Here is a 56,931-nt window from a genome sequence, read left to right as displayed (position 1 = left end):
GCGCGGCGGAGGGGTTCTTCGCCCGCAGCTCGTCCAGCAGCACCACCCGCAGCGACTCCTGCGGGGCGAGCCCGTCCGAGGCCTTGGCCACGGCGCCGGCCGCGTTGTTGGAGCGTCCGATCCCGGCGCCGTCGCCGCTGGACGCCGCCACGACCTGCTGGTCGAGCCCGGTCGGCGGGGCCCACGGGACCCTGGTCACGGCGAGGGTGCCGGTGGTCACCAGGACGACCGGCAGGGTCAGGGCGACGGTCTGGCCGATACGGCGCAACAGCTGCTTCACCCTCAGGAGAGTAGCGGTGGGTACGGGCCGGATCGCCCTCCGTTACCCCATCGAGTGACACGGTGTCCGGGTTTGTCCCCTTGCCGTGTTGACGCGGGGGCGTCCGGACGGGGTCGAAGGGGCGGGGATACGGACGGAGCCCGCCGGACCACGAGGGTCCGACGGGCTCCGGGTGCCGCGCTGGTCGCGGCCGTCGCGCGGGGTCGCGTCAGTTGCTCAGGCGCAGGCCGGAGCTGGTGGAGAAGACGTGGGTCTCGTTGGCGATCGGCACGACGTGGACGGTCTCGCCGCGGGCCGGGATCTGGCGGCCGGGCACGCGGACGACCAGGTCGTGGTCCTCGCCGCCGATCTGGGTGGTGCCGTAGACGAAGCCGTCCGAGCCGAGCTCCTCGACCACGTTCACGGTCACCGCGACGCCCTCGATGCCGCCCGCCGGGACGATCTCGAAGTGCTCCGGGCGGACACCGACGGTCACCGTCTTGTCGGTGCCGGCGCCGGCCAGGTCCTCGCGGGAGATGTTGACGACCGAGCCGCCGAACTTCACGCCGCCGTCCACCAGCGGCACCTCGACCAGGTTCATGGCCGGCGAGCCGATGAAGCCGGCCACGAAGAGGTTCGCGGGCTTGTCGTACATGTTGCGCGGGGTGTCGACCTGCTGGAGCAGACCGTCCTTGAGCACCGCGACCCGGTCGCCCATGGTGAGCGCCTCGGTCTGGTCGTGGGTGACGTACACCGTGGTGATGCCCAGGCGGCGCTGGAGGCCGGCGATCTGGGTACGGGTCGAGACGCGGAGCTTGGCGTCCAGGTTCGACAGCGGCTCGTCCATCAGGAAGACCTGCGGCTGGCGGACGATCGCGCGGCCCATCGCGACGCGCTGGCGCTGACCGCCGGAGAGCGCCTTCGGCTTGCGGTCCAGCAGCGTGGTGAGGTCGAGGATCTTCGCGGCCTCCTCGACCTTGGTGCGGATCTCCGCCTTGTTCACGCCGGCGATCTTGAGCGCGAAGCCCATGTTGTCGGCGACGGTCATGTGCGGGTACAGCGCGTAGTTCTGGAACACCATGGCGATGTCCCGGTCCTTCGGCGGCAGGTGGGTGACGTCGCGGTCGCCGATCCGGATCGCACCGGCGTTGACGTCCTCCAGACCGGCCAGCATGCGCAGGCTGGTCGACTTGCCGCAGCCCGAGGGGCCGACCAGCACGAGGAACTCGCCGTCCGCGATCTCCAGGTCCAGCGCGTCCACCGAGGGCTTGTCCGCCCCGGGGTACACGCGGGTCGCCTTGTCGTACGTGACAGAAGCCATGGTTGTTTGTCTCCTTCACCGGCAGGAACGTGCCGGACGATCCGAGTAAAGGGGGGTCTGTTCTGCTCCGCCGGCCCACCAGTGGTCTGAACCACTGCCACGAACCGGCTCCCGGCGACGCTACCTGCGCGTCCGCCGCTTGTCAGCCCCCACCCGACCCGATTTCGGCATCGGTTCCGTCACGCCCACCCATCCCACCAACCCCCGGATATACCCCCATCCCGTCACCCGGGCCCGGTAGACTGCCCCCCGGTGCCGCCGTGATCCATCGCGGACGGCCACCGTGCCTCCTTAGCTCAGCTGGCCAGAGCACCGCTCTTGTAAAGCGGGGGTCGTCGGTTCGAACCCGACAGGGGGCTCGTCGTACGGAGGGCCAGTTCGCCGGGGTGATCCGGGAGAGTTGGCCCTTCGTCGTTGCTGCGGTCCTGCTCGGGCTGTGCCACGGGCGTGCCAGAAGCGTCCGGTGTGCCGGACGTCGTGGAAGTGGATGTCCGGGGAGACACCGGCCTTGGCCTTGGCGGCTCCTGGAGAACCCGGGTGCGGCGAAGCTGCCCGATCGAGGAGGGAACCACCCGCTCAGCCCGAAGTGTGCCGGCGGCGCTCGGCACTGTCGACCTTGGCCCGGACGGGACATCCGCCGAAACAGCGCCGCCGCCCGGTGTACAGCCGTAGGCTTCGCACAAACTTCGTGATCATCCTCAGGGGGGCCTGCATGAGTGACTACGTTGACCACGCCAACGCTGCCCGCGCGTACCTGGACCGGCTGCCAAAGCATGTGTCGCCCGATGCTCTCGTCGGAGCCGCGAAGATCGAGGCGTACCTCGCGTTCGCCGCCATCCTCGCGCGCCATCTTGAAGCCCCGGCCGACAGGTCCCGTCCGGCCCAGTAGCGGGGGTCGTCGGTACCCGACAGGGGGCTCCGCGCAGAATGGGAAGGGCCGGTCCGACGGGTTGTCGGGCCGGCCCTTCCGTCGTGTCCGGGGTCAGTTCGGGGGGAGGGTGAGGGTGGCGAGGGCGCCGCCGGCGGGGTGGTTGGCGAAGGTCAGGGTGGCGCCGATGACGCGGGCGTGGCCGGTGGCGATGGTGAGGCCGAGGCCGTGGCCGCGGCCGCGTTCGGGGGCGTTGGTGCGGAAGCGCTGCGGGCCGTGGCGGAGGAGGTCCTCGGGGTAGCCGGGGCCGTGGTCGCGGACGGTGATCCGCGGGCCGTCGACGTGCAGGTGGACCGGGCCGGTGCCGTGGCGGTGGGCGTTGAGGATGAGGTTGCCGAGGATGCGGTCCAGCCGGCGCAGGTCGGTGCGGACCTGCCGGTCGGCGGTGATCTCGACGGTGACGTCCAGGCCGGTGAGGGTGACGGTGCGGCGGGCCGCGCGTTCGAGGGGGACGGCGGAGAGGTCGGGGGACTCGGCGTCGGCGTCCAGGCGGGAGACCTCCAGCAGGTCCTCGACCAGGCCGCGCAGTGCCTGGACCCGGTTCTGCACGAGCTGGGTGGGGCGGCCGGGCGGCAGGAGTTCGGCGGCGGTGACGAGGCCGGTGAGCGGGGTGCGCAGTTCGTGGGCGACGTCCGCGGTGAAGCGCTGCTCGTCCTCCAGCCGGCGGTGCAGGGTGCGGGACATCAGGTCGACGGCGGCGGCGAGGTCGGCGACCTCGTCCTTGCCGTCGACGAGTTCGCCGATCCGGGTGTCCGTCCCGCCGGCCGCGATGCCGCGGGCGGCGGTGGCCGCGGTGCGCAGCCGGCGGCTGATCCGGTCGGCGACGAGCACGCCGGCCAGCACGGTGGTGAAGACCGCGGCGACGACGGTGAGCAGGATGATCCGGTCCAGGTCGGCGATGGCCTGGCGGTCCTGGGTGAAGTCCACCCGGACGGACACCACCCCGTCCGGCACCGGGCCGGCCGCCCACATCGACTCGCCGGTGCCGTCGGCGACGAGCAGCGAGCCGTGCCGGTCGCCGGCGGCGAGGGCGCGCAGCCGCTCGGGCAGCGCCGGGTCGTTCAGGACGGCGCCCCGGCCGATCGCCTTCCCGCCGCCGCGCTCGTAGTCGTTCAAGGCGGAGTCGAGGGTGGCGAGCGAGGAGGAGCGGGCCTGGTCGACGTGCTGGCGGATCATCGCCTGGTGGACCAGCAGGCCGACGGCCACCGCGACCAGGACGGCGATGGCGGCGACGGCGGCGGCGATCTGGCGGCGCAGGGTCATGCCGGGCGCCGCAGCTTGTAGCCGAAGCCGCGGACGGTCTCGATCCGGCCGGAGCCGATCTTGGCGCGCAGCCGCTGCACGTGGACGTCCACGACCCGGGTGTCGGCGCCCCACTCGTAGTCCCAGACGCGTTCGAGCAGGGTGGAGCGCTCCAACACGATCCCGGGCGCGGCGCTGAACTCCAGCAGCAGCCGCAGTTCGGTGGGGGTGAGCGGGACGAGGCGGTCGTCCACCCGGACCTCCATGCTGTCGGTGTCCACCCGGAGGCCGTCGAAGCTGCGGACGGACGGAAGGGTGGGCGGGGACGGCGGAGGGGACGAAGGAGCGGGCGGGGACTGCGGCGGGGCCGGCGGGGCGTCGGCCGCCGGGGCGACCGGGACGCGGCGCAGCACCGTACGGATCCGGGCGACCAGGACGGCGCTCTCGAAGGGCTTGACCACGTAGTCGTCCGCCCCGGCCTCCAGCCCGGAGACCACGTCCACCGGGTCGGTCCGGGCGGACATCATCAGGATCGGCAGCTGGCTCTCCTCCCGGATCCGGCGGCAGAGGCCGACCCCGTCGAGCAGCGGCAGCATGACGTCCAGCAGGAGCAGGTCGGGCCGGACGGCGTGGAAGGCCTCCAGGCCCTCCAGGCCGTCGGCGGCGGTGGTGACCGGGAAGCCGTAGCGCTCCAGGGCCATCCGGGTGGCCTCGCGGATCACCTCGTCGTCCTCGACCAGGAGGATGTGCGGGTGGGCGGGGGTGGCGGCGGGGGTCATCGCTTCGCTTCCGGGAGCACGGCGGGGACGGAGGGCGCGACGGACGCGCCGGGCACGGAGGGGGCGGAGGGCACGGAGGACGGCCGGGCGCCGCGCGGGGACGGGACGGCGGCCTCGGGGGCGGCCTGCTTCGGCGCGTACGGGGCGGGGCGGGGCGCCGGTCCGGGGTCGGGTACGGCGGTGGCCGGCCGGCCGGCGTCCGGGCCGGTGGACGGGAGCGGTATGACGCCCTCGTCCCTGCGTTCGTTCAGGGTGAGCCTCTTGCCGTCCCACGCGTAGTGGCTGGTGGTCCGGGCGTCGACGCTGGTCGGCTCGATCAGCCACAGGTCGGTGCCGATGGTCGAGGCGTTGAACGCCGGCTGGACCCGCACCCGGAGGACGGGCAGCAGCCGGTCCTCGGCGAGGGCGTAGACGTGCAGCACGGCCCGCCCGGGGGTGGTGACGACGGTGATCAGCTCGGGCTGCCCGTCGCCGGTGAGGTCGCGGAACTCCGGGGCGCGGACCTCGCAGCCGGCGCAGGAGCCGAGTGCCTGGCGCTCCTCCTGGTCGACGTCCGGGTCCTTGGCGAGGACGGTGCGGACGTCGACCGCGGTGATGTCGCGCCCGGGGACGGTCACGTCCGGTACGGGCTGCGGCGGTTCCTGGGTGGTGTCGGTCGCGGACGCGGCCGGCGGCGGGGAGGTGGGCAGGTCCGGCCAGAGCGGCTGGGACACCGCCGGCGGCCTGACGGCCCGGGCCGGGCCCTGGTCGCGCAGCTCGCCGGGGGTGGCCCGGCCGAAGGCCAGAGCGGCGAGGGCGAGGACGACGACCAGGCCGGCCAGGGCGGCCACCGGGACGGCGCCGGGACGGCGGCGGGGTGGTGGGGGTGCTGTTGCTGCCACGGTCGGTGCTCGTCCTCCTGCCGGGCCCGCGCTGTCCGCGCTGCCCGCTCTGCCTGCTCTTCCTGCGTCCACGGCGACGGTCCGGCTCGTCGCCTCCCGTCGCCGCCCCGGTGGTAGGTCGTGCGGGCGGTGGCCGGCGGTTCCCCGACGGCGGTTCGTGCACCGTCAGGCCAGGTCCGCCAGCACGATGATGTTGTCCGTCCAGTGGCCGTCCGAGCCGATCCGGCCACCGCAGGTGATCAGCCGGAGCGCGGGCGCGGGTGTGTCGCCGTACACCTGCTCGGTCGGGAAGCGGTCCTTGGCGGCCTGGAGCAGCTCGCGGACCTTGAAGTCCACGGTGCCGCCGTCCGCGCGCCGGATCCGGATGAGGTCGCCGGGGCGCAGTTTCGGCAGCTGCTTGAAGACCGCCGGGCCGTGCACGGTGTCGTAGTGCCCGATGAGCACGGCGGGGCCGGCTTCGCCGGGGGTGGGGCCGTTGCGGTACCAGCCGACCTCCTCGCCCCGGTCGGCCGGCGGCACCTCGACCGTGCCGTCGGGGTTGAGGCCGAGGTCGGTCACCGGTGCGTCCACTCCGACGGAGGGCACCAGCAGGCGGGTCGGCGGCGAGGAGGCGTACGGCTTCGGGGCGGTGGGCGCGGTGCCGGTCGTGGCCGGGGCGCCCGGGGAGCCCGGGGCCGCCGCCGGGGTGTCGGCGCCGGTGCCGTGCCCGGAGGTCTCGACCCGCACCACCGGGGTCTCCCGGCCGGACAGCGCGAGCGAGGTGCCGAGCACCAGGCAGAGCAGGCCCGCGGTGCCGAAGGCGGTACGGCGCAGCGGGCCGGGGCCGGGCCGGGCGGCGCGTCGGCGCCCCCGCCGGTGGCCCGGGGCGCGTCGGTGGCTGTCGGTCCCCGCCACCGGGGCGGCCCCGGCGCCGCTTCCCCGACTGGCCGGGTACGGGGAAGCGGCGCCGGGGTGCCCGGCGGACTCGGGACCGGTGTCAGCCGCGCGCACCGGAGCGGCGGCGCAGGAGGGCGAAGCCCAGGCCCGCGGCGCCGACGGCCGCGACGGTGCCGCCACCGGCGAGCATCAGGCCGGAACCGTCGGAGGCGGTGGAGCCGTCACCGGCCTGCGCGGCGCCCTTGGGCACCTCGCGGACCTGCGGCTGGGCGCCGCCGGGGGCGGCCGGGGCCGGGGCTGCGCCCTTCGGGGCGGCCACGGCCGGCGAGGCCTCGGGCTTCGGGGCGGCGGAGGGCGCGGCGGGCGCGGGCGGGGCGGTCCGCACCGCGGCGTCGCCGGCCGGGGCGGCGGAGGGCGCGGCCGGCTTCGGCGCGCCGTCGGCCCAGGCCTGCCCGCCGGTGACGGTGGCCAGCAGCGCGGCGCCGGTCAGGGCGCAGGCGGCCAGGACGCGGCGGGCGGGGGAGTGGTGGGTACGGCTCCTGCTCATACGGGGTGTCTCCATCGTGCGTCGGTCGGTGGGTGGTGGCCGCCGGTCCGCGGTGCGGTCCGCGGTGCGGTTTCGCGGGCCCCGGCGGGCCGGTGTCGCGGGACGTCCGTCGTCGGCGCCGGACGCGTACGTCCTCGTCGCGGACGCCCTCCGGCCGCTTCACCCGGTTCGACGGGTTCGGCCGGTGGCGTCGGGGATGACGCTAGGAGGGCCGTGTCGCGGTCCTCGGCCGGTCGTGTCACGGCCGCCCATCGGCTGCGTAACGGTGCGGACGGGGCCTCCGGAAAGCCCGACGCTGCCTCCACCCCTGCCCTGCCCTACCGCCCCGATCGCAGGCGGCGGAGCGTCCAGCCCGGGCCGAGCGGCCGGGTGTGGGCGGTGAAGAGTTCGGCGGCGCGGCGGTAGGAGAGGCGGGCGTGGCCGGTGTACGGGCAGCGGTCGCGGTCGGGGGTGCCGGCGGGGGCGCGGCGGTCGGTGAGGAAGAGCGGGCCGGTGGCGCGGCCGGCGACCAGGAGGGGGAGCAGCCGGGCGGTGCCGGACTGCCAGTGCACCGGGGTGCCGGGCGGGCGGGTGCGGCGGCGGGGCGGGTCGAGGTGGTCGGTGTCCAGGGCGAGGACGGTCTCGATCGCGGCGCCGGACTCGTGCAGCAGGTGCCAGAGCGCCTGCTCGCGCAGCGGCGCGCGGAGGGCGAACAGGGCGCGCAGGTCCTCGGGGCTCAACGGACCGGTGGCCGTGGCGGGTTCGGGCAGCGGGCGGGGGAGCAGGCCGGTGGTCGGGTCGCCGTCGAGCCAGCCGCGGGCCCGCCACCAGGCCACGGCCGCGCGCAGGGTGGAGAGCTCCCGGTTGAGGGTGCGCGGGTCGGTGTCGGCGCCGCGCCGGGCGACCGCGGCGCGGAGCCGCTCGGCGGCGTCGGGGTGGTCGAGCAGGGCGAGCGGCAGGACGGGCGGCCGGGCCCGTCGCCGTTCGGGGCCGGTGGGGGCGGGCCGGTCGGCGAGTGCCCAGGCCCAGGTGTCCAGTGCGATCCGGTAGATCCGCCGGGAGCCGTCGGCGAGCCCGGAGGCGGCCAGGTAGCGCTCGACGGCGACGGCGTACTCGACCGGTGGGAGTGCTGTCGCGGTTCCTGTCACGATCGCCTTCTTCCGAAATCCAAGTGCCGCAGTAAATCACTGTTCCGGGACATCTGAACCATAGTCGCTGGGCGCAGTAAACGGCAGGTGGAGAGCCATAGAGGTGTGAATTTACTGCGGTAGGTCGAATCCTCGTCGAATTGATTCCCAAAGGCTCAACTTTTTTCCCGCAATCCCTTGAATCCGCCCTCCGTAGACGCGCAGACTTTCTGCACATGGCAGTGCAGACCGAACGGATCCCGGCCCGCCGAAGGCGCCCGGGAGACCGGCTCGCCGTGTTCGGCGAGCGCGAGTTCACGTGGTTCTTCCTGGGGTACACGACCTCCCTGATCGGCTCCTCGATGGCGCCGGTCGCGGTCGCCTTCGCGGTGCTCGACGGCGGTGGTGGTGGAAGCGGCAACGGCGGAGGGGGCACCGCCCTGGGGTGGGTGATGGCGGCCCGGATCCTCCCCGTGGTGCTGGTGCTGCTGGCCGGCGGGGCGATCGCGGACCGGCTCGGCAGCCGCCGGGTGATGCTGGGCTCGGACCTGTTGCGCGGCGTGGTCCAGGCGCTGTTCGCCGGGCTGCTGGCGGCCGGGCACGCCCCGGTCTGGGCGATGGTCGCGCTGGTGGCGGTCTGGGGGGTCGGCGAGGGGCTGTTCATGCCGGCCTTCGGCGCGATCGTGCCCGACCTGGTGCGCCGTACGGGACTGGTGGCGGACGCCAACGCCCTGCTGGGGCTGGCCCGTTCGGTGTCCACCGTGGTCGGCCCCGCCACCGCCGGCCTGGTCACCGCCGCCTGGGGCCCGGCGACGGTGCTGCTGGCCGACGCGGTGACGTACGGCATCGGCGCTTTCGCGCTGGCCAGGCTGCGGCTGCCGGTGCGGGCGGCGGCCGGCGAGGGGTCGATGGTCCGGGACCTGCGGGCCGGCTGGTCGGAGTTCGCCTCCCGCCCGTGGCTGTGGGTCACCACCGTGCAGATGGGCCTGTTCAACCTGCTGGTCTGGGCCCCCTTCCTGGTGCTCGGCCCGCTGCTCGCGCAGCGGGACCTCGGCGGCGCCCGCGCCTGGGGCCTGGTGATGGGCGTCTACGGCGCCGGCGCGGTGCTGGGCGGCCTGCTGGTGCTCGGCCGGTCTCCGGCCCGCCCGCTCGCGGTGGCGTCCCTGGCGGCGCTGGCCTGGGCGCTGCCCTCCGCGGCGCTCGCGGCCGGGGCGGGGCTGCCCTGGGTGGCCGCCGGCGCACTGGTGGCCGGGGTCGGCTCGGCGGTCTGCGGGACGCTCTACGGCACCACCACCCAGAAGTGGGTGCCGGTGGAACTGCTCGGCCGGGTGACGGCCTTCGGCGTGCTGGGCTCCTTCGCCCTCGGCCCGCTCGGGCTGGCGGCGGCCGGTCCGCTGGCGGGCCGGTTCGGCGCGGACACCGTGCTGCTGATCGGAGCGGTCTGGCAACTGGCGGCCGGGGCCGTAGTGTTGGCCGTACCGGCGGTACGTGACCGTCGCTGGGAGGAGGGCCCGGACAGCTGACCAACCCCTCGGACGGCTCCGGGGCGCACCCCCGGCCCACCGCGCACCGCGCCCGGCCGGCCCCGGAGCGCAACCGGCTGCCCCACCCGCGCACGTACGCCTCCGCGGCGGGCGGGGCGGCCGACCCGGTCGTACGGTGGAGGACGGGGGTGACGGAGGAGGTCGATCATGCCCGGCTCGCTCACCATCAGCCATCACGGGTCCGCGGTCACCCTGGACCACGCGGACGCGGAGCGGCTCGCCACCGTACTGGCGGACCTGGCGTACCTGCTGGAGATCCCGGGGCCGAACCGGATCAACGACGAACAGCTCGCCGTGCTGTGCGAGGGCCGCGCCCCGGACCGCGCCGAGCTGGTGCACTGGTGCGCGTCGAACGCGCGCGGACTGAAGGGGCAGTTCTGACCGGAGCCGCCCGGGCCCGGGCCGCGGACCGTCCGCACCCGGGCCGCCCGCCGGAGCCCTCGGCCCGTTCGCCGGAGCCCGTTGTCCGCCCGCCCGAGCCCGCTGCCGGCCCGCCCGAGCCCGTGGATCGCGCGCCGTGGCCTGTCGGCCGCCCGCCGTACGATGGCGCGCGGGGCGGGGACGCCCCCCGGACGCCGGGGTGGCCGGCGGCCGGTCCGGCGGAGGGTGGGGGCCCGAACGTGCCGCAGTCCTGGTCGATGTCCTGGCTGACCGTGCCCACGCCGCTGCCCAGCGGGCCGATGCACGTCGCGGTGACCCCGCTCGGTGTGGTGTCGGCCGGCTACCGGGGGCCGCGCGAGGGCGAGGCGCCGCCGTGCACCGACGAGTCGAAGATCGCCGCCGTCACCGAGCGGATCGGCGCCTACCTGGCGGGCCGCACCCGCGACCTGGGCCTGCCGATCGACTGGAGCCTGAGCTCCGGCCCGCACCGCGCGGTGCTGCAGGCGCTCTGGCGCGAGGTGCCGTACGGCCGGACCATCACCTACGGCGAACTGGCCGCCCGCAGCGGGGTGTTCGAGGATGTGACGGAGCCCGGCCTGGCCGCCCGCACGGTCGGGCAGATGATGGCCGCCAACCCCGTCCCCCTGCTGGTGCCCTGCCACCGGGTGGTGGCGGCGGACGGGATCGGCGGCTTCGGCGGCGGCCGGGTCGGGATCGAGGTGAAGCGCTGGCTGCTCACCCTGGAGGGCGTGCTGGAGCCGACCCTCGACTGGAACGGCCCGCTCTAGGGCCGCGGCCGCTCACCGGTGCAGCGCCCGGACCAGTGACACCCGTCCCGGCGCCCGGCGCTGCAGCACCGGCCGGATGCCGGACACCAGCGTGTACTCGATGCCGCGCACGTCCGGTTCCGCCCCCGGGTACTCCGGCCGCTCCCCGAGCGCCAGCCGCACCGCGTCCCACGGCAGGTTGAGGCCGCACAGCCGCAGCTGGTGGAGCCCGGCGGCGGGGCGGGTGTTGACGTCGATGACCACCGGCCGGCCGTCGAAGCGGCGGAACTGCACGTTGGACAGGTACGCCATGCCGGTCGCCCGGACCAGCCGCCGGACCGGGTCCAGGTAGCACTCCTCGGTGGTGAAGCCGCGGCGGCGGCCCTCCTTGGTGCGCCCGACCGCGGTGAGCGGGCCGCCGTCCCGGTCGGCGAGGCAGTCCACCGAGACCTCCGGTCCGTCCAGGTAGGGCATCACCAGCAGGTCCACCGGCTCGCCGTCCGGACCGCCCTCGGCCAGTGCCGCGGCCACCTGATCGACCTGCACCCGGGGGTCCCAGCCGGTCAGCCGCCGCGCTCCGTACGGTTCCCGGGTGAGCACCCGGAAGCCGGCGCCGCCCGCACCGGCGGTGGGTTTGAGGCAGGCGGTGTGCCCGGCGTCCTCGATCCGCTCGACGGCGTCCCACAGCTCGCCGGGGGTGCGCACCCGCCACCAGGGCGGGGTGGGCAGGCCGGCCCCGGCGATCACCGCGTAGCCGTCGGCCTTGCTGGTGAAGGCCGCTATCGCGGTGGCCGGCGGGCAGAGCAGCGCGGTGCCGATCGCCTCGAACTCCGGCCGGGCGAGGGCGAGGGCGAGCTGGTGCAGCTGCGGGACGAAGACGTCGACGGCGTGCCGGGCGCAGTAGTCCAGCGCGTAGCTGACGTAGCCGTCCGCCGGCAGGTCGGCCGGCTCGGCGCTGCCGTGGTCGGCGGCGGCGAGCACGGGGGAGTCCGGGTCGCCGTGGGTCGCGTGGACCACCACCGGGCGCGGGGCGGCGCGCAGTTGTTCGATGAAGAAGACGTTCTCGGCGTAGGTGCGGTTCAGCCAGACACGTACGGGTGCACTCATGTGACCCTCTCGGGAAGAGAGTTGACGAAGGGTCAGGGCACCCTAGCGGCCTGTTCGAACGGTCCGGACGGCGGGGGCGCCGCCTGTGGATCGTGGCGCGGGGTGGCGCGGTTCGGGGCGCGGATGGGGGAGGATGGGGCGCCGCGCTCCGAGTTGTTCGAATGGACGGTCGAACAGATATCGATCGGGTGATCTATTCGTACTATTTGTTTAGGCATTCCGAACCACTCGAACGAGTGATTGCGGGGCACCCTTGGCAGGGCCCACCATGAAGCTGCAACACGCATGTGCAAGGCGACACTTCATCGGGATATGCGAAGGGCTCCCCCATGTCGACCGAAACCAATGCCGGAATTCCCGCGCCCAGTGCGCAGTCGGAGATCCGGCAGCAGCAGAGTCTGAGCACGGCCGGCGCGCGGAACCTCGCGACGACCACCAAGTCCGCGCCCCAGATGCAGGGCATCAGCCCGCGCTGGCTGCTCAGGAAGCTGCCCTGGGTGCAGGTGTCCGGCGGCACCTACCGGGTGAACCGCCGCCTGCGCCACTCGGTCGGCCGCGGCCGGGTGGGTTTCGTCAAGACCGGTGCCGAGGTGCGGATCGTCGCGCCCACGCTGGCCGAGGTGCCGGTGCTGCGCGGGTTCCAGGACGAGGCCGTGCTGGAGGAGCTGGCCTCGCGCTTCGTGCAGCGGGAGTTCGCCCCGGGCGACGTGCTGGTCCAGGCCGGCGCCCCGATCACCGAGGTGTTCCTGATCGCGCACGGCAAGCTCGACCGGCTGGGCACCGGCAAGTACGGCGAGGAGACGGTCGTCGGCACCCTCGCCGACGGCGACCACCTCGGCGACGAGGCGGTCCGGCAGGACGGCGGCGCCTGGCCGTACACCGTCCGCGCCGCGACGGCCGGCACCGTGATGACGCTGTCCTGGCCCGCCTTCCAGGAACTGCACGACCGCTCCGAGGCGCTCCAGCTCCAGATCATCGAATACCTGAACGGCTTCCAGCAGGCGCAGAACAAGCACGGCGAGGCCGCGATCGACCTCTCCGCCGGCCACCAGGGCGAGTACGAGCTGCCCGGCGCCTTCGTGGACTACGAGCTCAAGCCGCGCGAGTACGAGCTCAGCGTCGCGCAGACCATCCTCAAGGTGCACAGCCGGGTCGCCGACCTCTACAACCAGCCGATGAACCAGACCGAGCACCAGCTGCGGCTGACCATCGAGGCCCTGCGCGAGCGCCAGGAGCACGAGCTCGTCAACAACCCCGACTTCGGGCTGCTCGGCAACGCCGCGTACGACCAGCGCTTCCAGACCCACTCCGGCCCGCCCACCCCGGACGACATGGACGAGCTGCTCAGCCGCCGCCGCGGCACCAAGCTGTTCCTGGCCCACCCCCGGGCCATCGCCGCCTTCGGCCGGGAGCTCAACAAGCGCGGCCTCTACCCGGACACGGTCGAGGTCGACGGCAAGCAGATCCAGTCCTGGCGCGGCGTCCCGGTCTTCCCGTGCAACAAGATCCCGATCGTCGGGAGCACCAGCTCGATCCTCGCGATGCGAATCGGCGAGGACAACCAGGGCGTCATCGGCCTCCACCAGACCGGAATTCCGGACGAATACCAGCCGAGCCTTTCGGTGCGGTTCATGGGAATCGACGACAAGGCCATCATTTCCTACCTGGTGAGCGCCTACTACTCCGCCGCGATCCTGGTGCCGGACGCGGTCGGCGTCCTGGAGAACGTGGACATCGCGCAGTACTGACGGTTCGCACGGCCGGTCGCGGCGCCGCGCCGTCGTGCCGTCCGCCGGGGCCGCCCATCCGGCCCCGGCGGACGGCGGCCCCGGCGCGTACGGACCCGGCCGGTACGACCCCGGTGCGTACCGACCCCGCCGGCACGGGCCCGGCCGGGGCGAGGCGCGACCGCGCCCGGCACCGCAGCGCAACTCCGGTCCGCCGTCGGCGGGCCGTCCCACGACAGGCGCCCGACAGGGGGAGAGACCCATGACGAGTCCCACGCTGGAGCGGGACCACAAAGAGGGGCACGAGGCGGCGGACATCCTCGCCCGGACCCGCGCCCTGGTCGACCCGGTCCTGCGGGCCGCCGTCGACTCGCTGCCCGGCACCATGCGCAAGGTGTCCGGCTACCACTTCGGCTGGTGGGAGGCGGACGGCACCCCCGCCGAGGCCCCCGCCGGCAAGGCGATCCGGCCGGCCATGGTCCTCGCCGCCACCCAGGCCCTGGGCGGCAGGCCCAACGAGGCCGTCGCCGCGGCCGCCGCGGTGGAGCTGGTGCACAACTTCACCCTGCTCCACGACGACGTCATCGACCGGGACGACACCCGGCGCCACCGGCCCACCGCCTGGCGGGTGTTCGGCACCACCGAGGCCATCCTGGCCGGCGACGCCATGCACTCCCTCGCGCTGCGCCTGCTCGCCGAGGACACCCACCCGGCCGCCCAGGGCTCGATCCGCCGGCTCGCCGACTGCGTGGTCGAGCTCTGCGAGGGCCAGCAGATCGACTGCGCCTTCGAGCGGCGCGACGACGTCTCGCTGCCCGAGTGCCTGGCGATGGCGGAGGCCAAGACCGGCGCGCTGCTCGGCGCGGCCTGCTCGATGGGCGCCCTGTACGGGGGCGCCTCCGAGGAGGCGGCGCAGGCGCTGGACGGCTTCGGCCGGGAGATCGGCCTGGCCTTCCAGCTGATCGACGACCTGATCGGCATCTGGGGGGATCCGGCGGTCACCGGCAAGCCGGTCGGCGCGGACCTGGTCGCCCGGAAGAAGTCGCTGCCGGTGGTCGCGGCGCTGGGGTCCGGCACCGTGGACGGCAAGCGGCTGGCCGAGCTGTACGCGATCGAACGCCCGCTGAGCCCCGAGGAGTTGGCGCAGTGCGCGGCGGCCGTCGAGGCGGCCGGCGGGCGTGGCTGGGCGCAGGGCGAGTCCTGCGAGCGGATGGCCACGGCGATGGCGCAGCTGGCCGCCGCGGTCCCGGAGCCGGCCGCGGCCGACGAGCTGCTGGCGCTCGCCGAGCTGGTCACCCGCCGCACGCACTGAGCGGGCCGCCCGGGCCGGACGCGTCCCCGGGCCTCTCCCCGGTGCCTCCCCGGGAGTGGGAAGTCGGCCCGGCCGGCTCCCCACTCCCGGCCGCCTCCACGGCCCGGCCGACCTCGCCGTCAGCCGAAGGCGGCCAACAGCCGCCGCTCCTTGGCGGGTTCGATGCCGTGCCGCACCGCCGTCCCCGGCCGCCCCTTGCGCCCCTCGGCGTCGGTGTCCTCGACCGGCCCGCGCGTCCGCAGCCACTCCCAGGTGTCCCGCGCCGTCTCGGCGAACGGCCGGCAGCGCAGCCCGGCCGCCTCCGCCCGGCCGGTGTCGGCCAGCCAGACGCCCGCCAGCTCGGGCAGGTCCGGTGCCCAGAGCGGGAGTTCGGTCCACCAGACGACCCGGTCCGGCCCCTCGGCGAGCAGCGGCCCGTCCGGGACCCGGACCAGCTCGGTGTCCGCGGCGCCCGCCACCTCCCGGCAGGTCTCCAGCCACTCGCCGAAGCGGAGCCGCCCCGGCGGCGCCGTCGTGACGAACCGCCCCGCCGTCCCGGCCGTCAGCAGGTCCAGCCCGAAGCCGGCGAAGTCCCGGACGTCGATCACCTGCATGGTCCGCCGCGGATCCCCCGGGGCGAGCACCCGCCCGCCGCGCGCCATCCGCTCCAGCCACCAGGGCAGCCGGCCGCCGAACTCGTACGGCCCGACGAGCAGCCCGCTGTTCAGCACCAGCGTGCGCCCGGCGCCGAACCCCGCCAGCACGGCGCGCTCGCAGCCGGCCTTCAGGGCGTTGCCGGGCGGCTGGTCGGGCGGGGTGTCGGCGGGGCAGGGGTGCGGTGCGGAACCCTCGTCGACCACGTGGGCGGGCCAGTCGGCGAAGGCGTGCACGGAGGAGACGAAGGTGTAGTGCCCGGCCCGCCCGCGCAGCAGCCGGGCGCTGAGCGCGGCCTGGGCGGGCTGCTGGGCGGAGGTGTCGACGACGGCGTCCCAACTGCGGCCGTCGACCAGCCGGGCGAGGTCCCCGGCGCTGTCGCGGTCGCCCCGGACGGCCTCGACACCGGGCAGGTCGGCGGCGCTGCGGCCGCGGTTGAAGGTGGTCACCCGGTGGCCCCTGGCGAGGGCCTCGGCAGCGTAGGCCCGTCCGAGGAAGGACGAGCCCCCAAGCAGGAGGATCTTCATACCGACGACCCTCTCCCGGCCGCCCCGCCGGTACGCCCGGATCAGCGCACAGCAGATCCCGGCGGGCGGAAGCCGCGCGGCGTCCGGTCCGACATGCCGCCCCACCCGGCCCCGCTTAGCATCCGAGGTGTACCGCGGTCGGCGACCGAACCCCGGCCCGGTGCGCGCCCCGCACGGCGGACCCGCCCGCCGCGCTGGCACCGACGGCCCGCCGGCGTCGAGCGTCCCACCGGTGCCGCGCCGGCGCCGCCGCCCCCGCCGACCGGCCGCCCGCCCCGGACGAAGGACCCGTGATGAACCAGCCCGAGCTGGAGGCCCTGGCCGCCGACGCGTACGTCTACGGCTACCCGCTGGTCGCCGGCCTCACCATGGTCGAGCGCTTCGACCGCGGTGGCCTGGGCACCCTGCCGGCGGCGCCGTTCAACCACCTCAGCCACGCCACCCGGCTGGCCGGTCCGGCCGACCGCTTCGTCTCGGTCAACAACGACACGGTCTACTCGATCGCCCAGCTCGACCTCTCCGAGGGCCCGCAGGTGCTGCGCGTCCCGGACACCGCCGGCTCCTACTACGTGCTGCAGATCATCGACGCCTGGACGGACAACGTCGCCTACCTCGGCCGCCGGGCCACCGGCACCGGCGCGCAGACCTGGCTGATCGTCCCGCCCGGCTGGCACGGCACCCCCGCGGACCCCGACCGGGTGATCGAACTGCCGACCACCGTCGGCACCCTCGTCGGCCGCTTCGCCTGCGCCGGCCCGGACGACTTCCCCCGGGTCCGGGCCCTCCAGGCCGCCCTCGCCCTGGAACCGCTGGAACCCGGAGGCCTGGTCGCCGGACTCCCCGAACCGGACGCGGACGTCCCCGAGCGGCTGGCCTTCTTCGAGCGGCTGCGGGTCTGGATGCAGGCCTTCCCGCCCGCCACCGCCGACATCGAGTACCAGCGCCGCTTCGCCCCGCTCGGCCTGCTCGACGACGGCGCCTCGCCGTACCGCGCGGCCGCCGCCGAATGGACACTGGCGCTGGCCAAGGGCCTGGCCGCCGGCCGCGAACGGGTCGAGGACGCCACCCGCCCGCCCGAGGACCACCCGCCCGGCGAGTGGCGCAGCGCCCTCCACCTCTTCGACTACAACACCGACCACCTGGGCCCCGGCACCCTCGACGACCCCGAGTGGCGCATCCCCGACCGCCGCGCCGCCTACCTCAGCCGGGCCGCCGCCGCCCGGGCCGGCCTCTGGGGCAACCACGCCTACGAGGCCTCGTACGCGATGACCTACGACGACTCCGACGGCCGCCCCCTCACCGGCCTCCACGACTACACCCTGCACTTCGACCAGCCGCCCCCGGCCGGGGCGTTCTGGTCCGTCACGATGTACTCCGTCCCGGACTACTACCTGGTGGAGAACCCGATCGACCGCTACTCGATCGGCGACCGCACCCCAGGACTGGTCCACGACGAGGACGGCTCCCTCACCCTGACCCTCCGGCACGACCAGCCCGAGGACCCGACCGCCGCCGCCAACTGGCTCCCCACCCCACCCGGCGAGTTCCGCCCCATCCTCCGCATCTACCAACCCGAACCCGCCGTCCTGGACGGCACCTACCAAGTCCCCCCGATCCACCGCCTCTGACTCCCCCCGGGCCCACCCCGCCCCGCCGCCCCTGGACCCCAACCCGCCGCCACCCCGGCCCCTACCGCGCCCGCTGCGCCGCCGCCCCGGACCCCAACCCGCCGGCACCCCGGCCCCTAACCACGCACACCCCGCAAGCCGCGCTGCCCCCGGGACCCCGTCGCGCGCGCTCCGCCGCCACCCCAGCTCCCACCCCCGCACGCCCCGCCGCCCCTCGATTCCCACCCCCGCCGGCCCCAGACCCCAGCCCGCCAGCAAACCGGATCCCGCCGCGCACGCTGCGCCGCCATCTCGGACCTACCGCGCACACCCCGCGTGCCGCGCTGCCACCCCGGCCCCTGCCGTGCCCGCCCCGCCGCCACCCACCTCGGGCCCCACCCCGCAAGCCCCGCCAGCACCTCGGATCCCGCCGCGCACGAGAAGTCGGGTGGGCCGACTTCTCGCGCGCCCGTGCCCTCCGGGTGCCGGCCGGGAGGGAGGGCTGCCGCGTTTGCGCGGGCCGTTAGTGCTGCGACGGGGAGGCCGTTGCCGTGCCCGTCGGATGTGGCGAGGAGTTCGTGGCCGTGCCCGAGGGCGACGGGGACGCGGTGGGTGCCGCCGTGGGCGAGGTGGTGGTGGAACCGCTGGGCGCCGGTGTCGCCGGCGTCGAGGACGGTGTCGACGACGGTGACGGATCGGCCGGGGAGGAGGCGGAGCCGCCACGGTTGTGCGGCCCGCCCTCCAGGGTGACCACCGCCTGGGAGGGCGGCAGCGCGATCCGGGCGGTCCAGTGGGTCGTCGGCGCCTGGTCCTCGTCCACGGTGACGATCACGGTGATCCGCTGGCCGGGCGCCAGGGTGCCGGCGTCGCGGCTGAGCCGGAGCCAGTCGGCGTCCGTCACCGCGTGCCAACGGATCTCCGTGGCGCCGGAGTTGGTGAGGGTGAGGATGGTCCGGCTGCCGTACTCGCCGGCCTCGACGGTGAGCAGCCCGGCCGGGGCCGGCTCGCCGGTGCCCGTCGCGGAGGCCTGGTCGGCAGCCGGGGCCGGTGCGGCGACCAGGGTCGGGCTGCTGAGCGGGGTGGCGCCGTGGGCCGGGACCGGGATGGCCGCGCCCTGGAAGGTGAGCCGCGGAAAACCGGGAGGCAACGTTTCTGCATCGCTTCCGCGGGCACCGCCCGCGACCATCCCGGGCCCGGCCCCCGCCAGCTCCATCCCGGGCATGCCGGGCGCACCCGCCCCAGCCGGGCCGTCCACCGCGGGCCGGGGCCGCTGCCCGGTCGGCTGTACGGCCGCGTCCACCCGTACCGCCGACACCGAGGCCGCCGACCCCGACCCGACACCGCCCCGGTGCCCGGCCCAGAGAGCGATCACCGGCGCCGCCAGTACGGCCGCCAGCACGCCGGTGGTCACCACCCGCCGACGCACCGCCAACCCGCGCCCCGCGTCCGGCGCCCGGTGCCGGGGGAAGCCGCTCTGGTCGAACCGCAGCCCCGGCTCCGCGCCCCGAGCACCCGCTACCCGAGGACCCACAGCCCGAGCGGCCGCCGCCGGAGCGGCCGCCCCGCCGGTGGCCGCGACGGCCCCGAGGAGGTCCGCCGGAGCCCGCAGCAGCGCCAACCCGGACAGCCCCGCCGCCCCCGCCGTACCCTCCGCCGCCTCGCCCGCGGCCACCCGCCCCGCCGTCCCCCGGCAGGTCGGGCAGTCCACCACGTGCTGCACCAGCTCCCGGCGCAGCGCCGGACCGAGTACCCAGTCCCGCCAGGACTCCGCCCCGGCCCCGCCGAGCCGGTCCAGTTCCGGGCAGCTGCCCACGCCGAGCACCAGCAGCGCCGCCCTGGTCCGGGCGACCTCGGCCTCGGCCCCGGCCAGCAGCGCGCGGGTCCGTTCGAACGGCTGGCCCAGTACGGCCGCCACTTCGAGCGGGGTCAGCCGGTGCCGGACGGAGAGTTCCAGCGCCTCGCGCTGTTCCGGGTCGGTGCCGGCCGCCTCGGGCCAGGCGAGCGAGGAGAGCTCGCGCCGCCGTCGGGCCGCCTCGGCCTCGCCGGGCTCGGCCGGGGCGGTCCGCCCGGCCTCGGCACCGGTCGGACCCGGGGCGTCGCCGGCGAGCCGGCGCAGACAGCAGTACCGGGCGAGGGAGAACAGCCAGGCGCGCAGCAGCCCGGGCTCGGCCAGCCGGGCGCCGTGCCGTCGCGCCAGCTCGCGGACCTCGCGCAGGGCGTCGGCGGCCGCGTCGTGCTCGCAGAGCACCGAGAGGCAGTAGGTGAACAGGCCGTCCACCTGCCGGTCGTACGCCGCGAGCACGGCGGCGGCCCGCACCCCGGCCGACCCGGCGGACCCGCCGGACCCGCCGGACCCGGCAGGTCTACCCGACCTGCCCGGCCTGACCGATCGGGTCGACCGGGTAGGCCCGTCCGGCCCCACAGTTCTCGTCGTCACCCGTCCGACGGTAGAGAACGCGGACGGCTGACCCCGGCCATTCGCCGCGTATGTACTTCTTTCGGGTAACAACATCGCCCATCTGTGTGGACGCGCGGTCGGCCCGCCCGCGGACCCTGGTCGCCGGCCCCGACCCGGCCCCGCCTGCGGACCGCCGTTGTCGGACCCGGACGCTACGGTGGGCGGCATGCCTCCGCGTTCCAAGACCACCGCCAAGCCCCGCCCGGCGTACCGCTGCACCGAGTGCGGCAACCAGCTGCCCAAGTGGGTCGGCCGCTGCCCGGAGTGCAACGCCTGGGGCACGGTCGAGGAGTACGGCGCGGTGCCGATCCGCACCACGGCCGCCGGCCCGGTCAGCGCGCCCGCCCGCCCGATCGCCCAGGTGGACGGCCAGGTCGCGACGGCCCGTTCGACGGGCGTGCCGGAGCTGGACCGGGTGCTCGGCGGCGGCCTGGTGCCCGGCGCGGTGGTGCTGCTGGCCGGCGAGCCCGGCGTCGGCAAGTCCACCCTGCTGCTGGACGTCGCCGCCAAGGCGGCCACCGCGCAGCACCGCACGCTCTACGTCACCGGCGAGGAGTCGGCCGGCCAGGTCCGGCTGCGCGCGGACCGGATCAACGCCCTCTCCGAGCACCTCTACCTCGCCGCCGAGCAGGATCTCGGCGCGGTGCTCGGGCACATCGAGGCGGTCAACCCCGGCCTGCTGATCCTGGACTCGGTGCAGACCATCGCCTCCGCCGAGCTGGACGGCGCCCCCGGCGGCCCGGCCCAGGTCCGCGAGGTGGCGGGCGCGCTGATCCGGGCGTCGAAGGAGCGCGGCATGGCCACCCTGCTGGTCGGCCACGTCACCAAGGACGGCCAGATCGCCGGTCCGCGCCTGCTGGAGCACCTGGTGGACGTGGTGCTGAGCTTCGAGGGCGACCGGCACGCCCGGCTGCGGCTGATCCGCGGGGTCAAGAACCGCTACGGCGCCACCGACGAGGTCGGTTGCTTCGAGCTGCACGACGAGGGCATCGTCGGCCTGGCCGACCCGTCCGGTCTCTTCCTGACCAGGCGTGACAAGCCCGTCCCGGGCACCTGCCTCACCGTCACCCTGGAGGGCAAGCGCCCGCTGGTGGCCGAGGTGCAGGCACTGATGGTGGATTCGCAGATCCCCTCCCCGCGGCGCACCACCTCGGGCCTGGAGTCCCCCCGGATCGCGATGATCCTGGCCGTGGTCGAGCGGCACGGCGGGGTGAAGCTCGGCAAGCAGGACATCTACACCGCGACGGTCGGCGGGGTGAAGCTGACCGAGCCCTCCGCGGACCTCGCGGTGGCGCTCGCGGTGGCCAGCTCCTCCACCGACACCCCGCTGCCCAGCAACCTGGTGGCGATCGGCGAGGTCGGCCTGGCGGGCGAGGTACGGCGGGTGACGGGTGTGCAGCGGCGGCTCGCCGAGGCGCACCGGCTGGGCTTCACCCACGCCCTGGTCCCGCCGGACCCGGGCAAGGTGCCGCCGGGCATGAAGGTGGTCGAGGTGGCCGACATCGGCGAGGCGCTGCGGGCCATCCCGGGCCGCCGCCGTTCGGCCGCCAAGCCGCGCACCGAGCCGCGCGGTGAGGCACCGTCGGCGCCGCCGTCCCCGCGTTCCGCCCGGTCCGCGGACCGCCCGGCGGCGTACCCCGAGGAGCTGATGGACGGCTGGGAGCCGCTCGACTCCGACGAACTGCGCTGACCCAAGCCCTGCCGAGGCCACACACAGTTAGACTTTCCCCAGTCTCATTGGCCAGAAGGCAGTACCGAGCGGTACTGAGCGACAGAGCAACAGACCGCGGACCGGCGCACGGCGTGAGGCGCGCGGCACGGGTCGACCGGAGGAGTCACGTGGCAGCCAGCGACCGGGGGGCGGACAAGGCCTCCCGCGAGGAGGCCCTGCTGCGGGCCTCCCTCACCGCCATCGCGCCCGGTACCGCGCTTCGTGACGGCCTGGAGCGGGTCCTGCGGGCCAACACCGGCGGTCTGATCGTGCTGGGCTTCGACCGGACCGTCGAGTCCCTGTGCACCGGCGGCTTCGTCCTGGACGTCGAGTTCAGCGCCACCCGGCTGCGCGAGCTGTGCAAGCTGGACGGCGCGGTGGTGCTCGACAAGGACATCACCAAGATCGTCCGGGCCGGCGTGCACCTGATGCCGGACTCGACCATCCCGACCGACGAGACCGGCACCCGCCACCGCACCGCCGAGCGGGTCAACCGGCAGACGGGCTACCCGGTGGTCGCGGTCTCGCACTCGATGCGGCTGATCGCGATGTACGTCAACGGCACCCGCCGGGTGCTGGAGGACTCCACCACCGTCCTGTCCCGCGCCAACCAGGCGCTGGCCACCCTGGAGCGCTACAAGCTGCGCCTGGACGAGGTGGCCGGAACGCTCTCCGCGCTGGAGATCGAGGACCTGGTGACGGTCCGGGACGTCACCGCCGTGGCCCAGCGCCTGGAGATGGTCCGGCTGATCGCCACCGAGATCGCCGGCTACGTGCTGGAGCTCGGCATCGACGGCCGACTGCTCTCGCTGCAGCTGGACGAGCTGATCGCGGGCGTGGAGCCGGAGCGCGAGCTGGTCGCCCGGGACTACTTCCCGGAGCGGGCCGCCAAGAAGGGCCGGACGGTCACCGAGGTGCTGGCCGACCTGGAGGCGCTCACCCACGCCGAGCTGCTGGACCTCCAGACCGTCGCCAAGGCGCTCGGCTACTCGGGCTCGCCGGAGTCGCTGGACTCGGCCGTCTCGCCGCGCGGCTACCGCCTGCTGGCGAAGATCCCGCGCCTGCCCAACACGGTCATAGAGCGCCTGGTCGAGCACTTCGGCGGCCTCCAGAAGCTGCTCGCCGCGAGCATCGACGACCTGCAGACCGTCGAGGGCGTCGGCGAGACCCGTGCCCGCTCGGTCCGCGAGGGCCTGTCCCGCCTTGCCGAATCGTCCATCCTGGAGCGCTACGTCTGACCGGACGCGCCACCGTACGGACACCCGAACACCGCGACGGCCCCCGGGGAACCTCCCCGGGGGCCGTCGCGCGTCCGTACCGCACCCCGGCCCGCCCCGCGCACCCCGCCCGCGTCCGCCGTCCGCCCCGCCCGGCACCCCGGACACGGCGGAGCCCCCGGCCGAGCGACGGCCGGGGGCTCCGAGGGAAGGTGACCGGTTCTCAGCCGTCCAGCCGGATCGAGGCCCGCGCCGAGACCTTGTCCCCGGAGAGCCCGGTGAGCTCCGCGAGCACCACGTAGGTGCCGCTCGGCGGCGGCGTCTGGTCGGCGGTCGCGCACTGCGGCTTGCTGCGGCTGCGGTCCCAGGTGAAGGTCTCGGTCTGGTTGCCGTTCGCGCCGAGCTGCACCCAGATGCTGCCCTTGTCGGTCGGGCAGTCGCCGGAGGACCAGACCCGGTCGTTGTTGCTGCCGCTCACCGTGATCACGGAGGCGGTGCGGCCCAGGTCCACCCGGCAGTTGGTGCCGGAGGAGTTCTTGACCGTCAGCGCCAGCCGGGGCTTGTCCTTGGGCTGGTACGAGTTCTGGGTGCCGGCCAGCTCCAGCGCCACCTGCGAGGAGGCGCAGACCGGCAGCGCCATGACCTCGGGGGTGTTGACCGGCGGAGCGCCGCCGCCCGTACCGCCGGAGCCGCCCGTGCCGCCACCGGTGCCGCCGCCGGTCGCCGGCGCGGCGCCGCCCCCGGGGGCCGGGTTGGCCCCGCCGGCGCCGGTGCCGCCGCTGAGGTTGACCTCGGTGCCGCCACCGCCCGCCACCGGTCCGCCCCCGGAGCCGCCGCCCGGGCGCGCCGCGGGGCCGCTCGGTGAGGCGCCGGGCGTGATCGCCTGAGCCGGTGTCTGGTTCTGGGACTGGGAGGGAACGGCCTGTGCGGCGTTGCCCGGTGAGCCGCCGTCACCGCCCCCGCCCTGATCGATCATCAGCCAGGCGATCAGGGCGACGACCGCCGCGACGGCGACGAGCACGATGACGCGCCGACGCCAGTAGATCGAGGCCGGCAGTGGTCCGACGGGTTGACGCAGAGAAGGCACGACCAAACTCTACGAGACTGTGTGTGGCGATTGACTCACCAACACCGCACAGTCGCCCCTTCCTTCACATGATCCGCCATTTGATCCGTTCGAGCGAGCCCCAATCGGACGATTTCCGGTCGGTCCGGAGCAGACTGATCCACTTCGGCCCGGTCGGCGGGCATGGGAGGATCGAAGGGCCATGACTGCCATCACCGCCCCTGCCACCGCCGCCGACGCCGCCCGGCCGCCGATGCCCCTGCCGCTGTTCCACTCGACCGTCCTGGACTGGTACGAGGCGAGCAAGCGGGACCTGCCCTGGCGGACCCCCGACGCCACGCCCTGGGCGGTCATGGTGAGCGAGTTCATGCTCCAGCAGACCCCGGTCAAGCGCGTGCTGCCCGCCTGGGAGGCCTGGCTCACCCGCTGGCCGACCCCGGCCGACCTCGCCGCCGACGCGCCCGGCGAGGCGGTCCGGATGTGGGGCCGGCTGGGCTACCCGCGCCGGGCGCTGCGCTTGCACGCGGCCGCGGTGGCGATCACCGAGCAGCACGACGGCGAGGTCCCGGACGACCACGCCACCCTGCTCTCGCTGCCCGGGGTGGGGGAGTACACCGCCGCCGCCGTCGCCTCCTTCGCCTTCCGCCAGCGGCACGTGGTGCTGGACACCAACGTCCGCCGGGTCTTCGCCCGCGCGGTGACCGGCGTCGAGTACCCGGCCCAGGCCACCACCGCCGCCGAGCGCCGCACCGCCACCGCGCTGCTGCCGGACGACGCCGAGACGGCCGCCACCTGGGCGGTCGGCGTGATGGAGCTGGGCGCGCTGGTCTGCACCGCCCGCGGCCCGGAGTGCGGGGACTGCCCGCTGTTCACCACCTGCGCCTGGCAGCGGGCCGGCCGCCCGCCGTACGAGGGCCCGGCCCGGCGCGGCCAGTCCTACGAGGGGACGGACCGCCAGGTGCGCGGCAAGCTGCTCGCGGTGCTGCGCGAGGCGCACGGGACGGTGCCGCAGGCCCGGCTGGACGCGGTCTGGCCGGACTCGGTGCAGCGGGCCCGGGCGCTGGACGGCCTGGTGGCGGACGGCCTGGTCGAGCCGGTCGAGCAGGGCGTCTACCGGCTGCCCCAGTAGGCGGCGGAACACGAGGGCGCCCCCGGGAGGTCCTCTCCCGGGGGCGCCTTCGTGCGCGGGGACCGTCAGACGGCCGCCGCCTCCAGCGAGGACTCGGCCGGAGCCTCGCCCTTGCCGGTGCCGCGCAGCGGCACCTCGCGGAGGAACACCGCCGCGGCGATCGCGATCACGGCCACCCCGGCGCCCCACAGGAAGACGGTGTGCATGCCGTTGGACACCGCGTGGTGGTAGGCGTCCTGGACGGGAGCGGGCAGTGCGCGCATCGCGGCCGGGCTCATCTGGCCCGGGTCCTTCGCGCCGCCCGCCGAGGCCTGCTCGCCGAGCCGCTCCTTCATGGTGTCGGCCACCCGGTTGTTGAACAGCGCGCCGAACAGCGCGACACCGAAGGAGCCGCCGATGGTGCGGAACAGGGTGGCGGTGGAGCTGGCCACGCCCATGTCCTTGAGCTCGACGCTGTTCTGCGCGACCAGCATGGTGATCTGCATCAGGAAGCCCATGCCGGCGCCGAGCACGACCATCCAGCAGGCCGAGGTGAAGCTGCTGGTCCCGACGCCCATGGTGGAGAGCAGGATCATGCCGCCGGTCATCACGATGGTGCCGATGATCGGGTAGATCCGGTACTTCCCGGTCTTGGTGACGGCCTGGCCGACCACCAGCGAGATCACCAGCATGCCGAACATCATCGGCATCAGCAGCAGGCCGGAGTTGGTCGCCGAGGCGCCCTGGACGATCTGCTGGTAGAGCGGCAGGAAGACGGTCGAGCCGAACATCACGAAGCCGACGATGAAGCCGATGATCGAGACCAGGGTGAAGTTCAGGTTGCGGAACAGGCTCAGCGGGAGCATCGGCTCCTCGACCCGCTGCTCCACGTAGCAGAAGGCGATCAGCGAGGCGGCGGAGAGCGCGGCCAGGCCGAGGATCTCCTTGGAGCCCCAGGCGTACTGCTGGCCGCCCCAGGTGGTGATCAGCACCAGCGAGGTGATGCCGACGGTGAGCAGGATGGCGCCCAGGTAGTCGATCTTGGCGGTGCTGCGGACCTTCGGCAGCTTCAGGGTGACGACGACAACGGCGAGTGCGACGACGCCGAGCGGCAGGTTGATGTAGAAGGTCCAGTGCCAGCTCAGGTGGTCGGTGATGAAGCCGCCGACCAGCGGGCCGCCGATGGTGGCGAGGGCCATCACCGCGGCGAACATGCCCTGGTACTTGCCGCGGTCGCGCGGCGGGACGAGCGCGCCCATGATCGACATGACGCCGACCATCAGTCCGCCGGCGCCCAGGCCCTGCACGGCGCGGAAGCCGATCAACTCGTTCATGTTCTGCGACAGGCCGGACAGTGCCGAGCCCACCAGGAAGATCACGATCGAGGTGAGGAAGGTGCCCTTGCGGCCGTACATGTCGCCGAGCTTGCCCCAGATCGGGGTGGAGGCGGCGGTCGCCAGGGTGTACGCGGTGACCACCCAGGACAGGTGCTCGGCACCGCCGAGGTCGCCGACGATGGTCGGCATCGCGGTGCCGACGATCAGGTTGTCGAGCATGGCCAGCAGCATGGTGACGACCAGGCCGACCATCACGAGGCGGATCTCGCGGGGCGACCGCGGCTGCTCCTCCTCGGTCGTCTTGTCCTCCGGCACCGGGCCGGCGGTCTTGGACTGTGACATGAGGTGGGGTCTCCCGGAGGGTGGTTCGGACGGAGCGTCGTGCCGTGCGGCGGCTCACTTACTTGTCGCCCGGCTAGTTTATCGACCGTCGGCACGGTAGGTTGTTTCCTAGCCGGTCGTCAAGCCAGTTTCCCGACCGGCCTTCTGGGCAGGGAGAATGGGCCCGGGGCGGACACCGCTCCGGGGTCCGCAGTAGTCACCGACGCAGTCATGAGGCAGGCCATGGGCACTCCGCACAGCCCCCGCAGCGACACCCGGGCTCGCATCATCGAGGTGTCACTGGAGCTCTTCGCCGAGCAGGGCTACGAGCAGACCTCACTGCGCGAGATCGCCGACCGCCTGGGCGTCACCAAGGCCGCGCTCTACTACCACTTCAAGACCAAGGACGACATCGTCCTCGGCATCGTCGAGCGGATGGCCGCGCCGATCGACGAGTCCATCGCGTGGGGCCGCAAGCAGGCCTGGAGCCCGGAGATGCGCGACGAGCTGATCCGCCGCTTCGCGGACGGGATGGCCGAGCGGGCCCCGCTGCTGCGCTTCTTCCACGAGAACCAGCCCGCGCTGCGCGAATCCCCGGCCGGGCTGGCCTTCCGGGACCGCATGATCACCATGATGCAGCTGGTGCACGGGCCGGGGGCGGACTTCCACGACCGGCTGCGGGCCGCGATGGCGCTGTTCACCGTCCACTCGTCGCTGTTCCTGCTCAAGCAGGACAAGGCGGACTGCGGCCACACCCCGAACGTGTGGGGCGAGCAGCCGCCCCCCGCCGGCCTGGACGAGGCGATCGGGGCGGCCCGGGACATCGCGCTGGAGATCGGCGCCGGGATCAGCCACCCCGCCCGCACCACCGGCTGAGGGCGCCGGTCCCGCAGGGCCCGGCGCCCGGGGCGGCTCAGAAGTCCGTGACGCCGTGCCCCGCCAGGTACGCGATCGGGTTGACCACCGCGCCGTAGCGGTTGCTGGTGCGGATCTCGAAGTGCAGGTGCGGGCCGGTCGAGTTGCCGGTGCTCCCGGACAGCCCGATCCGCTCGCCCGCGGACACCCGCTGGCCCGCCGAGACGGTGACCGAGGACATGTGGGCGTACTGCGCGAAGTGCCCGTCCGCCAGCCGCAGCACGACCTCCTTGCCGTACGCGCCGTCCCAGCCGGCCGACACCACGCTCGCGTCGCCGACCGCCAGCAGCGGCGTGCCCGGGGAGACCGCGAAGTCCACCCCGGTGTGGTACCCGGCGGCGTAGCTGCGGTTGGCCTTCCCGTACGGGTTGCTGGTCGGCGCGTTCGGCACCGGTGCCGACCACCCGGGAGTCGGCGCGGGCCCGGACTCCGGCGCGGGTCCGGCCTCCGGGGCCGGCTCGTCGGCGGGCTCCGGCTCCGGCTCCGGTGCCGGCGGTTCGAACGGCAGCAGGTTGGGCGCCACCGTCACGAACTCCTGTGCCGAGTCGCCGTCGTCGGGCAGCTTGTACGGGCTGGGGCCGGCCACCTGGACCAGCCCCGCGCTCGGCACCTCCGCCCGCGGCACGGTGAAGGCCGAGCTGCCCGGCGTGGTGGGCCGTACGGTCTGCGCCGAGGCGGTGCCCGGGGTGGCCACCAGCAGCACGCCGGCGAGCAGCGTGGCGACCGCTCCGGCCGAGGCCAGCGCGTGGTCGTGCTCGGCCCGCTGACGGCTGCCGGGCAGGGTGGTGTGCCGGGGCGCCCCGAGGGCGCGCAGCGGCGCGGCCTGGGTGCGGACGGCGTGGCCGATCCGGGGCTGCCAGACGGCGGCCCGGGCCGCCGCCTGGGCGGCGAGCCGGCGCAGGGCCGGCCCCACGGGTGGGACGGTGGACATCTGCCGTACCTCACGGATCGTACGAGGGCAGCACGAAGCGCCCGTTCGGGCGCGTGCTGAGCGGGGGACCACTCAGGTGTAACGGTCACCGGGCGGAGTCCCAAACGCGGTGATGTACTACGGCGTGTAGTCATCGTGGCGCCGGAGATTCAAACCGACGGAGCAATGATCATGAGATCGGATCGCGCATGACCGCTCCGGGCCGTCCGCCGCTTCCCCGGCCCCGCTACTACCGCCGGTCGTACCGTGCCGGAGGCCTGTGACCAGCACCACGCGCGGCCGGGGTTTCGCGCGCTCGAACCGCTTTCCGTCCGCACCGCTGACCGGTCCGGCCCGCTGCGGGACCATCGAGCCATGTATGGCAACAGGAGCGAAGACACCGACGCCGGTGACCGCCCGAGCCTGCCGGACCGCCGCTTCGCCGCCCTGCGCGGCTGCGAACGGCTGCTGTCCGGGGCCCGGCCGCAGAGCATCCGCGAACGCCTCGCCGACCTGGCCGGCCCGCCGCCGGGCGCCGCCCCCGACCCGGACGCTGCCGGTCCGGACGGAGCACCCGACCCGGACGCCGCCCCCGAGCCGCACGGCGCCCCCGACCTGGACGGCCGCCCGGACCAGTACGGCGACGGCGTGGTCCGCACCCTGGAGCACCGGGTCGCCGAGCTGCTCGGCACCGAGGACGCGGCCTTCTTCCCGACCGGCACGATGGCCCAGCAGATCGCCCTGCGGATCCACGCCGAGGCCGCCGGGTGCCGCACCGTGGTCACCCACCCGCTGGCCCACACCGACCGGCACGAGCGGCACGCGCTCGGCGTGCTGTCCGGGCTGCGCAGCCTCTGGCCGACCGACGAGCCGCGCCAGCCCACCGCCGAGGAGCTGCGGGCCCTGGACGAGCCCTACGCCGCGCTGAGCCTGGAGCTGCCGCTGCGCGACGCCGGGTTCGTGCTGCCCGGCTGGCCGGAGCTGGTGGAGCTGGCCGCGGTGGTGCGGGAGGAGCACGGCGCGGCGCTGCACCTGGACGGCGCCCGGATCTGGGAGTCCGCGGTCGCCCTCGGCCGGCCGCTGCCGGAGCTCGCCGGCCTGGCCGACTCGGTCTACGTCTCCTTCTACAAGACGCTCGGCGGGATCAGCGGCGCCGCGCTGGCCGGCCCGGGCGGCTTCGTCCGCACCGCCCGGGCCTGGCGGCACCGCTACGGCGGCCAGCTCTACCAGCAGTGGCCGTTCGCGCTCGCCGCGCTGGCCGGGCTGGAGCGCGAACTGCCGCGGCTGGCCGGGTACGTGGCGCACGCCCGGACGGTCGCCGGGGCGCTGGCCCGGGCGTTCGCGGCCGTCCCCGGTGCCCGGGTGCATCCGGCCCCGCCGCACACCCACCAGTTCCAGCTCTGGCTGCCGTACCCGGTCGGGGAGTTGGAGGAGGCCGGGCTGGGGCTGGCCGAGGACACCGGGATCGGGCTGTTCGGCGCCTGGCGCGCGGGCGGGCCGCCGGGGCTGTCGGTGACCGAGGTCACGGTCGCCGCGCCCGCCCTCGACTGGACCGCCGCCGACGTCGCGGTGGCGGCCGCCGCCTTCCTGGACCGGCTGCCGGACGTCCGGGCCTGACAAAGCGTCCGGCCCGCCCCCACGCGCTGCGGGGACGGGCCGGACGTGGAGTTGTCAGAGCTGCCTGGTCACAGGCCGATCGCTACCCGGGGGGCGACGATCAGAAGTTGTCGACCGGGCGGACCCGGATCCAGGTCTCCAGGTAGTTCGAGGACTCGTTCTCGACCTCGATGCTGGTCCCGGTCTTCGGGACGTTGACACCGCTGTACTGGTCGTCCTTGCTCCACCACGACTTCAGGTCGTTGAACTCGTCGACGCCCTTGGCCTTCGGGATGACGGTCTCGACACCGGCCTTGTGCAGGGTCAGACCGGAGGTGCGGCGCGAGCCGAAGGTGGAGTCGTAGCCCTGCATGCGCGGACGCATCAGGGTGCCGTCGGTCCACTTCATCGGAGCCGGGTGCGAGTCGACCGGCAGGATCAGGCCCTGGCCCGGGTGGGCGCTGACGTTGTTGTCGGTCTGCGACTCGTCCCAGTACCAGATCAGCAGGCCGGGCTGGTACGAGTAGTGCTCGACCCAGTTCGGCTTGTCGGCGAAGCCGAAGTTGTACGGGCCGGTCTTCAGGGTCTGGTCGAAGGACACGTACTGCCGGTTCTCCGCGATGTAGTACTGCGCGTAGTCCTTGGTGTACGAGCCGCCGAAGCGGGAGAACCCGTCGGCCACCCAGCCGTTGTCACCGTTCTCGACGTCGTCGCTGAACACGGTGGCGCCGTCGGCGACGACCGCGATGTTGTCCAGCGTCAGGCCGCGGAAGTGCAGGCCGCCGTCGGTGGTGTTGTGGTAGCGGAACTTGACCTTCTGGCCCGCGTAGGCGTCCAGGTTGAAGGACAGGTCGCCCCAGGCGGCCACCTGGCCGCTGATGGCCGGACGGCCGTTCTCGCGCGGCAGCGCGGTCCCGTTCCAGGTGCCGTCGACGACGGTCCAGGTCTTGCCGCCGTCGGTGGAGACCTCGCCGAACGCGTAGTCGAAGTCCTGCTCCAGCTCGTACCAGGCCTTGGCGTTGATGCTGGCCTTGGTCTTGCCGGTCAGGTCGATGTCACGGGTGAGCGTGACGTTCAGGTTGTCGGCGCTGCCGCTCCACCACTCACCGGTGCCGCCGAACGGCTTGTTGATCTCGGTGGTGATGCTCTTCTTCGGCAGGTCGACGATCAGACCCTGCGGCAGGTTGCTGTTGTACTCCGCCGGGCCGATGTGGTGGGTCGACTCGGTGCCCGCCTTGGCGTGGTCGGCCTTCAGCCAGCCCAGCTTGTACTTGCTCCAGGCGTCGAGGTCGTTCGGCATGTCGCCGATGCTGTCCTTGCCCTCGCCGAGCCAGGAACCGGAGGACATCAGCGACCAGAAGCCGACCGAGTTGTCGATGCCCTTGCCGGCGGTGTCGTAGAGGTCCGGCAGACCGAGGTCGTGGCCGTACTCGTGGGCGAAGACGCCGAGGCCGCCGTTCTCCGGCTGCATCGTGTAGTCGCCGATCCACAGGCCGCTGTTGCCGACCTGGACGCCGCCGAGCTTGTTGCCCTCGGGACCGGCCGTGCCCTGCAGGTTGCCGTAGACGTACGAGCGGTGCGCCCACAGGGCCTTGCTGCCCTGCTTGCCGCCACCGGCCGACTTGTCCTCGCCGGCGTGCACGATCTGGAAGTGGTCGATGTACCCGTCGGGCTGGTTGAAGTTCCCGTCGTGGTGCGAACCGTAGCGGTCCCACTGGTCGTACTGGGCCAGCGTGGCCTTGATCTGGGCCTCGGTCTGGCCCTTGGCCTGCTGGTCCTTGTACCAGATGTCCACGGCGTCGCGGATCAGGTCCTGGGCGCTGGCGCAGACGTTGGAGCCGCAGTAGTCGGAGCCGTACCGGGCCTCGTTCCACGGCACCCGGACCCAGTCCGAGACCACGCCGTCGACCGAGTAGCGGCCCGAGGACTGCTTCTCGTAGTAGGTCTTCAGCGAGGGCTTGTCCTTGGCGAAGTACAGGTCCTGGTAGTGCTGCTGGTTGTAGTCGGCCTGCCACTCGGTCGAGTTGTTGGTGGCCGGGTCCGGCTTCTCGATCTCGTTGTGCTTGGGGCCGGCCTCGCCGCCGTACTTGACCTTGCCGTCCGGCGTCTTGGTGGTGTTGTCCACCTGGTCACCGAAGTCGACCAGGATGGTGAAGATCTTGTCCGTGCGCTCGCGAGCGAGCTCGACGTACTTGTCCTTGCCGAGCTTCACGCTGGTGCTGCCGTTGTGCTGCTCGACCTCGGCGGTGCCGTTGAGGAGCTTCTCGGTGGCGGCCTTCTGCTCCGCCTCCACCTTCGCGGTCAGCGGACCCGGAAGGTTGTGCTCGGTGTTCTGGACGGCGTCGGCCGGGTCCCGCGGGACCGGGGCCGAGCCGGCGGCGACGGCGGAGGCCGGGAACAGGCCCGTGCCGAGCGCGACTATGACCGCTGCGGCCGTGGCAGCCGCAGCGGTTCTCCTGGTGTTCTTCAACGTTGTGACGTCCTCCCCGACCAGGGCCCAGCTCTTGGCCAAAGCCCGGCAAACCAAAATGAAAGACAGGTGGACGTCATTTGATCCAAGCGTGCACGGAAAAGATAGACCTTGACCATGACATGGTCACGGCGCTATCCTCCGCGACTTCCCATCATCTGACCGCCTGTCAACCGTATGTTCGTGAAAGGTCGGTGAGAAACCGAGCGCACCCGCACCAGCCAGCGCGGGGGCCAGCCGACCCGGCCCGCACCGGTTCGGCTGGCGGCGGGAGCGAACGCACCGAGCCCCCGGCGTCAACGCCGGGGGCTCGGTGGCTGTGAAGTTGTCTGTTAAAAGTTGGGTTACTTCGTCAGGTCCGGACCGGACGAGGCGACCGCGGCCGGGGTGTCCGCGACGGCCGACTTCTCCTCGCCGCGGAAGGTGAACTTGGCTTCCTTGCCCTCGCCCTCGACGTCGACGACGACGATGTGGCCGGCCCGCAGCTCGCCGAAGAGGATCTTCTCGGAGAGGTGGTCCTCGATCTCGCGCTGGATGGTGCGGCGCAGCGGACGGGCACCCAGGATCGGGTCGTAGCCGCGCTTGGCCAGCAGCTTCTTGGCCTCGACGCTGAGCTCCAGGCCCATGTCCTTGTCCTTGAGCCGCTCGTCCACCTTGTCGATCATGAGGTCGACGATCTGGATGATGTCTTCCTCGGACAGCTGGTGGAACACCACGATGTCGTCGACACGGTTCAGGAACTCGGGGCGGAAGTGCTGCTTGAGCTCCTCGCCGACCTTCGCCTTCATCCGCTCGTACCCGGTCTGGGTGTCACCCGCGGCCGCGAAGCCGAGGTTGAAGCCCTTCGAGATGTCCCGGGTGCCGAGGTTGGTCGTCATGATGATGACGGTGTTCTTGAAGTCGACCACGCGGCCCTGGGAGTCGGTCAGGCGACCGTCCTCCAGGATCTGCAGCAGCGAGTTGAAGATGTCCGGGTGGGCCTTCTCGACCTCGTCGAAGAGGACGACCGAGAACGGCTTGCGGCGGACCTTCTCGGTCAGCTGGCCGCCCTCCTCGTAGCCCACGTAGCCGGGCGGGGAGCCGAACAGCCGGGAGACGGTGTGCTTCTCGGAGAACTCGGACATGTCGAGCGCGATCAGCGCGTCCTCGTCGCCGAACAGGAACTCCGCCAGCGTCTTGGACAGCTCGGTCTTACCGACACCGGACGGGCCGGCGAAGATGAACGAACCGCCGGGGCGCTTCGGGTCCTTGAGGCCCGCACGGGTGCGCCGGATGGCCTGGGAGAGCGCCTTGATGGCGTCCTTCTGGCCGATGACGCGCTTGTGCAGCTCGTCCTCCATGCGCAGCAGGCGGGACGTCTCCTCCTCGGTCAGCTTGAAGACCGGGATGCCGGTGGCGGTGGCCAGGACCTCGGCGATGAGCTCCTCGTTGACCTCCGCGACGACGTCCATGTCGCCGGCCTTCCACTCCTTCTCGCGCTTGGCCTTGGCCTGCAGGAGCTGCTTCTCGTCGTCGCGCAGGGACGCGGCCTTCTCGAAGTCCTGCGCGTCGATCGCGCTCTCCTTCTCGCGGCGCACGTCGGCGATCTTCTCGTCGAACTCGCGCAGGTCCGGCGGCGCGGTCATCCGGCGGATGCGCATTCGGGAGCCGGCCTCGTCGATCAGGTCGATCGCCTTGTCCGGCAGGAAGCGGTCCGAGATGTACCGGTCGGCCAGGGTGGCGGCGGCGACCAGGGCGGAGTCCGTGATGGAGACCCGGTGGTGGGCCTCGTAGCGGTCGCGCAGACCCTTGAGGATCTCGATGGTGTGGGGCAGCGAGGGCTCGGCGACCTGGATCGGCTGGAAGCGGCGCTCCAGCGCGGCGTCCTTCTCCAGGTGCTTGCGGTACTCGTCCAGGGTGGTGGCACCGATGGTCTGCAGCTCGCCACGGGCCAGCATCGGCTTGAGGATGCTGGCGGCGTCGATGGCGCCCTCGGCGGCGCCCGCGCCGACCAGGGTGTGCAGCTCGTCGATGAACAGGATGATGTCGCCGCGGGTGCGGATCTCCTTGAGCACCTTCTTCAGGCGCTCCTCGAAGTCACCGCGGTAGCGCGAGCCGGCCACCAGGGCGCCCAGGTCCAGCGTGTAGAGCTGCTTGTCCTTGAGCGTCTCCGGGACCTCGCCCTTGACGATCGCCTGGGCCAAGCCCTCGACCACGGCGGTCTTGCCGACGCCGGGCTCACCGATCAGCACCGGGTTGTTCTTGGTGCGGCGGGACAGCACCTGCATGACCCGCTCGATCTCCTTCTCGCGCCCGATGACCGGGTCGAGCTTGGCCTCGCGGGCGGCCTGGGTGAGGTTGCGGCCGAACTGGTCCAGGACCAGCGAGGTCGACGGGGTGCCCTCGGCGGGCCCGCCGGCCGTGGCCGACTCCTTGCCGCCGCCGGTCTGGTAGCCGGAGAGCAGCTGGATGACCTGCTGGCGCACCCGGTTGAGGTCGGCGCCCAGCTTCACCAGGACCTGGGCGGCGACGCCCTCGCCCTCGCGGATCAGGCCGAGCAGGATGTGCTCGGTGCCGATGTAGTTGTGGCCGAGCTGAAGGGCCTCGCGGAGCGAGAGCTCCAGGACCTTCTTCGCCCGGGGGGTGAAGGGAATGTGACCGGACGGGGCCTGCTGACCCTGGCCGATGATCTCCTCGACCTGCTGGCGAACGGCCTCAAGAGAAATCCCGAGGCTCTCCAGGGCCTTGGCGGCGACGCCCTCGCCCTCGTGGATCAGACCCAGGAGGATGTGCTCGGTGCCGATGTAGTTGTGGTTGAGCATCCGGGCTTCTTCCTGAGCCAGGACGACAACCCGCCGCGCGCGGTCGGTGAACCTCTCGAACATCGTTTATCGCTCCTCAGAGCGGTCGGGCAGTTCGGGGTCCGTCCCCGCCCTGTCCTTCCGCATGCTAGTCCCGCTCAGCGGCGCGGCCCACGGATTCACTCCCCGGTAGAGGAGCGAGATGCTGCGCGACCAGCCGACACCAATCCCAACCTGGTGTTGGGAAACGGTGTTCCCACAGGTGGGCCGGATGCACCGGATTCCGCTACGCCATCGGCGAACACGTGCCGCCGACGCCGCCGCCGGAACCCCTCCGGCCGGTCGCACATACTGCCCCTGGACGGGCCGAAGAACCCGTCCACCTGCATTCATACCCGGTATCGGGGCGGTTCTCGCGCAGTTTCCGCGGTGGCGGTGTTCGCCTGGCGAGAAGTCGGGCCGCGGTGACGGCGGTTCGACGGCGGACGGGGTGCCGGGCACGTCGCCCCGGTGCCGTCCGCGTTGCCGCTTCGCCCCTACAGCGTCGCACGGCCCGTGATTGTTCCGCCGCCCGAGCCGGTGCCCGAGCCGCTACCCGGGCCGCTGCCCGGGACGGCCCCCGGGGCCGGCCGCGGCGGGCTCCTCCGGGCACGCGCCGCGGGGCGCGGAGGAGACTCCTCCGCGCCCCGTGCGTGTGATGGTGGCGGCCGTCCCCGGCCGCCGGGCCCCGCACCCGCTCCGGCGGGCCCGCGGCGCCGGGATCAGGACGCGTTGGCCTTCTCGTAGGCCTCGCGGACGTTGCTCGGAACGCGGCCGCGGTCGTTGACCTCCAGGCCCTGCTCCTTGGCCCACGCGCGGATCTTGGCGGTGTCCGGGGCGCCGCCGCCGGCCGGACGCGCCGCGGTGCCGCGGCCCGGACGACGGGCACCGGCGAGCCGGCCGCTCTGCTTGCGGCCCTTCTCCACGTACGGCGCCAGCAGGCCGCGGAGCTTGTCCGCGTTGGCGCTCTTCAGGTCGATCTCGTAGGCAACGCCGTCGAGGGCGAACGTCACCGTCTCGTCCGCCGAACCGCCGTCGAGATCGTCTTCAAGAATGACCTGCACCCTCTGTGCCACGGGCTTCCCTTTCCGCTAAACGACCCATTGCCTAAGGAAAGGAAAGCGCCTTTCTCCGGAAAACACAAACCCTTGACCCGGTTGGAGCGGCTCAGAGGTGCAGCAGCATGCGCGAGTTGCCCAGTGTGTTGGGCTTCACCCGCTCCAGGTCGAGGAACTCGGCGACGCCTTCATCGTACGAGCGGAGGAGTTCTTCATAGACATCCGTAGCGATCGCCGCCGGGTCTGTCGTACCATCATCGGTTTCCTGGACCTCGCCGATCTCGACGAAACCGTGTTTCGCGAAGAACGCGACCTCGAACGTCAAGCAGAAAATCCGACGGACGCCCAGCCAGCGCGCGGTCTGCACCAGCTTCTCCAGCAGCAGGTGCCCGATCCCGGTGCCCCGGGCGACCGGATCCACCGCGAGCGTGCGGACCTCGGCGAGGTCCTCCCACATCACGTGCAGTGCGCCGCAGGCCACCACCACGCCGTTGTCGTCCCGTTCCGCGACCCAGAACTCCTGGACGGATTCGAACAGTGTGACTGTGGGCTTGTCCAGCAGAATGCCGTCGCGTGAGTAGGTGTCGATGAGCCTGCGCACTGCCCGCACGTCCGTGGTCCGCGCCCGGCGGATGGTGACCTCCATGGTCGGGACGTTATCGCGCCGCTCCCGGTTCCGTCCCACCGGTATCCGGTCCGCCGTCCGCGGAATCCGCGCCGGCCGGATCGGGCGGGAACAGAGCGGCCACCCGCAAGGCGTCCCGGAGCGCTTCGCGTTGCTCGGGCGACATCAGGCCGAAGAAGTGCACCAGGGCCGCCGCCGGATTGTCACCGGTGGCCCAGGCGTCGTTCATCAGGGCCGCCGTGTACGCCTCACGTGAGGAGACCGGTTCATAACGATAGGCCCGGCCGACCCGCTCGCGGCGCAGCCAGCCCTTTCTGTGGAGCTTGTCCAGGACGGTCATCACCGTGGTGTACGCGATTTCGCGTTCCGACCGCAGATCCAGGAGAACCTCGCGAACCGTGACCGGTCGGTTCCACTGCCACACCCGGGTCATGATGGCGTTCTCAAGTTCGCCGAGTTGCCGGACCATAGTGCGGCCAGGATAGGGAGTGAATGGGGCAAATCTTGTGAAGTGCGCCAAACCGGCGCGCCGCCACCCCCGGGAATCGGGAATGGCGGCGCGCCGGTCGTTCGGGGCGGCTGACGGGGTCAGTCGAGGTCTTCCTTGGCCCGCTGGGCCCCGCCCTGGCTGCGGACGATGGCCCGCACCAGGAATCCGAAGCCGATCGCCATGACCAGCGGCGGCACGATCGCGCTGACGTAGTCCATCAGGTCACTCCTCCTCGGTCTTCTCCGCCGTCGCGGCGGAAGCCTTCGGCTCCGGCTTCACCAGCGGGAAGAGCACCGTCTCCCGGATGTTCTTGCCGGTCAGCAGCATGATCAGGCGGTCCACGCCGAGGCCGAGGCCACCGGTCGGGGGCATCGCGTACTCCAGGGCGCGCAGGAAGTCCTCGTCCACCTGCATCGCCTCGACGTCGCCGCCGGCCGCCAGCAGCGACTGGGCGGTGAGGCGGGCGCGCTGCTCGACCGGGTCGACCAGCTCGGAGTAGGCGGTGCCGATCTCGGTCCCGAAGATCACCAGGTCCCACTTCTCGGCCACGCCGGGCCGCGAGCGGTGCTGGCGGGTCAGCGGGGAGACCTCGGTCGGGTAGTCCTTGATGAAGGTCGGCCGGACGGCGTTCTCCTCCAGCAGGCGCTCGACCATCTCCAGCACGATCTGACCGTGGCCCCAGTCCTTCTCGAACGGGATGCCGTGCTCGGCGGCCAGCTTGCGCAGCTCCTCGACGCCGGTCTCCGGGGTGACCTCGACGCCCAGGCGGGCCGAGATGCCCGGGTAGACGCCGATCTCCTCCCACGGCTCGGCCAGGTCGATCTCGTGCTCGACGCCGTGCGCGTCCACGCCCCTGATCACCGTGGTGCCCAGCGCGTCCCGGGCCGCGTTGACGATCGTCTCGCGGATCAGCTCGGCCTGGGTGTCGTAGTCGCCGTACGCCTCGTACGACTCCAGCGAGGTGAACTCCGGGTTGTGGGTGGAGTCCGCGCCCTCGTTGCGGAAGTTGCGGTTGATCTCGAAGACCTTCTCGGCGCCGCCGACCACCAGCCGCTTGAGGTACAGCTCGGGGGCGATGCGCATGTAGAGGTCGATGTCGTACGCGTTGATGTGCGTCTTGAACGGACGCGCGTTGGCGCCGCCGTGCACCGGCTGGAGCATCGGGGTCTCGACCTCGATGTAGCCGCGGTCCTCGTAGGTGCGGCGGATCGAGCGGACGACCTTGCTGCGCAGGTGCAGGATCTCGCGGGCCTCGGGGTTGACGATGAGGTCCACGTAGCGCTGGCGGACCCGGGCCTCCGGGTCGGTCAGGCCCTTGTGCTTGTCCGGCAGCGGGCGCAGGCACTTGGCGGTGAGCTCCCAGCGGTCCACCATCACGGACAGCTCGCCGCGCTTGGAGGTGATCACCTCGCCCTCGACGCCGACCTGGTCGCCGAGGTCGATGTCGGCCTTCCAGGCCGCCAGCCGCTCCGGGCCCAGCTTGTCGAGGGAGAACATCACCTGGAGGTCGCCGGTGCCGTCGCGCAGGGTGGCGAAGCAGAGCTTGCCGCCGGTGCGGGAGAGGATCACGCGGCCGGTGACGCCGGCCCGCTCGCCGGTCGCGGTGTCCGGCTCCAGGTCGGGGTGCTTGGCACGCAGGTCCGCGATGGTGGTGGTGCGGGGGAAACCGACCGGGTACGGGTCGACACCGGCCGCCCGGAGCCGGTCGAGCTTCTCGCGCCGGACGCGCATCTGCTCGGGAAGGTCGTCGGTCGCGGGAACAAGGCTCTGATCGCTCACCCCACAAGGGTAGCCAGCCACACACGGTGCTCCGCGCCGGGATTGCCGCGGGGGAGGCCGCGACGGCGGCCTCCCCCGGATCGGACGCGGACGGCTCAGCCGGTGCCGGTGGCGAGTTCGACGTCCTCGGGGGCGTCGTCGGCGGGCGGGGCGGGGTGGGCGGGGGGCTTGGGGCGGCGGCCGAACAGCTCGGCGGGGGTGGGCATCCGGTGCGGACGGGGCGGGGTCTTCGCGGCGGCGGGCTGCTCCGGGCGGGAGTCGGTGCTGCTCATGGGGGTCCGTCCTCCTACAGGGGTGGGGTGACTGTGCGGCGGTGCGGCGGGACTCGGTACGGCCACCAGGTGGCGGGGCGGTCCGCTGTGGAGGGCGAGCCGCTCGCGGACGGCGGCCTCGGCCAGCGCGTGGCAGCGCCCGGCCAGCCGGGAGCGGCGGGCCCGCTCGCCCTGGCCGCAGGGCTGGCGGCTCAGTCCGCGCAGTGCGGTGAGGTCCTCCGGCCCGGGCAGGTACCCGTCGGACACCGCCTCCTCCAGCCGTTCCAGGTAGCCGGGGGCGCTGCCGGGCAGGGCGGAGCGGTAGCGTCCGAGGTCGGCGAGCAGGAAGGCGCGCAGCCGGCCGCCCTCCTGGACGGCCTCGTCGATCGCCTCGGTGAGGCGCAGGGCGTCCTGGACGTCCTCCGCCCAGAGTTCGGCGCCCGGCCCGGCGAGGGCGGGCCGGACGGGCCCCTGGAGGTGGACGGGCACGGCGGGGTGGAGGGCTTGGGCGAGGGCGCGGCGCAGCACGCGGACTTCGTCGGCGCTGAAGGCCATGCCGCCGCGCGATCCGTGTGGCGTAGGCATGGGCTGACACTACGTGACGAATATCCGATTTGTCGGTAACGTCGCGCCGAACCACCCACGGTCGGCCCGGCGAAGAAGCCTTTCGCCGCCACCTGTAACGCCACCCGGGGCGCACCTGGTCATCCAGGTGTCAGGGGAGAACGAGCGAGGGGGCCGGGCAGGATGCGACCGGACGGTCAGGGGAAGGCGGCCCGGGGCGGGCGGCGGGACGAGGACTTCCAGGCCTTCGCGGCCGCCCGCGCCAGACCGCTCTACCGGTCGGCCTGCCTGCTCACCGGCGGGGACACCCACCTCGCCGAGGACCTGGTGCAGGAGGCCCTCGGGCGGATCTACGCCCAGTGGCACCGCACCTCCTGGTTCGGGGCCAAGCGCCGGATCGACAACCCGGCCGGGTACGCGCACACCGTGCTGGTGCGGGCCTTCCTCTCGCACCGCGTCCGCCGCTCCAGCGGCGAGCGGCCGGTCGAGGCGGTGCCGGACGGCGCGGCCCCGCAGGGCGACCCGGAACTGCGGCTGGCCCTGGTGGACGCGCTCGGCCGGCTCGCCCCGCGCGACCGGGCGGTGCTGGTCCTGCGCTACTGGGAGGACCGCAGCGTGGAGGAGACCGCCGCGGTCCTGCACAGCACCCCGGGCGCGGTGCGGACCCAGGCCTTCCGCGCGCTCGGCCGGATCCGCACGGTGCTCGGCAGCAGCCTCGACGACCTCGCCGAGCGCTGAGCCGGCGCGTCACGTCACGTCAACCCACTTGGTAGAGAGGTTGGTTCAGCATGTCCGCAGAGCACGACGGGCCCGAGGAGCGGTTCGAGCGGGCCTTCGCCGAGGCCCTCGGCCGGGCCGGCGAGGCCTACGACACCGAACCCGGCCCGCTGGTCGACACCGGCTGGTCGCACGGCCGCCGGCTGCGCCGCAGGCGGCGGATCGGCACTGCGGCGGGCGCCGCCGGGCTGGCCCTGATCGCGGTGGGCGGGGTCGCGCTCGGCGGCCTGCCGCCCGGGCGGAGTACGGCGGCGGCCGGTCCGGCGGCGGCCCCGTCCGCAAGTCCCGTCTCCGGCGCGGAGTTCCAGCGGATGCTCACCGAACTCCTGCCCCCGGGGACGGTGCAGGTCGGCGAGGCCCGGGGCACCGAGAGCGACACCCCGCAGCTGCGGCTGGTGCTGGACGACGGCCACGGCCCGGCGCAGTACCTGTTCTGGATCACCGGCATGGGAGGCAAGGCCTTCGACATGGACTGCCCGGCCGGGGTGCCCGCCGAGCTGCCGGCCGGGCAGCCGACCGCGGACGCCTGCTCCGCGTCCACCCTTCCGGACGGCACCCGGCTGAGCGTCTACCAGGCCGGGACGCGCACCGGTGAGCCGGAAGGGGCGAAGACGTGGGCCGCCAAGCTGGCCGGGGAGCACTACCAGATGATGCTCCAGGAGTGGAACCGCAAGCCGCTGGATCAGGGCACGCCGATCACCCGGACCGACCCACCGCTGATGCCGGACCAGCTCACCGCGGTGGTGAAGGACCCGCGCTGGAAGAAGGTCGTGGCGGCGTTGCCGAAGGGCCCGGTGATGGGGGTGGTCGTCACCCCCGCCCCCGGCGCCGCCTCGACCTACGTGCCGGACTCGGTGGTCACCGGTCCGGTCACCCTGCCGGCCTTCCCGAAGCCCGGCAGCTGAGCGCCGCTCAGCTCGCGGGGCGGTTGCGCTCGTACACCAGGCGCAGGCCGATCAGGGTCAGCCAGGGCTCGTGCACGTCGATGGTGCCGGCCTCGCCGAGAACGAGCGGGGCCAGGCCGCCGGTGGCGATCACCTGGACGTCGTCCGGGTCCTTGGCGAGCTCCCGGGCCATCCGCTCGACCAGGCCGTCGACCTGGCCGGCGAAGCCGTAGAGGATGCCGGACTGCATGCCCTCGACGGTGTTCTTGCCGATCACGTTGCGCGGGCGGGCCAGTTCGATCTTGCGCAGCTGGGCGCCGCGGACGCCGAGCGCCTCGACCGAGATCTCGATGCCGGGGGCGATCGCGCCGCCGACGTAGTCGCCGCGCGCGTTGACGGCGTCGAAGGTGGTCGCGGTGCCGAAGTCGACCACGATGCACGGGCCGCCGTACAGGTGGTTGGCGGCCAGCGCGTTGACGATCCGGTCGGCGCCGACCTCCTTGGGGTTGTCCATCAGGACGTGCACCCCGGTCTTCACGCCGGGCTCCACGATCACCGCGGGGACGTCGCCGTAGTAGCGGCGGGTCACCTCGCGGAGCTCGTGGAGCACAGCGGGGACGGACGAGCAGATCGCCAGGCCCTCCACCGCGGCCTCCTTCACCGCGGTGTGGCTGCCCATCAGCCCTTGCAGCAGCACCGCCAGTTCATCGGCCGTGCGGCGCGGATCGGTGGAGATCCGCCAGTGTTCCACCACGTCCTCGCCGTCGAACAGGCCGAGCGTGGTCTGGGTGTTGCCGACGTCGATGGTGAGGAGCACGGGGACGCTTTCTGCGAGTCGGGACGGGACTGCGGCCGACCTGACGGTCAGGCGCGCAGGTCCAGGCCGATGTCCAGGATCGGCGAGGAGTGGGTGAGCGCGCCCACGGCCAGGTAGTCGACACCAGTCTGGGCGACCTCGCGCGCGCTGGCCAGGGTCAGACCGCCGGAGGCCTCCAGCTTCGCCCGGCCGGCCACCAGCGCGACGGCCTCCTTCAGCTGACCGACGGTGAAGTTGTCCAGCAGGATCAGGTCCGCCCCGGCCTCCAGCACCGGCGTGATCTGCTCCAGGGTGTCCACCTCGACCTCGACCGGCAGCTCCGGGTACGCGGCCCGGACGGCCCGGAAGGCCTCGGCCACGCCGCCGGCCGCGACCACGTGGTTGTCCTTCACCAGCGCGGCGTCCGAGAGCGCCATCCGGTGGTTGGCGCCGCCGCCGCAGCGCACCGCGAACTTCTCCAGCGCGCGCAGGCCCGGGGTGGTCTTGCGGGTGTCCCGGACGACGGCGCCGGTGCCCTCCAGGGCGTCCGCCCAGGCGCGGGTGGCGGTGGCGATGCCGGACAGGTGGCAGAGCAGGTTGAGCGCGCTGCGCTCGGCGGTCAGCAGGTCGCGGGTGCGGGAGCGGACCGAGAGCAGCACCTGGCCGGCCTCGACCCGGTCGCCGTCCTCGACGTGCCGCTCGACCTCGAACTCCTCCTCGCAGACCAGCGAGACGACGGCCTCGGCGACCCGCAGGCCGGCCACCACGCCGGCCTGGCGGGCGGTGAAGTCGGCGGTCGCGACGGCCTCGGCGGGCACGGTCGCCACCGAGGTGACGTCCTCGCCGCCGGCCAGGTCCTCGGCGAGCGCCAGGGTGGCGATGTCCTCGACCTCGACCGGGTCCAGCCCGGCCTGCTCCAGCAGCTCGGCCAGCTGCGGGTCCAGACCGGTCTCGTAGCCCTCGCCGTCCCCGCAGGCGCAGCCGTCGCCGCAGCCGCCCTGGTCGGCCAGGGGGAGTTCCTCGTGGGAGTGGGTCATGGTTCTACTGCTCCTCAGGGGTGCTGACGGGACCGCCGGTGGCGGCGAGGGTGGTGATCAGGTGGCGCCGCCAGTGGGCGTCGTCGCGCTCGGGGAAGTCCTCGCGCCAGTGGCAGCCGCGGGTCTCCTCGCGCTGCGCGGCGGCCGTGACCAGGGCGGTCGCGACCAGCAGCAGGTTGGCGGCCTCCCAGGTCTCCACCCGGGGGTCGGCCGGCTTCTCCTCGGCCACGTGGGAGCGGGCCTGCTCGGCGAGCAGGGCCAGTCCGGCCGCGGTGTCGGCCATCGACGCGGCGGAGCGCAGGATGCCCGCGCCGCGCGACATCAGCCGCTGGATCTCGGCGCGCGCCTCCGACGGGGGCAGCGGGACGGGCTGCGCGGCGCGGGCGGCGGCGACGTCCACCGCGCGCTCGGGCAGGTCGCCGGCCGCGTCCAGCCCCGCCAGGTCGGCGGCGATCCGCTCGGCGAAGACCAGGCCCTCCAGCAGCGAGTTGGACGCCAGCCGGTTGGCGCCGTGCACCCCGGTGCAGGCGACCTCGCCGCAGGCGTACAGGCCGGGGACGCTGGTGCGGCCGTGCCGGTCGGTGCGGACGCCGCCGGAGGCGAAGTGCGCGGCCGGGGCGATCGGGATCGGCTCGGTGACCGGGTCGATGCCGTTGGCGCGGCAGAAGGCGAGGATGGTCGGGAAGCGGTGCTCCCACATCTCGGCGCCGAAGTGCCGCCCGTCCAGGAACATGTGCTCGGCGCCCTGCTCCTGCATGCGCCGGGTGATCGCCTTGGCGACGATGTCGCGCGGGGCGAGTTCGGCCAGCTCGTGCTGTCCGACCATGAAGCGGACGCCGTCCGCGTCCACCAGGTGGGCGCCCTCGCCGCGGACCGCCTCGGAGACCAGCGGCTGCTGGCCCTCGGCCTCCGGACCGAGCCAGAGCACGGTGGGGTGGAACTGGACGAACTCCAGGTCGGTGACGGCGGCGCCGGCCCGCAGGGCCAGGGCCACGCCGTCGCCGGTGGAGACCGCCGGGTTGGTGGTGGCGGAGAAGACCTGGCCCATGCCGCCGGTGGCGAGCACCACCGCGCGGGCCCGGACGGCGCCGACGCCGTCGCGCTGGCCCTCGCCCATCACGTGCAGGGTGAGCCCGGCGGCGTGGCCCGCCGCGTCGGTCAGCAGGTCGAGCACGAGCGCGTGCTCGATCAGCTCGATGCCCGGGTCGGTGCGGACGGCGGCGACCAGGGCGCGCGATATCTCGGCGCCGGTCGCGTCCCCGCCCGCGTGGACGATCCGGCGGCGGTGGTGGCCGCCCTCGCGGGTCAGCAGGACCTCGCCGTCCTCGCCCCGGTCGAACAGGGCGCCGGTGGCGATCAGCCGGCGGACGGCGTCCGGGCCCTCGGTGACCAGGGTGCGGACGGCCTCCTCGTCACAGACGCCGGCGCCGGCCACCAGGGTGTCGTCGAGGTGCTGTTCGGGGGTGTCCCCCTCGCCCAGGGCGGCGGCGACGCCGCCCTGGGCCCAGCGGGTGGAGCCTTCGTCCAGCACGGCCTTGGTGACCACCATGGCCCGCAGGCCGGCCTTGCGGACGTTGAGCGCGACGGTGAGGCCGGCGACCCCGGAGCCGACCACGACCACGTCGGTGGCGGCGGTCCAGCCGGGGGCCGGTGCGGTGAGGCGGTGCGTGGACATGGGTGGCTGGCTCCTTCAGCGCGAGACGGCGTCGGCCGCGCCGTTGCCGTCACCGTACGCCCTGTCACCCCGGAGCAGTCCGCTGCCCTCCGGGGCCTCCGCCGGGTCCCCGCCCAGGCCGGTGATCCGGTTCTGCTTGTCCACGAAGACGATCTTCGGCTCGTAGCCCTTGGCCTCGGCCGTGTCCATCTGCCCGTAGGCGATGAGTATGACGAGGTCGCCCGGGTGGACGAGGCGGGCGGCGGCGCCGTTGATGCCGATCACGCCGGAGCCGCGCGGGCCGGCGATGGTGTACGTCTCCAGCCGGGCGCCGTTGTCGATGTCGACGATGTGGACCAGCTCGCCGGGGAGCAGGTCGGCGGCGTCGAGCAGGTCCTCGTCCACCGTGACGGATCCCACGTAGTGCAGGTCGGCCTGGGTCACGGTGGCCCGGTGGATCTTGGACTTGAGCATGGTGCGGAGCATTGCGGGTCACGCCTCCTGTGAGTGCATGCCTGAAGGGGGTTCTTACTGCGGTACTACCGAACGATGATGCGGACGTTGTCGATCAGGCGGGTCGGGCCCACCTTCGCGGCGACGGCCAGCACCGCCTCGCCCTGGAAGTCGTCCGCCGCCTCGGAGAAGTCGTGCGGGTCGATCAGGGCGAGGTAGTCCAGGGTGACGCCCTCGGCGCCGTCCAGGGCGGCCGAGGCGGCCTCGCGGACGGCCTTCGGGCCCTGCGCGGCGGCGTCCCGGCCGGCGAACAGGGCCTTGGACAGGGCGAGCGCGTGCTCGCGGTCCTCCGCCGAGAGGTAGCGGTTGCGCGAGGACAGCGCCAGGCCGTCCTCCTCGCGGACGGTCGGCACGCCGACGATCTCGACGTCGAAGTCCAGGTCGGCGACCATCCGCTGGATGATCGCCAGCTGCTGGGCGTCCTTCTCGCCGAAGAAGGCGAAGTCCGGGTCGGTGATGTGCAGCAGCTTGGCGACCACGGTCAGCACGCCGTCGAAGTGGCCGGGCCGGGTCGCGCCCTCGAAGCGCTCGCCCATCGGGCCGGCCGCCATCCGCACCTGCGGCTCGCCGTTCGGGTAGACCTCCTCGGCGGACGGCGCGAAGACCACGTCGGCGCCGTGCTCCTCGGCCAGCCGCACGTCGTCGTCGAGGGTGCGCGGGTAGCGCTCCAGGTCCTCGCCCGGGCCGAACTGGAGCGGGTTGACGAAGACCGTCACCGCGACCCGGCCCTCGCGGCCGACCTGCTTGCGGGCGGCCCGGATCAGCGCGGCGTGGCCCTCGTGCAGCGCGCCCATGGTCATCACGACGGCGTTGTCGACCGGCTGCTCGTCCGGCCAGAACGCGGCCTCGAAGTCGTCCACGGTGCGGGTGACGACGGCCCGGTGGACCTTCGGCGTCCGCTGGGGCTTGTTCGGCTGCTTACCGCGTGCCATCAGTGCTCTCCTCGTTCAGTACGTCCAGCAGTGCCGCCGCCGACGTTTCGTCGATGGTTCCGTTGGCGAGCGCCCGCTGCGCGGTGGCGCGGGCCATCGCCCGGTAGGCCGCCGGGATGTCCGGGGACACCGTACTGAGCTGCGCCAGGTGGCGCCGCACGGTGCCCGCGTCGCCCCGGGCGACCGGGCCGGTGAGGGCCGCGTCACCGGAGCGCAGGCTGTTGTCCAGGGCGGCGCCCAGCAGCGGGCCGAGCAGCCGGCCGGGCTCGGCGACGCCGGCCGAGCGCAGCAGCTCCATCGCCTGCGCGACCAGGGTGACCAGGTGGTTCGAGCCGTGCGCGAGGGCGGTGTGGTAGAGCGGGCGGACCTCCTCGGGCACCCACTCCGGCTCGCCGCCCATCTCCACCACCAGCGCCTCGGCGACCGGCCGCAGCTCCTCGGGGGCGGTCACGCCGAACGGGCAGCCGGCCAGCCGGGCCAGGTCCACCGAGGTGCCGGTGAAGGTCATCGCCGGGTGCAGGGCCAGCGGCAGCGCCCCGGCCCGGGTGGCGGGCTCCAGGACGGCGACGCCGTGGGCGCCGGAGGTGTGCACGACCAGCTGGCCGGGGCGGACCGCGCCGGTGGCGGCCAGCCCGGCCACCAGGTCGGCCAGCGCGTCGTCCGGGACGGTCAGCAGCACCAGGTCGGCGGCGGCCAGCACCTGCGGCGGGGTGACGATCCGCACGCCCGGCAGCAGCGCCTCGGCGCGGCGGCGGGAGACGGCGGAGACCCCGGAGGCGGCGACCACGGTGTGCCCGGCGAGCTGGAGCGCCGCGCCCAGCGCGGGGCCGACCCGGCCGGTGCCGACCACGCCGACGGCCAGCCGGGCGGGGCGGTTGCCGGGGTCGCCTGGGTCGCCGAAAGCCTGGTCGGCGAAGTCGGACGGATTCACGTCCACCCTTGTCCTGCCTTGTCCTGAATGACCGTTCCAGTCCGCTCCACGGGTACCGGACGTACCGCCCCAGTCTACGGGGGCGCCCGGACGCCGAAGCGGCTCAGTCGCCGGCCCCGGCCCGGATCAGCCCGGCCTCGTACGCCAGCACCACGGCCTGGACCCGGTCGCGCAGCCCCAGCTTGGCCAGGATCCGGCCGACGTGGGTCTTCACGGTGGCCTCGGAGAGCACCAGCCGGGCCGCGATCTCGCCGTTCGACAGGCCCTGGGCGACCAGCAGGAACACCTCCCGCTCGCGCTCGGTCAGCGGGCCGAGGACGTCCGAGCCGGGCGCGCTCTGCGGGGTGGGCAGCACCTCGGCGAAGCGGTCGATCATCCGGCGGGTGGTGGTCGGGGCGACCACCGCGTCCCCGCCGTGCACCGCGCGGATCGCGGCCACCAGCTCGGTCGGCGGGACGTCCTTGAGCAGGAAGCCGCTGGCGCCGGCCTTGAGCGCGGCGAAGGCGTACTCGTCCAGGTCGAAGGTGGTGAGGATGAGCACGTGGGGGGCGTTCGGCAGCGGGCTGCCGTCCTCGGCGAGGCAGATCCGGCGGGTCGCCTGCACGCCGTCCAGCCGCGGCATCCGGACGTCCATCAGGATCACGTCCACCTCGGTGCGCCGCAGCTGCTCCAGGGCCTGCGCGCCGTCGCCCGCCTCTGCGGTGATCTCGATGTCGCCCTGCGACTGGAGGATCATCCGGAACCCGGTGCGCAGCAGTTCCTGGTCGTCGACGAGCATCACGCGGATGGTCAAGGTGGGACTCCTTGGAGGGGGGTGGACGGCGGACGGGGCTAGTGGGCCGCCTTGAGCGGCAGGACGGCGCGGATCCGGAAGCCGCCGCCGGGGCGGGGGCCCACGTCGAGGCTGCCGCTGACCATGCCGACCCGCTCGCGCATGCCGATCAGGCCGTGGCCGAGGCCGTCCGCGCCGCCGGCGGCCAGGTGCTCGTCGGTGCTGCCGCGCCCGTCGTCCTCCACCAGGACGGCCAGCTCGCGCTCACCGAAGTCGACCGCGACCCGGGCGTGCGCGTCGGGGCCGCCGTGCTTGCGGACGTTGGTGAGCGCCTCCTGGACGATCCGGTAGACGGTCAGCTCGACGCCGCGCGGCAGCTCGCGCGGGTGCCCGGAGGTGGCGTAGTCCACGTCGAGCCCGGCGGTGCGGACCTGCTCCAGCAGCTCCGGCAGCTCCTCGACGCCCGGCTGCGGCACGTACTCCTCGGCCTTGGTGTCGGCGGTGCGCAGCACGCCCAGCAGGCGGCGCATCTCGACCAGCGCCTGGCGGCCGGTGGAGGCGATCGTGCCGAGCGCCTCCTTGGCCTGCTGCGGGGAGTTGTCCAGCACGTACGCGGCGCCGTCGGCCTGGACGATCATCACCGAGACGTTGTGCGCGACCACGTCGTGCAGCTCGCGGGCGATCCGGGCCCGCTCGGCGGCGACCGCCACCTTGGACTGGGCGTCCCGCTCGCGCTCCAGCCGGGCGGCGCGGTCCTCCAGCTCGGTCAGGTAGGCGCGGCGCACCCTGGTCAGCCGGCCCCAGGCCCAGCAGAGGATGAACGGCGTGCTCATCAGCAGCGTGATCAGCGCCGCCTCGCCGAAGGTGTACGGGCGGGTGTGGGCGTCGCCGGCCCGGTCGAAGACCGTCTTCACCGGCATCATCTGCCAGAACACCAGCGGCCCGGAGGCCAGGCCGGCCATCAGGGCCAGCCGGGAGATCCACTTCTGGCCGAAGGCGGCGCCGGTGTAGGCGAAGACCAGATAGGCGATCGAGGAGCCGGCCGGCGAGATGTCCACGAGTACCTGGCCGACGCCGATGGCGGCGGCGGCGGACACCGTGAGGTCCGGGTAGCGCCGCCGGACGACCATCAGCAGCGGCAGCACCACCGCGATCGCGAGCGAGAGGTCGAAGCGCCAGCCCTCGTCGATCGAGGCGTCGTTCGGCACCAGGCCGGCGAAGAGCACCATCGCCGCCCAGGCGGCGTCGACCACCATGGGGTGACGGCGGAGCCAGGCGTTGAGTCGATGCACGTGTCCAGCGTAGGCAGTCGCTCCGTGTGCCCAGGTCCGCCGGTAGGGCGATCCGCCCTACTCCGTAGGTCGGAGAAGCACCCGATCCGATGGGGAGGGTCGACCGGGCGCCGGGTAGCGTCCAGCCCCATGACTTGGATGCGGTGGGCGCCCGCCATGGAACGGGCCCTGTACGACCCCGGGCAGGGCTTCTACCGCAGGCCGGAGGGCCCCGCCGGCCACTTCCGCACCTCCGTGCACGCCTCGCCGAGGTTCGCCCGTGCGGTGGCCCGGCTGCTGCTGGAGGTTGACGAGGCCCTCGGTCGTCCGGAGGAGCTGGCCCTGGTCGACATGGGGGCCGGGCGGGGCGAACTGCTCACCGGCGTCCTGGCCGAACTGCCCGCGGAGGTGCTGGCGCGGCTGCGCCCGTACGGCGTGGAGGTCGCCGACCGCCCGGCCGGCCTGCCGTCCACAGCCCTGTGGACGGACCGGCCGCCGCGCGGGGTGACCGGGCTGCTGTTCGCCAACGAGTGGCTGGACAACGTCCCGCTGGACGCCGGGGAGGTCGACGAGGACGGGGTGCTGCGCTACGTCGAGGTGGACACCGCGACCGGCGGGACCCGCCTCGGCGAGCCGGTCTCGGCAGCCGACGCGGCCTGGGCCGGCCGCTGGTGGCCGGTCGCGGAGCCCGGCGACGCCGTGGAGTTCGGCGGCCCCCGGGACGCCGCCTGGGCGCGGGCGGTGGCCGGGCTGGAGCGCGGCCTGGCCGTCGCCGTCGACTACGGGCACACCGCCGGGCGGCGGCCGCCGTTCGGCACGTACGCCGGTTTCCGGGACGGCCGGGAGGTGGCGCCGGTGCCGGACGGCTCCTGCGACGTCACCGCGCACGTCGCGCTGGACTCCGTCGCCGTGCCCGGTCTCCACAGCCTGTGGACAACGCAGCGGGAGGCGCTGCGGGCGCTCGGCGTGAGCGGCGGGCGCCCGGCGCTCGCGCTGGCCACCAGCGACCCCGTCGGCTACCTGCGGGCGCTCAGCGGGGCGGGGGAGGGGGCCGAGCTGACCGACCCGGGCGGGCTGGGCGCCTTCGGGTGGCTGGTGCAGGCCGTCCGCATGACGGAACCAGTGAGCTTGGCGGGCCTGCCGGGATGGCAGACTCTGGGGGCATGAGGGAGACCACGGTCGGCATCGGGGCGGGAGCCGAGAACTTCACCGGCGCGGCGGGCACCACCGACATGGTGCTCAACATCGGCCCGCAGCACCCGGCCACCCACGGCGTGCTGCGCCTGAAGCTGGTGCTGGACGGCGAGCGGATCGTCAGCGCCGAGCCGGTGATCGGCTACATGCACCGGGGCGCGGAGAAGCTGTTCGAGGCCCGTGACTACCGGCAGATCATCATGCTGGCCAACCGGCACGACTGGCTCTCCGCCTTCTCCAACGAACTCGGCGTCGTCATGGCCGTCGAGCGGATGCTCGGCATGGAGGTCCCGGAACGGGCGGTCTGGGTCCGCACCCTGCTCGCCGAACTCAACCGGGTGCTCAACCACCTGATGTTCCTCGGCTCGTACCCCCTGGAGCTGGGCGGGATCACCCCGGTCTTCCACGCCTTCAACGGCCGTGAGGACCTCCAGCACGTGCTGGAGGAGGCCTCCGGCGGCCGGATGCACTACATGTTCAACCGGGTCGGCGGCCTCAAGGAGGACCTGCCGGCCGGCTGGCTCGGCCGGGTCCGCACCGCCGTCGCCACCGTGCGCTCGCAGCTGCCCGTCTTCGAGGACCTCGTCCTCGGCAACGAGATCTTCCGCGCCCGCACCGCCGGGGTCGGCGTCCTCACCCGGGCGCAGGCCGAGGCGTACGGCGTCAGCGGCCCCATCGCCCGGGCCAGCGGCCTCGACCTCGACCTGCGCCGCGACGAGCCGTACCTGGCGTACGGCTCCGAGGAACTGCGGCAGGTGCTCACCGTGGTCACCCGCGAGGAGGGCGACTGCCTGGCCCGCTTCGAGTGCCTGCTGGAACAGACCCTCAACGCGCTCGACCTCGCCGACGCCTGCCTCGACAAGCTCGCCACGCTGCCGCCCGGCCCGGTCAACCAGCGGCTGCCCAAGGTGCTCAAGGCGCCCGAGGGCAGCACCTACGCGTGGACCGAGAACCCGCTCGGGATCAACGGCTACTACCTGGTCTCGCGCGGCGACAAGACGCCGTGGCGGCTCAAGCTGCGCTCGGCGTCCTTCAACAACATCCAGGCGCTCACCGAGCTGCTGCCGGGGACGCTGGTCGCGGACATGGTGGCGATCCTGGGGTCGATGTTCTTCGTGGTCGGGGACATCGACAAGTAGGCCGGTGCCGGGGGCCGGTGCCGCCGCGTAGGGCGGGCACCGGGGCGGGGGTCAGTCCTTCTTGGACTTCCTGACCGGGTCCGCCGGGTGCGGGGCCACCTTGCGGTCGCCCTTGGTGGCGATCCGCTCCTCGCACAGCCGGGCCAGCACCTCGTACCCCTTCCGGCCCATCAGCTCGGTGAGCTCCGGGCGGTAGCTGACGTACACCGCGTCCGCGCCCTGGTGGGCCGCCGGGGCGCCGGTGCACCACCAGTGCAGGTCGTGGCCGCCCGGGCCCCAGCCGCGGCGGTCGTACTCGCCGATCGTGACCTGGAGGTAGCGGGTGTCGTCGGGGCGGTCGATCCAGTCGTAGGTGCGGCGGATCGGCAGCTGCCAGCAGACGTCCGGCTTGGTCTCCAGCGGCTCGCGGCCCTCCTTGAGGGCGAGCGCGTGCAGGGCGCAGCCGGCGCCGCCCGCGAAGTCCGGGCTGTTCACGAAGATGCACGCGCCGCCGACCCGGCGGGTCTGGCGGTCGCCGTCCTCGTCCAGCATGGTGATGCCGCCGTCGGAGACGATCCGGCCCTTGGCGTCGGTGCCCTCGGCGAAGTTCTCCCACAGCTCGGGGGTCAGCCGGGTCGCGTGCCCCAGGACGCGCTTCTCGTCGTCCTCGTCCGAGTAGTGCGCGCCCAGCGTGCAGCAGCCGTCCGACTCGCCGCGGCCCTCGCGGATGCCGTGGCAGCCCTGGCCGAAGACGCAGGACCAGCGGGAGGTCAGCCAGGTGAGGTCGCAGCGGAAGACCTGCTCCTCGTCGGCGGGGTCGGCGAACTCGACCCAGGCGCGGGCGAAGTCCAGCGGGACCTCGTCGCGCGGGATCTCGCGGCGCAGGCTCGGCATCGCGAGGTCGACGGGGGCGGGGGAGGCCTTGGGCTTCGCCTTGGACTTCTTCTTGGACGTTTCTGCTGGTGCCACCCGGCAAGGGTAGAGCTTTCGGGGGCGGGAGCGCGGTGGCGGGACCGGTGGCGGGGTCGGGGGTGGGGTCGGGGCCGGTTTGCGGCGGGGCCCGGCGGGGCCCGGCGGAGCACGGGGCGGGGTCGGTAGTGGCGGGGTCGGCCGGGGTGAAGGCGGGGTGAAGAGGTCCGTCGGGCGCTGCGGGCGGGCCCGGGGGCGCGCCTAGGATGGCGGCCGGTCCGCGGCGGGGTCCGCGACGGGACCGCTACGGGGAGGTACGGGGATGGCAGGCGGCAGCACCGGGGCGTCCGGCGGCGCGGGCGGGGAGTTCGTCCTCAAGCCGTGGGAACTGCACGGCGAGGGCCGGGAGTTCGAGAAGCTCGGCGGCGAACTGACGAAGGCCGTCGCCGCCCTGGAGCAGGGCCTCGCCGCGCTCGGCGCCCCCTGGGGCGCGGACCAGCCGGGCAGCGGGTTCGCCACCGTGTACGGGCAGGCGCGCGGTGAACTCGTCGGCGGGCTGCGAGGGTTGGCCGGGCGGGTGGCCGGGGTCGGGGCCGGGTTGCACACGATGGCCGCGCGGACGGCGGACGCGGACAGTGCGGCGGCGGGCGGGTTCGGGGCGACGGCGGTGCCGGGCGTTTCGGGGGCGACGGCGGTGCCGGGGGTCGCGGGAGTTCCCGGGGTGCCGGGGGCAACCCCCGGGGTGGTGCCCGCCGTCCCCAAGGACATGTCGGTCTGACGGACCCGGCCCGAAGCCCGGCTCGAAGGGGGAAGCGCGTGTCCCGGAAACTGCCCGAGGAACTGGTCCCGGTGCTGGCCCGGACCGGCCGGCTGTGGCCGCAGGCCGACGAGGAGGGCCTGCGCAAGGCCGCCGGAGTCTGGCGCGAGTTCGGCAAGGAGGCCGACCGGCTCACCCGCCGCTGCGGCGAGTCCGTCCGGCGGGTCACCGCCGACAACTCCGGCCACGCGGTCGAGGCCTTCGGCGCGTACTGGCAGGCCTTCAGCGGCGGCGGCAAGGGCCACCTGGACGACGCGCACAGCGCGGTCGGGCTGGTCGCCGGGGCCTTCGACACGTCCGCGCGGGCCGTGGACACCTGCAAGGCCGAGATCATCGCGACCCTGCGGCAGCTCGCCGCCGAACTCCGGCAGGCCGAGGAGCAGGCGGCCAAGGCCAAGGAGGCGGCCGGCAAGGTCGCGGCGGCGGCGGCCGGCGGCGACCCGGCCGGGAACGGGGTGGCCGGGAGCGAGGTGGCCGGGAACGGGGTGGTCGGCGGATTGCGGAAGGCCGTCGGCGGCCTCGCGGCCACGGTGGAGAACGCCGCCACCGAGCAGGTCGCGGCGGGGGTGGCGGCCGTCGCCGTCGAGACCGCCGCGCTGAAGATCGGCGGACTGCTCGCCGAACTCGGCCGCGCCATGAAGGACGCCCTGTCCGGCGTGCTCGAGGAGCCGGCCGCGGTCGCCCTGCTGAAGCTCGGCAGCGCGTCGGGGACGGAGGTCACCGCCGCCTCGTACCGCAACGGCGCGTTCGACCCGCTCGCCGCCGGGCTGCCCGCCGCCCTCGGCGAACCGGGCGTGCTCGGCGCCGACGGCTCCGGGCTGGTGCTGCTCGCGGGGAAGGACGGCAAGCCGCTGGTCGGCGTGCCCGGGCTGACGGTCAAGGTGGACGAGCAGGGCAAGCCCGTCCTCGGCCCGGACGGGCAGCCGGTCATCCTCCGCGGCGACGGCACGCCGGTGGCCGACGCCACCGGGCTGCTGGTCGTCCCGGGGCCGGACGGCAAGCCGGTGGTCGGGGTGGCGGACCTGGCGGTCCGGCTGGACGAGCACGGGCAGCCCGTGCTCACCGACGAGGACGGCAAGGCGCTCCGCGGGGTGCCGCTCGCCGGGCTGACACCGGGGGCGGACGGGCCGGGGGTGGTCGGGCCGTCGGCGGTCGGGCCGGGTGGCGACAAGCCGCTCGCGGGTGCGGTGCCCGACGGGCCGACGGTGCCGACGGCGCCGGGCGCGGTGACGGTGGCCTCGGTCGCGGTGGCGGACCCGGGGGCGGTCGTCGGCAGGCCGGACGTGGCGAGCGCGGCGAGTGCTCCCGTGGGTGCGTCGGCGGGCGGTTCCGTGGTGGCCGGGGGCTCGCCGGGGCAGCACCGGGCGACGGGCGGTGGGGGCGGCGGTGACTGGGCACCGCCGGTACCGGCCGTTGCCGCGCCGGCCCGGCAGAGCGGCGGGTCGGCGGGCTGGTCGGACGGGGACTACCCGCTCCAGGCGCCCGCGGCCGCCTCGCACAGCGGCGGGAGTACGGGCGGGCCGGTGGCCGTACGGACGGACTCGGTGAGCGCTCCGCCCGCGCCCGCCACCGCGCCCGTCACCGCACCGTCCGCCGGAGGACCCGCGTACGGCCCGGCGCCGGAGACCCCCTCGGCGGTCCGGCCGGTCGGGGTGCCCGGGCAGTTCGGGACCCCGGCGTACGGCGCGTACCAGGCGGCCGGTCCGGTCGCCACCGTCGGGCCGGGGCCGTTGGCGGGCACCGGCGGCGGACCCGCGAACGTGGCGGCCCCGTTCGGCAGCGGCGTCGGGGCGGGGGCGACCGGCAGTCCAGGCGGCGTGGTGGGCGGTGGGCCGGCCGTCGGCGGTCCGGTCGCTGGAGGGCCGCAGACCGGCGCGCCGGTGGCCCGGACCCCGGTCGGCGCGGCGCCGCACCCGGTCGTCGGACCGCCGGCGGTCCACACTGCGCCGCCTTCCCCGGCCGTGCCCCCGGTCGTCGGGACCACCCCGGTGATCGGCCGCCCCGAGGCGCACCCGGTGGAGGCCCGACGGCGGGAGAACGCGGCGGTCCCCGCCGACCCGACCCTCGCCTGGGGCGCGGTCCCGGTCGCGACCGCCCACGCGATGGCCCTCCAACTCGCCCTGCGCGCCCGGCGCGGAGCCCAGCCGGAGGATCCGGCGTTCCGGCCGCGCAGCATCGCCGACAGCCGTCCGTACGGCCTGCCGGGCGGGCTCGCACCGGTCGACCCGGAGCACCAGGCCGAACTCGAACGCCGTGCCCCCCGGGACGCGGACGGCCTGCCTGTCCGCCACCCCGACCCGGCCGCCGGCGGCTGGGCGGAGGCCGTCAACGACGGCGGCCACCGCGAACCGGGCCGGGCCAACAACAGCCTGGAGATCGCCCTCTCGGCGGTCGAGTGCTACACCGGCCGCCCCACCTGCGCGGCCCCGCGCATCCCCACCGAGGGCGACGCCGGCGAACGCGGGGGCCGCGACCGCGCCGAACGCGAACTCGGCGCCCCCTTCCGGGACCTGGGCGACGGCGCCCCGGCCTTCGACCGCCTCGCCGACGACCTCCGCCGCGCCGGCCACGGCTCCCAGGCGGTGCTCCTCACCCTCGACGCCTACGGCCGCCCGCACGCCTGGAACGCCGTCAACCACCAGGACGCCGTCACCTACCTCGACCACCAGCTCGCCCGCCAGGCCCCCACCCCCCTCCACCCCGCCACCCACGGCCTCTGGGCCATCGCCCTCACCCCCGAAGGCCGCCCCCTCCCCCTCACCCCCGCCGCCTGACCTGCGCCACTGACCCGCACCCCACACCCCGCGCAGGAAGTCGGCCCGCCGACTCTGCTGGCGAAGTATTCGATCTAGGTCAGGCTCAGGCCGTCGTGGGACTATCAGGATTCCGGTGTACGGCACCCGTTTGGTCTAGGTGTTGATCTTGTTGTCGGGTGTGGGCCGGTTGGCTCACACCCGTCCGGCTGACAGGCGTCCGTCGAAGGCGATGTCGAAGGCGTTCAGGGCTCCGAGCCAGCGGTTGCTCCAGCGTTGGCGGCCTCGTCCGGTGGGGTCGAGGGCGAGGGTGGCCAGGTAGAGGCGTTTCAGG

Annotated in this window: 48 protein-coding genes, 1 tRNA gene and 1 pseudogene (1 of these 50 only partly in view); 19 read left to right on the top strand and 31 right to left on the bottom strand. The window is 73.9% G+C overall.

The features are described from left to right. A protein-coding gene (locus tag AMK13_RS08620; RefSeq protein WP_049656385.1) for a hypothetical protein crosses the window boundary here: on the bottom strand, window positions 1-280 show its 5' portion. The gene continues 176 nt to the left of window position 1, outside the view; the window shows 280 of its 456 coding nt (coding positions 1-280); the start codon lies at window positions 278-280; its stop codon lies off the left edge, out of view. A 208-nt stretch (window positions 281-488) separates the two neighbouring features. Next, window positions 489-1,580, bottom strand: coding sequence for an ABC transporter ATP-binding protein (locus AMK13_RS08615; RefSeq protein WP_049656383.1), 1,092 nt, complete (start codon window positions 1,578-1,580; stop codon window positions 489-491). Window positions 1,581-1,865: 285 nt separating this feature from the next. On the opposite strand from AMK13_RS08615, the gene AMK13_RS08610 reads away from it, so the two are divergent. Together AMK13_RS08610 and AMK13_RS43395 are read left to right on the top strand one after the other, a co-directional pair. Next, window positions 1,866-1,939 (top strand) — tRNA-Thr (locus AMK13_RS08610). A 353-nt stretch (window positions 1,940-2,292) separates the two neighbouring features. Next, a complete protein-coding gene (locus AMK13_RS43395) occupies window positions 2,293-2,469 on the top strand; it encodes a hypothetical protein (RefSeq protein WP_158077680.1) in 177 nt (58 codons plus the stop codon). A 93-nt stretch (window positions 2,470-2,562) separates the two neighbouring features. Here AMK13_RS43395 and AMK13_RS08600 read toward each other — a convergent pair whose 3' ends face one another. From AMK13_RS08600 to AMK13_RS08575, 6 genes are all read right to left on the bottom strand, one after another. Further along, entirely contained in the window at window positions 2,563-3,771 is a 1,209-nt protein-coding gene (locus AMK13_RS08600) for a sensor histidine kinase (protein WP_074001722.1), read from the bottom strand. Then, on the bottom strand, window positions 3,768-4,529 hold the full coding sequence (gene cseB / locus AMK13_RS08595) for a two-component system response regulator CseB (protein WP_074001721.1): 762 nt from the start codon (window positions 4,527-4,529) through the stop codon (window positions 3,768-3,770). Before cseB ends, AMK13_RS08600 begins: the two co-directional genes overlap by 4 nt. Next, window positions 4,526-5,410, bottom strand: a complete 885-nt coding sequence (locus AMK13_RS08590; protein ID WP_143204504.1) for a hypothetical protein — start codon at window positions 5,408-5,410, stop codon at window positions 4,526-4,528. Before AMK13_RS08590 ends, cseB begins: the two co-directional genes overlap by 4 nt. Before the next feature lie 165 nt (window positions 5,411-5,575). Then, a complete protein-coding gene (locus AMK13_RS08585) occupies window positions 5,576-6,304 on the bottom strand; it encodes a class F sortase (RefSeq protein WP_241852797.1) in 729 nt (242 codons plus the stop codon). Window positions 6,305-6,386: 82 nt separating this feature from the next. Further along, complete coding sequence (locus AMK13_RS08580; RefSeq protein ID WP_079271955.1) at window positions 6,387-6,833, bottom strand: hypothetical protein; 447 nt, start codon at window positions 6,831-6,833, stop codon at window positions 6,387-6,389. Between the two features lie 317 nt (window positions 6,834-7,150). Next, a complete protein-coding gene (locus AMK13_RS08575) occupies window positions 7,151-7,960 on the bottom strand; it encodes a hypothetical protein (protein WP_074001719.1) in 810 nt (269 codons plus the stop codon). 215 nt (window positions 7,961-8,175) lie between these two features. Here AMK13_RS08575 and AMK13_RS08570 point away from each other — a divergent pair, with 215 nt between their 5' ends. From AMK13_RS08570 to AMK13_RS08560, 3 genes are all read left to right on the top strand, one after another. Continuing rightward, window positions 8,176-9,462, top strand: a complete 1,287-nt coding sequence (locus tag AMK13_RS08570; RefSeq protein WP_074001718.1) for an MFS transporter — start codon at window positions 8,176-8,178, stop codon at window positions 9,460-9,462. Between the two features lie 168 nt (window positions 9,463-9,630). Further along, the gene (locus tag AMK13_RS08565) at window positions 9,631-9,864 is read left to right on the top strand and encodes a hypothetical protein (RefSeq protein WP_049661653.1); all 234 of its coding nucleotides are present in this window, start codon (window positions 9,631-9,633) and stop codon (window positions 9,862-9,864) included. Between the two features lie 239 nt (window positions 9,865-10,103). After that, complete coding sequence (locus AMK13_RS08560) at window positions 10,104-10,652, top strand: methylated-DNA--[protein]-cysteine S-methyltransferase (RefSeq protein WP_274538673.1); 549 nt, start codon at window positions 10,104-10,106, stop codon at window positions 10,650-10,652. Window positions 10,653-10,664: 12 nt separating this feature from the next. Here AMK13_RS08560 and AMK13_RS08555 read toward each other — a convergent pair whose 3' ends face one another. Continuing rightward, window positions 10,665-11,738: an ATP-grasp domain-containing protein gene (locus AMK13_RS08555; protein ID WP_074001716.1), complete on the bottom strand. Its 1,074-nt coding sequence runs from the start codon at window positions 11,736-11,738 to the stop codon at window positions 10,665-10,667. Window positions 11,739-12,067: 329 nt separating this feature from the next. Here AMK13_RS08555 and AMK13_RS08550 point away from each other — a divergent pair, with 329 nt between their 5' ends. After that, on the top strand, window positions 12,068-13,486 hold the full coding sequence (locus AMK13_RS08550; protein WP_074001715.1) for a family 2B encapsulin nanocompartment shell protein: 1,419 nt from the start codon (window positions 12,068-12,070) through the stop codon (window positions 13,484-13,486). Between the two features lie 241 nt (window positions 13,487-13,727). Beyond that, complete coding sequence (locus tag AMK13_RS08545; protein ID WP_049657139.1) at window positions 13,728-14,777, top strand: family 2 encapsulin nanocompartment cargo protein polyprenyl transferase; 1,050 nt, start codon at window positions 13,728-13,730, stop codon at window positions 14,775-14,777. A gap of 119 nt (window positions 14,778-14,896) precedes the next feature. On the opposite strand, the gene AMK13_RS08540 is transcribed toward AMK13_RS08545, so the two are convergent. Then, the gene (locus tag AMK13_RS08540) at window positions 14,897-15,937 is read right to left on the bottom strand and encodes an NAD-dependent epimerase/dehydratase family protein (protein WP_074001714.1); all 1,041 of its coding nucleotides are present in this window, start codon (window positions 15,935-15,937) and stop codon (window positions 14,897-14,899) included. Between the two features lie 293 nt (window positions 15,938-16,230). Here AMK13_RS08540 and AMK13_RS08535 point away from each other — a divergent pair, with 293 nt between their 5' ends. After that, on the top strand, window positions 16,231-17,565 hold the full coding sequence (locus AMK13_RS08535) for a DUF1254 domain-containing protein (protein ID WP_074001713.1): 1,335 nt from the start codon (window positions 16,231-16,233) through the stop codon (window positions 17,563-17,565). 502 nt (window positions 17,566-18,067) lie between these two features. Here AMK13_RS08535 and AMK13_RS08530 read toward each other — a convergent pair. Further along, window positions 18,068-19,861: a BACON domain-containing protein gene (locus AMK13_RS08530; protein WP_074001712.1), complete on the bottom strand. Its 1,794-nt coding sequence runs from the start codon at window positions 19,859-19,861 to the stop codon at window positions 18,068-18,070. Window positions 19,862-20,168: 307 nt separating this feature from the next. Between AMK13_RS08530 and radA the strand changes: the two genes are divergently transcribed. Further along, on the top strand, window positions 20,169-21,692 hold the full coding sequence (gene radA, locus AMK13_RS08525; protein ID WP_074002122.1) for a DNA repair protein RadA: 1,524 nt from the start codon (window positions 20,169-20,171) through the stop codon (window positions 21,690-21,692). Window positions 21,693-21,892: 200 nt separating this feature from the next. After that, window positions 21,893-22,951, top strand: a complete 1,059-nt coding sequence (disA, locus tag AMK13_RS08520) for a DNA integrity scanning diadenylate cyclase DisA (RefSeq protein ID WP_049659060.1) — start codon at window positions 21,893-21,895, stop codon at window positions 22,949-22,951. Between the two features lie 202 nt (window positions 22,952-23,153). On the opposite strand, the gene AMK13_RS08515 is transcribed toward disA, so the two are convergent. Next, entirely contained in the window at window positions 23,154-24,017 is an 864-nt protein-coding gene (locus AMK13_RS08515; protein WP_074001711.1) for a hypothetical protein, read from the bottom strand. Between the two features lie 181 nt (window positions 24,018-24,198). Here AMK13_RS08515 and AMK13_RS08510 point away from each other — a divergent pair, with 181 nt between their 5' ends. Next, a complete protein-coding gene (locus tag AMK13_RS08510) occupies window positions 24,199-25,125 on the top strand; it encodes an A/G-specific adenine glycosylase (RefSeq protein WP_049652529.1) in 927 nt (308 codons plus the stop codon). A gap of 65 nt (window positions 25,126-25,190) precedes the next feature. On the opposite strand, the gene AMK13_RS08505 is transcribed toward AMK13_RS08510, so the two are convergent. Further along, on the bottom strand, window positions 25,191-26,783 hold the full coding sequence (locus AMK13_RS08505; protein WP_074001710.1) for an MDR family MFS transporter: 1,593 nt from the start codon (window positions 26,781-26,783) through the stop codon (window positions 25,191-25,193). A gap of 222 nt (window positions 26,784-27,005) precedes the next feature. Between AMK13_RS08505 and AMK13_RS08500 the strand changes: the two genes are divergently transcribed. Further along, window positions 27,006-27,638: a TetR/AcrR family transcriptional regulator gene (locus AMK13_RS08500; protein ID WP_053112112.1), complete on the top strand. Its 633-nt coding sequence runs from the start codon at window positions 27,006-27,008 to the stop codon at window positions 27,636-27,638. A 37-nt stretch (window positions 27,639-27,675) separates the two neighbouring features. Here AMK13_RS08500 and AMK13_RS08495 read toward each other — a convergent pair whose 3' ends face one another. Next, window positions 27,676-28,608: a M23 family metallopeptidase gene (locus AMK13_RS08495; RefSeq protein WP_074001709.1), complete on the bottom strand. Its 933-nt coding sequence runs from the start codon at window positions 28,606-28,608 to the stop codon at window positions 27,676-27,678. 354 nt (window positions 28,609-28,962) lie between these two features. Between AMK13_RS08495 and AMK13_RS08490 the strand changes: the two genes are divergently transcribed. After that, window positions 28,963-30,204 (top strand): threonine aldolase family protein, encoded by a 1,242-nt coding sequence (locus AMK13_RS08490; RefSeq protein ID WP_074001708.1) that lies wholly within the window; start codon window positions 28,963-28,965, stop codon window positions 30,202-30,204. Between the two features lie 100 nt (window positions 30,205-30,304). Here the strand turns inward: AMK13_RS08490 and AMK13_RS08485 are convergent, their stop codons facing one another. The 7 genes from AMK13_RS08485 to AMK13_RS08455 form a co-directional block, all read right to left on the bottom strand. Next, a complete protein-coding gene (locus tag AMK13_RS08485; RefSeq protein ID WP_074001707.1) occupies window positions 30,305-32,653 on the bottom strand; it encodes an immune inhibitor A domain-containing protein in 2,349 nt (782 codons plus the stop codon). A gap of 344 nt (window positions 32,654-32,997) precedes the next feature. Then, entirely contained in the window at window positions 32,998-35,517 is a 2,520-nt protein-coding gene (locus AMK13_RS08480) for an ATP-dependent Clp protease ATP-binding subunit (RefSeq protein ID WP_049652522.1), read from the bottom strand. 677 nt (window positions 35,518-36,194) lie between these two features. Then, entirely contained in the window at window positions 36,195-36,548 is a 354-nt protein-coding gene (locus tag AMK13_RS08475) for a histone-like nucleoid-structuring protein Lsr2 (RefSeq protein ID WP_049652521.1), read from the bottom strand. A 91-nt stretch (window positions 36,549-36,639) separates the two neighbouring features. Beyond that, entirely contained in the window at window positions 36,640-37,176 is a 537-nt protein-coding gene (locus AMK13_RS08470) for an amino-acid N-acetyltransferase (protein ID WP_049652520.1), read from the bottom strand. Window positions 37,177-37,186: 10 nt separating this feature from the next. Further along, window positions 37,187-37,624 (bottom strand): BlaI/MecI/CopY family transcriptional regulator, encoded by a 438-nt coding sequence (locus tag AMK13_RS08465; RefSeq protein WP_074001706.1) that lies wholly within the window; start codon window positions 37,622-37,624, stop codon window positions 37,187-37,189. A 243-nt stretch (window positions 37,625-37,867) separates the two neighbouring features. Continuing rightward, window positions 37,868-39,424, bottom strand: a complete 1,557-nt coding sequence (lysX, locus tag AMK13_RS08460; protein WP_074001705.1) for a bifunctional lysylphosphatidylglycerol synthetase/lysine--tRNA ligase LysX — start codon at window positions 39,422-39,424, stop codon at window positions 37,868-37,870. A gap of 95 nt (window positions 39,425-39,519) precedes the next feature. Next, complete coding sequence (locus AMK13_RS08455) at window positions 39,520-40,260, bottom strand: hypothetical protein (RefSeq protein WP_074001704.1); 741 nt, start codon at window positions 40,258-40,260, stop codon at window positions 39,520-39,522. 162 nt (window positions 40,261-40,422) lie between these two features. On the opposite strand from AMK13_RS08455, the gene AMK13_RS08450 reads away from it, so the two are divergent. After that, window positions 40,423-40,977: a SigE family RNA polymerase sigma factor gene (locus AMK13_RS08450; RefSeq protein ID WP_049661170.1), complete on the top strand. Its 555-nt coding sequence runs from the start codon at window positions 40,423-40,425 to the stop codon at window positions 40,975-40,977. A gap of 50 nt (window positions 40,978-41,027) precedes the next feature. Then, window positions 41,028-41,921 (top strand): hypothetical protein, encoded by an 894-nt coding sequence (locus tag AMK13_RS08445; RefSeq protein WP_074001703.1) that lies wholly within the window; start codon window positions 41,028-41,030, stop codon window positions 41,919-41,921. 7 nt (window positions 41,922-41,928) lie between these two features. Here AMK13_RS08445 and AMK13_RS08440 read toward each other — a convergent pair whose 3' ends face one another. From AMK13_RS08440 to AMK13_RS08405, 8 genes are all read right to left on the bottom strand, one after another. After that, complete coding sequence (locus tag AMK13_RS08440; RefSeq protein WP_074001702.1) at window positions 41,929-42,717, bottom strand: type III pantothenate kinase; 789 nt, start codon at window positions 42,715-42,717, stop codon at window positions 41,929-41,931. A gap of 47 nt (window positions 42,718-42,764) precedes the next feature. Further along, window positions 42,765-43,733: a carboxylating nicotinate-nucleotide diphosphorylase gene (nadC, locus tag AMK13_RS08435; RefSeq protein WP_049660205.1), complete on the bottom strand. Its 969-nt coding sequence runs from the start codon at window positions 43,731-43,733 to the stop codon at window positions 42,765-42,767. Between the two features lie 4 nt (window positions 43,734-43,737). Beyond that, the gene (locus AMK13_RS08430; RefSeq protein WP_074001701.1) at window positions 43,738-45,408 is read right to left on the bottom strand and encodes an L-aspartate oxidase; all 1,671 of its coding nucleotides are present in this window, start codon (window positions 45,406-45,408) and stop codon (window positions 43,738-43,740) included. Between the two features lie 15 nt (window positions 45,409-45,423). Next, window positions 45,424-45,873, bottom strand: coding sequence for an aspartate 1-decarboxylase (panD, locus tag AMK13_RS08425; protein ID WP_074001700.1), 450 nt, complete (start codon window positions 45,871-45,873; stop codon window positions 45,424-45,426). Between the two features lie 53 nt (window positions 45,874-45,926). Beyond that, complete coding sequence (gene panC / locus AMK13_RS08420; protein ID WP_074001699.1) at window positions 45,927-46,832, bottom strand: pantoate--beta-alanine ligase; 906 nt, start codon at window positions 46,830-46,832, stop codon at window positions 45,927-45,929. Continuing rightward, window positions 46,819-47,763 carry a Rossmann-like and DUF2520 domain-containing protein gene (locus AMK13_RS08415; protein ID WP_074002121.1) on the bottom strand — a complete coding sequence of 315 codons (945 nt, stop codon included), beginning with the start codon at window positions 47,761-47,763 and terminating at the stop codon, window positions 46,819-46,821. The genes panC and AMK13_RS08415 overlap by 14 nt, the downstream gene beginning before the upstream one ends. Window positions 47,764-47,866: 103 nt before the next feature. Further along, window positions 47,867-48,556, bottom strand: coding sequence for a response regulator (locus tag AMK13_RS08410; RefSeq protein WP_074001698.1), 690 nt, complete (start codon window positions 48,554-48,556; stop codon window positions 47,867-47,869). 38 nt (window positions 48,557-48,594) lie between these two features. Further along, window positions 48,595-49,827 (bottom strand): sensor histidine kinase, encoded by a 1,233-nt coding sequence (locus AMK13_RS08405; protein WP_074001697.1) that lies wholly within the window; start codon window positions 49,825-49,827, stop codon window positions 48,595-48,597. A gap of 129 nt (window positions 49,828-49,956) precedes the next feature. Here AMK13_RS08405 and AMK13_RS08400 point away from each other — a divergent pair, with 129 nt between their 5' ends. Next, window positions 49,957-50,973, top strand: a complete 1,017-nt coding sequence (locus AMK13_RS08400; RefSeq protein WP_074001696.1) for an SAM-dependent methyltransferase — start codon at window positions 49,957-49,959, stop codon at window positions 50,971-50,973. Then, on the top strand, window positions 50,970-52,139 hold the full coding sequence (locus AMK13_RS08395) for an NADH-quinone oxidoreductase subunit D (RefSeq protein ID WP_074001695.1): 1,170 nt from the start codon (window positions 50,970-50,972) through the stop codon (window positions 52,137-52,139). The genes AMK13_RS08400 and AMK13_RS08395 overlap by 4 nt, the downstream gene beginning before the upstream one ends. Window positions 52,140-52,190: 51 nt before the next feature. On the opposite strand, the gene AMK13_RS08390 is transcribed toward AMK13_RS08395, so the two are convergent. Further along, a complete protein-coding gene (locus AMK13_RS08390; protein ID WP_074001694.1) occupies window positions 52,191-53,087 on the bottom strand; it encodes a hypothetical protein in 897 nt (298 codons plus the stop codon). A gap of 262 nt (window positions 53,088-53,349) precedes the next feature. On the opposite strand from AMK13_RS08390, the gene AMK13_RS08385 reads away from it, so the two are divergent. Both AMK13_RS08385 and AMK13_RS08380 read left to right on the top strand, forming a co-directional pair. Then, window positions 53,350-53,805 (top strand): hypothetical protein, encoded by a 456-nt coding sequence (locus tag AMK13_RS08385; protein WP_074001693.1) that lies wholly within the window; start codon window positions 53,350-53,352, stop codon window positions 53,803-53,805. Window positions 53,806-53,843: 38 nt separating this feature from the next. Beyond that, window positions 53,844-56,618 carry a toxin glutamine deamidase domain-containing protein gene (locus AMK13_RS08380; RefSeq protein WP_074001692.1) on the top strand — a complete coding sequence of 925 codons (2,775 nt, stop codon included), beginning with the start codon at window positions 53,844-53,846 and terminating at the stop codon, window positions 56,616-56,618. A gap of 174 nt (window positions 56,619-56,792) precedes the next feature. Here AMK13_RS08380 and AMK13_RS44630 read toward each other — a convergent pair. Beyond that, a pseudogene (locus tag AMK13_RS44630) lies at window positions 56,793-56,931 on the bottom strand (IS256 family transposase); the annotation flags it as partial.

It is taken from the genome of Streptomyces sp. CB02056, from assembly GCF_001905545.1.
Taxonomy (GTDB): Bacteria; Actinomycetota; Actinomycetes; order Streptomycetales; family Streptomycetaceae; genus Kitasatospora.
The sequence above is the reverse complement of the archived record's forward strand: the minus strand, read 5'-3'. Positions and strand labels throughout refer to the sequence as shown.

Coding starts and splice junctions, on each gene's coding strand:
- AMK13_RS08490 (WP_074001708.1), top strand. CDS start 28,963: ATGTATGGCAACAGGAGCGAAGACACCGACGCCGGTGACCGCCCGAGC.
- AMK13_RS08455 (WP_074001704.1), bottom strand. CDS start 40,260: ATGCCTACGCCACACGGATCGCGCGGCGGCATGGCCTTCAGCGCCGAC.
- AMK13_RS08395 (WP_074001695.1), top strand. CDS start 50,970: ATGAGGGAGACCACGGTCGGCATCGGGGCGGGAGCCGAGAACTTCACC.
- AMK13_RS08600 (WP_074001722.1), bottom strand. CDS start 3,771: ATGACCCTGCGCCGCCAGATCGCCGCCGCCGTCGCCGCCATCGCCGTC.
- AMK13_RS08400 (WP_074001696.1), top strand. CDS start 49,957: ATGACTTGGATGCGGTGGGCGCCCGCCATGGAACGGGCCCTGTACGAC.
- AMK13_RS08570 (WP_074001718.1), top strand. CDS start 8,176: ATGGCAGTGCAGACCGAACGGATCCCGGCCCGCCGAAGGCGCCCGGGA.
- AMK13_RS08580 (WP_079271955.1), bottom strand. CDS start 6,833: ATGAGCAGGAGCCGTACCCACCACTCCCCCGCCCGCCGCGTCCTGGCC.
- AMK13_RS08430 (WP_074001701.1), bottom strand. CDS start 45,408: ATGTCCACGCACCGCCTCACCGCACCGGCCCCCGGCTGGACCGCCGCC.
- AMK13_RS08500 (WP_053112112.1), top strand. CDS start 27,006: ATGGGCACTCCGCACAGCCCCCGCAGCGACACCCGGGCTCGCATCATC.
- AMK13_RS43395 (WP_158077680.1), top strand. CDS start 2,293: ATGAGTGACTACGTTGACCACGCCAACGCTGCCCGCGCGTACCTGGAC.
- AMK13_RS08535 (WP_074001713.1), top strand. CDS start 16,231: ATGAACCAGCCCGAGCTGGAGGCCCTGGCCGCCGACGCGTACGTCTAC.
- AMK13_RS08465 (WP_074001706.1), bottom strand. CDS start 37,624: ATGGTCCGGCAACTCGGCGAACTTGAGAACGCCATCATGACCCGGGTG.
- AMK13_RS08565 (WP_049661653.1), top strand. CDS start 9,631: ATGCCCGGCTCGCTCACCATCAGCCATCACGGGTCCGCGGTCACCCTG.
- AMK13_RS08385 (WP_074001693.1), top strand. CDS start 53,350: ATGGCAGGCGGCAGCACCGGGGCGTCCGGCGGCGCGGGCGGGGAGTTC.
- AMK13_RS08505 (WP_074001710.1), bottom strand. CDS start 26,783: ATGTCACAGTCCAAGACCGCCGGCCCGGTGCCGGAGGACAAGACGACC.
- AMK13_RS08550 (WP_074001715.1), top strand. CDS start 12,068: ATGTCGACCGAAACCAATGCCGGAATTCCCGCGCCCAGTGCGCAGTCG.
- AMK13_RS08495 (WP_074001709.1), bottom strand. CDS start 28,608: ATGTCCACCGTCCCACCCGTGGGGCCGGCCCTGCGCCGGCTCGCCGCC.
- AMK13_RS08615 (WP_049656383.1), bottom strand. CDS start 1,580: ATGGCTTCTGTCACGTACGACAAGGCGACCCGCGTGTACCCCGGGGCG.
- AMK13_RS08545 (WP_049657139.1), top strand. CDS start 13,728: ATGACGAGTCCCACGCTGGAGCGGGACCACAAAGAGGGGCACGAGGCG.
- panC (WP_074001699.1), bottom strand. CDS start 46,832: ATGGCACGCGGTAAGCAGCCGAACAAGCCCCAGCGGACGCCGAAGGTC.
- panD (WP_074001700.1), bottom strand. CDS start 45,873: ATGCTCCGCACCATGCTCAAGTCCAAGATCCACCGGGCCACCGTGACC.
- AMK13_RS08480 (WP_049652522.1), bottom strand. CDS start 35,517: ATGTTCGAGAGGTTCACCGACCGCGCGCGGCGGGTTGTCGTCCTGGCT.
- AMK13_RS08450 (WP_049661170.1), top strand. CDS start 40,423: ATGCGACCGGACGGTCAGGGGAAGGCGGCCCGGGGCGGGCGGCGGGAC.
- radA (WP_074002122.1), top strand. CDS start 20,169: ATGCCTCCGCGTTCCAAGACCACCGCCAAGCCCCGCCCGGCGTACCGC.
- AMK13_RS08510 (WP_049652529.1), top strand. CDS start 24,199: ATGACTGCCATCACCGCCCCTGCCACCGCCGCCGACGCCGCCCGGCCG.
- AMK13_RS08555 (WP_074001716.1), bottom strand. CDS start 11,738: ATGAGTGCACCCGTACGTGTCTGGCTGAACCGCACCTACGCCGAGAAC.
- AMK13_RS08540 (WP_074001714.1), bottom strand. CDS start 15,937: ATGAAGATCCTCCTGCTTGGGGGCTCGTCCTTCCTCGGACGGGCCTAC.
- AMK13_RS08445 (WP_074001703.1), top strand. CDS start 41,028: ATGTCCGCAGAGCACGACGGGCCCGAGGAGCGGTTCGAGCGGGCCTTC.
- nadC (WP_049660205.1), bottom strand. CDS start 43,733: ATGACCCACTCCCACGAGGAACTCCCCCTGGCCGACCAGGGCGGCTGC.
- cseB (WP_074001721.1), bottom strand. CDS start 4,529: ATGACCCCCGCCGCCACCCCCGCCCACCCGCACATCCTCCTGGTCGAG.
- AMK13_RS08470 (WP_049652520.1), bottom strand. CDS start 37,176: ATGGAGGTCACCATCCGCCGGGCGCGGACCACGGACGTGCGGGCAGTG.